This window comes from Kribbella sp. NPDC026596 (assembly GCF_040638415.1).
In the GTDB taxonomy this organism is placed as follows: domain Bacteria; phylum Actinomycetota; class Actinomycetes; order Propionibacteriales; family Kribbellaceae; genus Kribbella.
On sequence record NZ_JBEZYF010000037.1, the window covers coordinates 1 to 57,158 of the forward strand.

The window sequence follows — 57,158 nt, forward strand, 5'->3', positions numbered from 1 at the left end:
ACGGCCTCGTCGATCAGGGCCTGCGGGTCGGACCGGTCCGGCTCGACGCCGACCGTGATGCTCAGCGCGTTGCTGAGGCCGCCCTCGCGTTCGGGGACCTCGAGCTCGATGCGGACGTCGATCGGCCGGCCGGCGGTCACGGCGAGCGGGGTCGAGATGGATGGCGGCGACAGCAGCGCAGCACCGAGATCTGTGCCGACCGGTACGGCGGTGTCCTCGTGCAGCAGGTTGCCGTCGGCAAAGATCCGGCCCCGGCCGACCGAGGCGAAGCCGAGCAGGACGTCGCCGGTCTCGGCCGGGGTGTAGGTGGTGCGGAACTCGAGGACCGCGATCTCGTCGATCGGCGCGTTCCCGCCCAGATAGACGAGCGCGCTGGAGAACCGGTCCTCGGCGAACAACTCGGTGCCGTCCGCGGCCAGGAACCGTACCCGGGCACCGGGCTCGCCGCTCTCCGGGTTCGTCATCGTGGCGAGTGGCAGCTCCGCTACGCCCTCCTGGACGACCGCGCCGATGGAGTACGTGACCTCGGCGTCCGGGAGCGCTCTGCGGAGTCCGTCGAGCGGGGACACCACGGACGACGGGATGACGGTCGCGCTGCCGCCGCCCTGCGTACGGGCGTCGCGGGCGTTGTGGCCGATCACCGCGACTCGTTGGGGAGCGCTCCACGGCAGCTCGTTCCTGTTGCTCAACAACACCGAGCCTTCGGCGGACGCCGTACGGCTGAAGGCGATGCCGTCGACCCGCGGCACGTCGGCAGGCTTCTCGAACCCTTCGAGCGCACCGACGCGGGCGGCCAGCGCGAGCAGGCGCGTCACCTTCCGGTCGAGCGCGTCCTCCTTGACCTCGCCGGACCGAACGGCCTCGACGAGCGCGTCACCCCACGCGCCGACCGGGCCCGGCATCGCCAGGTCCTGGGAGTGCTTGGCGCTCTCCACACTGCGCACGGCGGTCCAGTCACTCACCACGACACCGTCGAAACCCCAGTCGGTGTTGAGCGGTGTCTCGAGCAACTCGTTCTCCGAGGCGGTGGCGCCGTTGATCGAGTTGTACGCGCTCATCACGAGCCACGCCTTGGACTCGGTGACCGCCTTCTCGAACGCGAGCAGGTACAGCTCGCGGAGAGCGCGCTCACCGACGATCACATCCGCGGTGAAGCGCTCGGTCTCGAAGTCGTTGGCGACGTAGTGCTTCGGGGTCGCCCCGACACCGAGCTCCTGCACGCCGGCGACGTACGCGGCGGCGAGCTCGGCGGTCAGGACGGGATCCTCGCTGAACGCCTCGAAGTGCCGGCCGCCGAGCGGCGAGCGATGCAGGTTGATCGTCGGGCCGAGGACGACGTCCACGTTCTTGCGACGGGCCTCGAGGCCGGAGACGACGCCGTACCGATGGGCGATGTCGAGGTCCCAGGACGACGAGAGAGCGGTCGCGGACGGGAGATTGAGCGACGGGTCGCGCTCGTCCCAGACCGCGCCGCGGACGCCGCTCGGACCGTCGGACAGCACCATCGAGCGCAGGCCGATCGCGGGCAGCGGATGAGTGGACCAGAAGTCCTGTCCGGTCAGGATCCGGACCTTCTCCTCGAGCGTGAGCTGCCCGAGCAGGTCGCCGAAGTCGGCAGGGCTGGGATTCATGCGACGACTGTACGCGCGAAAACCGAAGAGCGCTAGGTTTTCGGGTGGATGGTCGGTAGCATCCTCGTCATGCCGTCCCGAGGTCCGTATGCGAAGGGTGTCGCCAAGCGCGAGGAGATCCTCAAAGCCGCGCTCGAGGTGATCGCTCGGCACGGCTACCGCAACACCTCGACCCGTGAGCTCGCGGCCGCGGTCGGGCTGAGCGAGGCCGGGCTGCTGCACTACTTCGGGTCGAAGGAGAAGCTGTTCGAGGCGGTGCTGCGGGCGCGGGACGAGGCGGATCTGGAGCGCTTCGACCAGTCGGATCTGATCGACAAGCTGATCGCGATCATCCGGCACAACGGCGACGTACCAGGGCTGGTCCAGCTCTACTCCACCTTCTCCGCCGAGGCCGGCGACCCGCAGCACACCGCCCACGAGTACTTCGTCGACCGCTACACCGGTCTCCGCGAGGCTCTCGCCGAATCCGTCCGCGCCCGCCAGTCCGCCGGCACTCTCACCCCGTCGGCCGACCCCGCGACCATCGCGGCCCTGCTGATCGCGCTCTCCGACGGCCTCCAAATCCAGTCCCAGTTCAACCTGGCCGCCGAACCCGCCGAGCTCCTGGACCACCTGATCCACCTCCTCAAGACCTGAGCCGGCGCCGCGGGCGGGTTTCAGGTGGGTGCGGGGAGACCGGCGAGGCGACGTACGGCGGCCAGACCGTCGGGTGTGCCGGGCCAGTGGCGATCCAAGGCAGCAGGCCCGGCGCGGCGGGTCACTGACCGGAGCGCGAACGCGACGATCACCGCGTCATCGGCGTACCCGATCACTGGGATGAAGTCGGGCACCAGGTCGAACGGCACGGCCAGGTAGACGAGCAGGATCCACAACCGGACCCGCACCCCGCGAGGCAGAGACGGATCAGCGGCCAGGCGTCGCAGAAGCCGCACCAGATCCGGCAGGAGCCGCAACGCGTCACGGATCCGCAGTTCGTCGGGCCGCGCGAACCACAGCGCCACGATCAGCGCGACCCACAACAGCACAATGCCGCCGCACACCGCCGCCACCACCGACCACCAAGCCCCACTCACCCGGCCATTCTCCTTTCCTTCCTGGACCCCCAGGCAATACTGGTCCCGTGACGAGTCCCGCCGATCCCCCCAACCCGGCCGAACTCGACCCACCCACCGTCCAGTCCCCACCCACCCCCCACCCCACCGACCAATCACCGTCCGCCTCGCACCCCGGCGAGCTCTCACCTGCTGGGTCCGAGCCAGAGGGCATTCTTCCTTCGGGGGTTGGGCGGCGGGTAGTTTCGCGGGAGATTTGGTTGGTTTTGGCGCTGTCCTTGGGGGCCTCTGGGGTGGCGGCGATCATTTCGTTCGCGGGGGTGTTGACCTCGGCCAAGCCGATCAGCGGGCAGACGGCGGTGATCGTGGGGTCGCGGGCGCCGGGGCGGCCGTGGCTCGATCTGACCTGGCAGCTGTTCGCGGTGGTGAACGCGCTCGTACCGGTCGCCCTGGTCGGTCACTTCCTGGCGCGGGGTGGTGAATCCTTCCGGGCGATCGGCTTCGACCTGCGTGATCGGATGCGGGACCTCGGCCGCGGTACGGCGGTCGCCGCCTGTATCGGGGGAGCGGGACTGGTCTTCTACATCGGTGCACACGCCACGGGCGTGAACCTGACCGTCGACCCGTCCCAGCTGCCCGATTACTGGTGGCGCATCCCGATCCTGATCGCCGTTTCCGCGCAGAACGCCGTACTCGAAGAAGTCATCGTCCTCGGCTATCTGAACCACCGCCTGGACCAACTCGGCTGGTCCGTTCGCCGCGCGACCGCCACCAGCGCGCTGGTTCGTGGCTCGTACCACCTCTACCAGGGCCTCGGCGGGTTCGCGGGGAACGTGATCATGGGCGTGATCTTCACCTACCTGTACCGCCGCTGGGGCCGGATCATGCCGCTGGTCGTGGCGCACACCCTGATCGACACGACCGCGCTGATCGGGGCGACGTACCTGCTCGGCAAGGTCTCGTGGCTGCCGAGCTGAGGCGTTTTCGAGGTCAGTGGAACGACTGACACGTAACCGATCGGCCCGCTGACGGGTTGATGGTGACGTGACAGTCAACGGGGAAATCACTGGTCCGCCTGAAATCGACGCAGGACTGGCGGCCGCGGCGCTCGCCGTGTTCGCCCACCGGCACGAGGTCGTCCACCTCCTGTACGCCGCAACCGACGAACCAGACGCACTTGCCCGAATCGGCGCCCTCCTCCGCGTCGACGAACCCACCATCGCCCGCGTCCTCGACCAGCCCTTCCGCTGGATGCTTCCCCAATTCCGCACCGAACTGGAGGCGATCGCCACCGCGCCGGCCCCACTCGCCGCGTCCTCTGCACCCGCGGAGCCCACACCGACTCCGGCCACGAGCGGACCACCGAGGAGCTGACCGGGTGCCGCGGCCGGTCCGGTTGCTGCGCCCTGGCTGCGGATACGTTGAGGCGGTGCAGACCTATGGGGCGGACGTGCTCGGGATCGCGGATGAACTGACGGAGGCGTACGTCGAGGTGTTCACGGCGCCACCGTTCGCGCACCGCGATCCCGGGGAGACCCGGATCGCGTTCCGGAAGCGGTTGGACAGCGATGCGCTCCGGGACGGGTTCCGCGCCTGGATCGAGCGGTCGGAGGACGGAGGGATCGCCGGTTTCCTGACCGGCTGGCGGACCCAGGCGCCGTTCCGGACGGACCGCTCGTACGGGAGTGTCCTCGACCGCCTGGGCCGGGAGCAGGTCGAGGCGCTGCTGATCGACGCCTTCGAGATCGATGAACTCGGGGTACTCCGCAGTGCCCGGGGGGCCGGACTCGGCCGCCGCTTGCTAGACCTGGCGACGGAACAGGAGCCACGCGCCTGGCTCCTCGCCTGGAACCAGAACCACGCCACCCTGGCCTTCTACCGCCACGCCGGCTGGACCGAACCAGAGCCCCGCGGCCCCGAACACGACATCGTCGTCTTCCTGGCCCCCACCCATCCGAGGGGTTAACCCCCTCACATGGGGACGCAGGTGGGGGCGTGCGTGGGGGTGGGGTCAGAGGGCGAAGAGGGCTGTGGCGTTGTGGTGCATGATGGCGGCTTCTTCGGTGGGGGTCAGGTTGGCGGCTTCGAAGGCGCCGATGGCTACGGACGGGTCGATCAGGGTGGCGTCGGTGCCGAACATCAGGCGGGTGGGGCCGATCTGGTCGAGGATCCAGCGGATTCGGTGGGCTTCGGGGGCTGACCAGCAGGGTTCGAACCAGATGCGGTCGGAGCGGGAGGCGGCTTCGGGGACGAGAGGCCAGCCTGGGGCGCCCATGTGGCCGGCGATGACCCGGGCGCCGGGGACTCGGGCGGCTACGTCGGCGAGGTCTACGACGTTGCCGGCCCAGGTGTGTACGAGGGTGGGGAGGCCGTATTCGGTGGTGAGTTCGATGGCCGCCTGCATGGCGGGGGAGTCGATCGGCGTGCGGCTGTACTCGGTGTGGATCTTCGCGCCGACCCAGTGATCCCGGCCGTCGCCGGCGAGGAGTTCGTCCAGGTCGGTTCGGGCCTCGTCGAGGCGGCGGGGGTCGACGACGAGCATGCCGCGGAGGCGGGGGTCGGCGGGGAGTTGTGCGGCGAGCGAGCGGTTGCCGCCGGGAGCGTCGTACACGATGGCTTCGATGGCCGAGACCAGTTGGATGTCGATGCCGAAGCGGTCCATCAGGTCGATGTTGACGTCGATGCTCGCCGTGTCCATGGAGAAGAACCACGGTCCCCAGTGGGCGTGCACGTCGATCAGCATGGCGCCTCCAGGAGGGTGGTCAGGTTCTGGCTGCCGGTTTGGGCGATCTCGGCGGGCGTGAGCTTGGAGGTGAGCAGTCGGCGTACGACGGAATACGTTTCGTGGAACGGGGTCCGGCAACCCAGGACCAAGCGGCTTGCGCCGACCTCTGCGGCGACGATCTCCAGGGAGTCGGGGCCGGTGAGCATCCGGGTCGAGGTGTGGAAGCCGGGCTCCCTGCGTGCCATGACGACGAAATCGCCGAGGTAGTAGAAGTGCGTGTCGAGGAAGACGACCCGCGCACCGAGACCGCGCAGCGCCGGACCCACCTTCCGTACGTCGCCCTCCACGAAGATCGTCAACCCAGCCTCGACCAACAGCCGCACCACATGCTCGAACGACGGATACCCCGGCTCCACGCTCTGCACGGTCGGCGCCAGCCGGATCGCCCGCGGCGGCTCACTCAGCGACAGCACCCGCTCCAGCTCGCGCTCCGCGCCCAGCGGATCGCGCAGGTCCAGCACCGGGCACCACGACCAACCGTTGCTCTCGGCAACCTGCTGCGCTTCGACGTTCCCGGACGGTACGTCGAAGTGCACCGCACGCAACGCGGACACGACCCCACCCGAGATGCCCGTGGCCTTGAACACCTCCCGCACCCGCTCGGCCCGGCCCCATCGCCCGGTCGTCACGTCATGCCCAACCAGTACGTCGCAGTCGACCAGCAGAGGCGCGTCGGTCATGGGGCCTCCCGGCCTGGACTGAGGAGCGGAGGGAGCGTAGCGACTGGAGCGACGAGGGAAGGCCGGGAGCTAGAGCCCCATGACCCCCGCGCCGGAGGCGCGGCATTCAACACGGTCATCAGGCCTCCCGGGCCAGTGCGCTGTGGACCTTGCGGATCGCCGCGACGATGTCGTCGACATCTGCCTCGGTGTAGTTCTCGTTCCACGGAAGAACCAGCAGCCGCCGGTCAATCAGCGCCTCAGCGTTCGGGCACAGACCGACCGGATACGACACGTCCTGCAGCGGGAACCCGGACTCCCCGTACGTACGACGCTCCCGTACGGCGGGTGCGGCGTACAGCGGGCCGGTCAGATACCCACCGTTCGCCGGAACGCCCTCAGCGGAGAGCGCTCCCGCCCACTCGTGCAGGTCGCCCGCCGAAGGCGACAGGATCAACGGGTACTGCCAGTAGACGTGGTCGCCGCCGTCCGGTGGAGCGGTGATCCCCGCCAGGTCAGCGATCCCGGCCGACGCTCGGGCAGCCGACGTACGACGATCTGCCACGACGCCGCGCAGTCTGGTCAGCTGCGCCCGGGTCACTGACGCGACCAGTTCGGTCATCCGGTAGTTCAGCGACAGGAACAGGTACGTCCGCTCGTCGGTGTCGCGCGGCCAGCCCTTGTCGGCGAAGAGCCGCATCCGCCGGGCTCGCGCGGCGTCGTCGGTGACGGTCAGGCCGCCATCACCGGCGCTGATGTGCTTGGTCTGCTGCAGGCTGAAGCAGCCGATGTGCCCGATCCGCCCGACGAACGTGTCTCCGACCGGCGCGAGATACGCCTGGGCGCAGTCCTCGATCAGCAGGATCCCGTGCTGATCGCAGAGCTCCCGAAGTTCTCGCACGGGCGCGGGTTTGCCGAACAGATGCACCACGATCACGGCCTTGGTGCGCGGCGTGATGGCCGCGGCCACCGAGGCGGGGTCGAGGTTCCCGGTGATCGGGTCGACGTCGGCGAACACGGGTACGGCGTTCTGCATCATGATCGGGAACACCGTGCCCATGTCGCTGATCGGCGTGGTGATGATCTCGTCACCCGGCTCGGGGTCGACCGCGGCGACGGCCAGGTGCAGAGCCGCCGTACCCGAGCTGCACGCGACCGCGTACCCACCGCCGAGCAGGTCGGCGAACTCCAGCTCGAGCGCCGGCACCTCGGTACCCCAGGTCGCGGACAGCATGCCGCTGCGGAGCACCCGCTCCACGGCCTTGACCTCGTCGTCGCCGAACCGCCGGCCGCTGGCGTTCATCACCGACGGCAGTGGGGCCGAGCGCACCGGGGTCCCGCCGTCGCGGGCGAGCAGACTCTTGTCCATCGCAACAATCCTCACATCGTCTGATGTTGCTTACGGCAACGGTAGTTGGACGAGGTCGCGGTCGGCCAGGCCCCACACGCTGTGCCGCGCCCCACGGACCGGCGTCAGCTGGGGAACCGTGAACCACCCGTCGCCGAGCTTGTTCACCAGCAGCTTCGCCTCGGTGAGCCCGGGCCCGAGCTGGTACAGGTTCCCGCCGAAGTTCGTCTCACAGTAGACCCCGCTCCGGTCGGTGTGGAGCTGGCCGTAACCGGAGAGCTTGTTCGTGCCGCGGACCACGGCCTTCGTCCTGAGGTCGTACGTGAACCAGCCGCCGCTGGTCCGCTTGAGTACGCCGTACAGGACGCCGTCGTGCACCGCGACACTCTGGATAGAGCGCTCTGCGGCGAGCGGCTCGACCGTCCACAACAGCTTCCGCTCGCACAGATCGAAGGCGGCGATCGAGGCCGCGGTCCGGGTCGGCGTGATGCCGCCACCGCCGACGACGTCGCCGCCGAGGTACGCGATACCGTCCACGATCGAGACCGTCAGCACGCTCTGATCGGGCAGGATGCCGTAGTGCACGTCGAGCTTGCCGGTCTCGATGTCGAGCAGCGTCAGTGCACCGGTGAGCTTGCCAGTGCCGGGTGCTGAGGCGATCGCGAGCAGCTTCGACTTCGCGTCGTACGCCGCCTGCCACGGCCGGAGCTGGTCATGGCCGATCGTGCCGAAACTGTGGACCTCCTTGGTGCGTGGGTCCACTCGGACCACCTCGGTGCTCGGATAGAGCGCGGAGTACAGCTCCCCGCGCAGCCAAGTGAGCGTTTTCGCCTCTCCCGCGACCCGGATCCGGCTGGTGGTGCCTTCGCTGAGCCGGTGCTCGGTGATGACCCAATGGCCACCGACGTACAGATTGGGGTCGCCGAGGACGATCGACTGTGGTTGGTCGGGCTCGGGAACGAAGCCCGCGTCCGCGAGATCGAGCAGTTCGACGGAGCCGGTCGTCAGGTCGAGCCACCACAGCACGCCGGAGCCGGTCGAGCCGAGCAGCGTGTTCGCGTCGAGCAGCAGCAGGCGCCGGTGCTCGTCCGCGGGCGCCGGCTTCGCCACCGCGGTGAGGGTCGTGTCGTTCGGGCCGCAGGACCAGACCGTGCCGGACGTCCTGGTCGTGACGTATGCCGTGCCGTCCGGGGTGACCACGATCGCGTCGATGCTGGTCTCGCCGGCGGGCAGCGGAACGCTGCGGACGTCGGTGCCGTCGAGGGCCATGCTGAGCAGCGATCCGCTGCTGCCCGCGTAGATCCGGTCGGTGGCAGCGGCGAAAGGCCCGAAGTTCTGGCCGCGGGAGGCTTCGGGCGTCAGGTCGCGGAAGATCTGGGTGGTTCGGTCGTAGCCGACCAGTTGGGACGGTGTGTAGATCCCGGCGTAGACGAAATTGCCTGCGGCACCGACGTACCGGCCGTACTGGGCTCCGGTGACCGGCGTGCCGAGCCGCGTGACGGCGTTGGTGCTCGGGTCGATCTGCCAGACCGTGCCGTTCGGGTAGCTGACCGCGAAGACCTGGCCGTCCGGTGCCGTGGCCAGGTCCCAGACGAAGCCCCCCGCTCCGGCGAGGCTGCCTAGTCGGGTCAGCGAACCGTCGGCGGGGTCGAAGCAGTAGACGTCGGCGACCGGGTAGAGCCCGACGTAGATCTTGCCGGCGGCAACGGTGATGCCCCAGCCGCCCTCACCGGCCGGAAGCTCGACCGTCCGGGTCACGCGCCGGGTGGCGAGGTCGAGCTCGGTCAGTCGCGGCGGCACGATGCCCCGGCTGATGAGGTACGCCCGCCCGTCGTGCACGGCCATCGCGACCACGGCCGCGGTCAGGCAGGCAGGCCCGAAGCTAGACAAGAGTAGTGATCACTCCCCGTGCGAATCGCTTGTCCACAAGGCCTCCCGGGACAGAACGCACCGAATTACGGTCATGGCTGAAATTAGCCGGACGTGGGTTGGTGCGTCAACACATGAGGCGGTGTCATGAGGGATGGGATCAGAGATGAACGCGGTAGACGACCAGCGGCCGGCCGCTGCCGTTGCCGAGCTGGGTGCCGGTGGCGTCAGCGAGACCGGCGCGCTCCAGCCGGTTCAGGACCCGGCGGGCGGTGCGAGGCTGGATGCCGAGATGATCGGCGACGGACCGGGTTGTCAACCCGTCCTCAGGTGTGGCGTGCACGAGCTCCTGCAGTCGCTCCAGGGTGGCCTTGGACAGCCCGGCGCGCTGGGCGAGCAGCTGGAGCTTCGACCGCTGTTGCGCCCGGGGTGCCGCACCGCCGACCAGGACGAGGTCGATGTCGTTGCGCAGCGAGACCACGGCCGCGGTCCGGCCGGACGACTTCGCGCGGCCGAGCGCCCGCCGGGCCAAGGCCTCCGTCTCGGTCCCGGAGCCGCCGATGCCGAAACCGATCCGGACCGGTCCGAACTGCTCCTTGAGGCGGTTCAGCATGGCCAGCTCGGTGAACGCGGCGGTCGCCTGCTCGAGCGGTCCGCGCGTGGTGACGAGCAGATACCGCTTGTCGTCGTACCGGATGACGCTGCCGCCGAGCGAGCCGGCCTCCCGCCGGAGCGCGCTCTCTCCGGCCTCGGCGATCTCGACCAGGCCGAGCGCGATCTGCGCATCGTCACTGCGCAAAGCGTTGTGAACGAGCAGCAGACTGTTCACGGCGGCCCGCACCGAATGCACCGACGGTGCCAGCCGCAGCGTGGTCTGCTCGGTCCGGAGCTTCTCGTACGCCGACCGGAGGCAGGTGATCGCCACATCGGCGCCGACCTTGTGGTGGAAGTCGATCACGTCGTCCGAGCTGAGCCCGGGGCGATAAGGCAGCACCCGGATCCTGCGGGTCGGCAGGCCGACCTCGTCGAAGGTCTCGCGGACCTGAGCCTCGTCCAGTACGTCGATGCTCATGGACGTGACGTCGCGACCTTCGCGGAGCAACTGGACCAGCGCCCGCATCAACGTGGCGCCGGTGTACTCGACGTGAGCCGCCGGGCGGTCGAGCAGGTCGTTCGCGGCAGCCAGCTGGTAGGGGACCACACCGGTGAACAGCCAGGCGTCGACGCTCGGCGGTGCCTCGGCCATCACCTTCGGCGTGTCCGTCTCGCGCCGGTACCGCAGTGGGACGACCTCGACTCCGCGCAGCGCCCCGATGATCCGGCTGCTGGAGTTGACCAGATCCGATGGTCCGACAACACCGATCGTCGTCACCATGTTGGGGTCCCCTCCTTCATCGGCTCAGTTTCACCAGATCACCACATCGCTGCAAGAACCCGCGCCGTACGGCGCGGGTGATCAGTCGATCAGTGCGCTTCGGCTGACGGAGCGTGGCGGAAGCGGTGCTCTTCGACCCCATCGGCCCGGTCGGCTAGGTTTCGGTCATGAGTCGGCTGATGCGGACGCACGAGTGGATTGCCGAGGGTACGGCGCTGTGCCGGACGGCGCTGGTGGACCTGGACGGGCCGTCGCTGCTGCCCGGGTGGAGCCGGAAGCATGTCGCCGCTCACCTCTCGCTGAACGCGGAGGCGATCGGCAACCTCGTCTACTGGGCCAAGACCGGCGACGAGCGGCCGATGTACGCCTCGCCCGAGCAGCGGAGCGCGGACATCGAGGCGGGCGCGCTGCGGCCGGTCGATGAGCTGCTCGCGTGGTTCCAGGAGTCGGCGCAGGTCCTCGCGGACGCGATGGCTGAGCCGTCCGACGAGCAGTGGCAGGTGACGGTGCGCTCGGCCCAGGGGGTGGAGATCCCCGCGACCGTGACGCCGTGGATGCGAAGCCGGGAGGTAATGATCCACGCCGTCGATCTCGGCACGGGCGTGACCTTCGCGGATCTCCCGCCGGACTTCCTCGAGGCTCTGGCTGCGGACATCCGGACCAAGCGGGGCGACGTACCCGAGGTGACGGGTCCGCCGGCGGAGGTCGCGGCGTACCTCGCCGGGCGTTCGTACGACGGTGTGCTCAGCGCCGACGGGACTCCGGCCGAGCCACTGCCGCCCTGGCTCTAACGCACGACCCGGTAGTGCAGGTGGGTGACGTCGCGGTCGACGAGTTGGCGGACCTGCTCCAGTTCGATGTACTCCGCCGGCAGGTTGTCGAAGAGCCGGCGGCCCTGGCCCAACAGCACGTTGACGACGTGGAGTTCCAGCTCGTCGAGTAGGCCGGCGCGCAAGAGAGCCTGGGCGGCGCCGGCGCCGTGGACCATGACGTTGCGGTCGCCCGCGGCTGCCTTGGCGCGGGCCGCTGCCTCGGCGACATCGGTGACGAAGTGAGCGCTCCCCGGCGGTACGTCGTCCTCGTCCACCTTGTGGGTCAGGATGAACATCGGTACGCCGTCGTGGTGGTCACCCTGCCACCGGCCCGCGTGCTCGAACGTACGCCGGCCCGCGATGAGAGCACCGGTGGACATGGCCTCGCGGTACACCTGTCCGCTCGGACCGTCCGACGCGCGGTCGTCGAGCCAGTTGAACAGCCGGAAGCCGCCGCGTCCCATCGGTTCTTCGCGACTGTCGTCCGGGCCGACGACGAATCCGTCGAGTGACATGGTCATGTAGAGCACGATCATCGGCTAGCTCCTGTGGTCAGAGAGACTGCGGGAAGTGAAACATCCGGTCGGGGTCGTAGTGATGTTTGATGGCGGCCAGACGTGCGTGGTTGGGACCGTGGTACGCCTCGGCCCAGTCGTCGAGGTCAGGGTCGGGGAAGTTGGGCGATCGGCCTTGTCACCGAGCAGGTCCCGCGGTGTCACGCCCGTGAGCCGGAGACACTCCCGGCTCAGATGCGCGTGGTCGGCGTACCCGGTCTGGGCCGCGAGATCGGCCAGGCCGTCGCCGAAGCCGGCCTGGGCGAGCGCGAGGTAGCCCTGGGAACGCAGCGTGCGCTGGAGCGCCTTCGGACCGACACCGACTGCCGTCAGGCAGCGACGCCGCAGCTGGCTCTCTGAAAGCGCCAGGTGGTCGGCGAGTGTGGAGATCTCGGTCGGACGCCACGGCATCAACCGCCGGACCATCTCGGCCACGAAGGGATCCGCCTGCTGGTGCCGGGCAGCGAAGAAGAGCTGCAGCCGGATGAGCGCCTCGCCTGGGCTGTCCGCCGCGGCGATCGAATCGGCGAGCGCGAGCGCCCTGGGTCCCCAGAACTGGTCGAGCCCCACGGTGAGGTCGACCAACTCGATCCCGTGTGCTGGATCCAGACGGTCCGGACGAGGCCGGCCAGTTCGGGCACCGGCGGGCTCTCGTCGTACGTCTGGTCCATCGTCTACACCTCGATATGGGATCCGATGATGAGGGTGCGGTCGCGGGGCAGGTTGAAGAACTCGGCCGCGTCGGCGGTGATGTGGGAGGTGGCGATGAACAGGTGCTTGCGCCAGCCGGCCATCGTGTTCTCCGGGCCGCGCCGGAGCTCGATCTTGGACAGGAAGTAGGAGGCGTTCTCGAGGTCGAGGAGGCCTTCGGTGTCGGCCGGGTCGAGGGTGGCCAGGGCGGCCGGTACGTCGGGGGTCTCCATGTAGCCGAACCTCGCGGTGACGTGGGTGATCCCGTCGTCGCCGTACCCGAGGTCGTCGACGACCGCCCGCCGGTCGCCCGCGACCCGGGGGACGGGCTCGGTCTCGATCGAGACGATCACGACGTGCTCGTGCCGGACCTGGTTGTGCTCGACGTTGGCCCGCAACGCCAGGGGAGCGGTGACGTTGCCCCGGTTGAGGAAGATCGCCGTGCCGGGGACGGTGGTGGCACGCAGCGCGCCGGAGCGCAGCTGATCGACGAACTCCTGTAGCGGCCCTTCGGTCCGTTCGCGCTCGGCGGTGACGACGGCGCGGCCACGCTGCCAGGTGGTCATGATCGTGAACGCGGTGACGGCGATCAGCAGCGGCAGCCACGCGCCGTGCACGAGCTTGGTAAGGTTGGCCGCGACGAAGAGCATGTCGACCGACAGCAGCAGCGTCGCGCCGATGCCGATCAGCCACCTCGGGATGTTCCACCGGTGCCGGGCGACGTAGAAGAACAGCAACGTCATGATCGTGATCGTGCCGGTGACCGCCATCCCGAAGGCGTAGGCGAGGGCGGCCGAGCTGCGGAACGCGAAGATCAGCGTCAGCACCGAGACGAGCAGCAGCCAGTTGATCCACGGGACGTAGATCTGGCCGATCGTGGTCGCCGACGTGTGCTGGACCCGCAGCCGGGGGAGGTAGCCGAGCTGCGCGGCCTGCGAGGCGACCGAGTACGCGCCGGTGATCACCGCCTGGGAGGCGATCACGGTCGCGGCGGTCGCGAGCAGCACGAGCGGCAGCCGGCCCCAGTCCGGCACCAGCAGGAAGAACGGGCTGCTGATGTTCGCCTCGTCCTTGAGGATCAGCGCGCCCTGGCCGAAGTAGCTGAGGGTGCAGGCCGGGAGGACGAGGAGCAGCCAGCCGCGGGTGATCGCGCGGCGGCCGAAGTGGCCCATGTCGGCGTACAAGGCCTCGGCGCCGGTGACCGACAGCACGATCGCCGCGAGGGCGAAGAACGCGATGTGGAAATGCCCAGCCAGGAAGCCGAGCGCGTACGTCGGCGACAGCGCCTTGAGGATCCCGGGGTGCTCGACGATGCCGGTGACTCCGCACACGCCGATGACGGTGAACCAGGCGATCATGACCGGCCCGAAGACCCGGCCGACCGCCTCGGTGCCGCGGCGCTGGACCAGGAATAAGACGATGATGATCACCGCGGTGATCGGTACGACGTACTGGCCCAGTGACGGCTCGACCACCTTGAGCCCCTCGACCGCGGACAGCACCGAGATGGCGGGCGTGATCATGCTGTCGCCGAAGAACAGGGACGCACCGAAGATGCCGACCGCGGCCAGCACGACCGCGGCCCGGGCGCCGGTCTGCGAGCCCCAGCGGCGCAACTGCGTGATGAGAGCCATGATGCCGCCCTCGCCGTCGTTGTCGGCGCGCATCGCCAGCAGCACGTAGGTGACGGTGACGATGATCATCACCGACCAGAAGATCAGTGACACCACCCCGAACACGTTGTCGTTGCTCACCGGCACCGGGTGCGGGTCCTCGGGATTGAAGACCGTCTGCAGGGTGTAGATCGGGCTGGTCCCGATGTCGCCGAACACCACGCCGAGCGCGCCGACCACCACCGCGAGCTTGACCGTGTCGTGCAGGTTCGGACTCGGGTGGGCGGTACCGGCCCCGACGTCGGGGTCACTGGCACCGGCTCCGGAGGTACCCGGAGTGTCCTCGGTGCCCGGCTGCTGGGGTTCCGTCACGGCACCGGACGATACAGCGCCGGGGATCCAGGCGGGATGTCGAGATCCGGCGGCTGACTCCGACGTAGCGGGTGACACGGAGGAGGTGCTCCGATGACACCGGAGCGGGTACTGCGGACCTACATCACGCTGGTCGTGGTGTCGACGGGTGCGTCGTCGATGATCTGGGGCATCAACACGCTGTTCCTGCTGGACGCGGGTCTGACCATCGGCCAGGCGTTCGCCGCCAACGCGTTCTTCACCGTGGGCATGGTGCTGTTCGAGGTCCCGACCGGCGTCGTCGCGGACACGGTCGGCCGGCGTACGTCGTACCTGCTCGGGACGGCCACGTTGTTCGGGTCGACGCTGCTCTACCTGGTGTTGTGGCAGACGCACGCGTCGTTCGTGCCGTGGGCGGTGGTGTCGATGCTGCTCGGGCTCGGGTTCACGTTCTTCAGCGGTGCGACCGAGGCGTGGCTGGTGGACGGGCTGCACGCGACCGGCTACCGCGGGTCGCTCGACGACGCGTTCGCCAAGGGGCAGATGGCGAGCGGGATCGCGATGATGGCCGGCTCGGTCGGCGGCGGGCTGCTCGCGCAGGTGAGCAACCTCGGTGTTCCGTACGTCGCTCGCGCAGTCCTGCTCGCGGTCACCTTCGCGGTGGCGTGGCGGGCGATGCGGGATATCGGCTTCACGCCGAAGCCGCGGGTCTCGGTGCGGTCCGAGATGGGCGGGATCCTGCGGGCCTCGTTGCGGCACGGGCTGCTGAATCCGCCCGTCCGCTGGCTGATGATCGCTGGTCCGTTCACAGCCGGGGCCAGCGTGTACGGCTTCTACGCCGCACAGCCGTATCTGCTCGAGCTCTACGGACACGCCGACTCCTATGCGATCGCCGGTCTGTCCGCGGGGATCGTCGCCGGTGCTCAGATCGCGGGTGGCGCCTCAGCGTCGTACGTGGCCCGTATCTTCCGGGACCGGATCCTGATCCTGGTCGTGGCGATCGGTACCTCCGGTGCCGTGGTCGCGCTGATCGGCGTGGTGACGTCGTTCTGGGTCGCCCTTGGTCTGCTGATGGTCTGGGGCACGATGTTCGCCGCGATGACCCCGGTGCGCCAGGCGTACCTCAACAGCCACATCCCGTCCGCCCAGCGAGCGACGGTCCTGTCGTCCGACAACCTGCTCGCCTCCGCCGGCGGCGTCGTCATCCAGCCGACCCTCGGCCGCTCGGCCGACCTCTGGGGCTACGGCCCGGCGTACCTGCTGACAGCCGTCATCCAGCTGCTCGCGCTGCCGTTCCTCGGGCTGGCGCGCCGCCAGAACAAACCCGTCGAGGAGACCACGGACGAACAACTAGCCTTGCAGCCGTGACGGCTCGACTGATCATCATCAACGGCGGTTCCAGCTCCGGGAAGACGGGGATCGTGCGCTGCCTGCAGGCGGTGCTGGCCGAGCCGTGGCTGGCGTTCGGCGTGGACGACTTCGTCGACGCGATGCCGGCGGCGATGGACGGATCGGCGGGCGGGCTCGAGATCGGGCCGGATGGCGAGGTGTCGGTCGGGCCTGCCTTCATGGAGTTGGAAGCCGCCTGGAGGACCGGGATCATCGCGATGTGCCGGGCCGGTGGGCGGGTGATCATCGACGACGTCTTCCTCGGCGGCGGCGGTTCGCAGCAACGGTGGCGCGATGCGATCGGTGACGTCGAGACCTTGTGGGTCGGCGTTCGCTGCGCACCCGAGGTCGTGGCGGGCCGCGAGCTCGCCCGGGGCGACCGCGCCGTCGGCATGGCCGAGAAGCAGGCGCTGATCGTCCACGAGGGCGTGACGTACGACGTCGAGGTCGACAGCGCCCACGCCGAGTCCATCGACTGCGCCCGTACGATCGCCCGCTATCTGGCGTAGTCCACCCGGGCGAGTGCGCTGCTGATCCGCCGGCGGTGATCGGCGGCGACCTTGTCGGCGTCGTCGCCCGCGAGGATGCGCCGTACCGACTCCAGATGGACGGTGCGGTACGCCGCAACGGTGAGGGCCGCGCTGAGCGGTGCGTCGGGGACGTCGGTGCGATCCATTGCGGTGGCGATCGCCTGCTCGAGGTGGTCGAGGAGTTCGCGTGCACGGGACTGCAGGGCGCGGGACTCGGCGACCACCTCCCAGAAACGGGTGAACTGGGCGCGCATCGCGGACAACGGATGGCCTTGGTCGGCCAGGTCGATCAGGAGCGTGGACAGGGCGGCGACCGCGGACGTGCCGGCCGGGCGGTCGTTGATTGCGGCAACGACCAGGGCTTCCGCCTCCGGGTAGCGGTCGAAGAGGAGGTCTTCCTTGCGCGCGAAGTGCGCGAACACAGTCGGCCGGGCCACATCGGCGGCCTCGGCGATCTCCGACAGGCAGCCTTGGCAGCCGGGCTCGACCTGTGGTTCTCCCCGATGCCGATGGACCTCGAGCCCGACGACTTCATCGCCTTCCTGGCCGGCTGTGGCGCGCGGGCGGAGAAGCTGCGGCAGTCCGGCCGCGGTGACGTCGTACTGGTGCTCGGCTGCGAGCTCTCGGTGTTCTGCAAGGGCTTCGTGCCTGGTGAGACGTCGGGGGAGCGGCTCGCGACGATGGCCGATCCGGCCACCTGGACCGACCAGGCGAAGATGGCCGAGTTGTACGCCGGACTCTCGCGCTGGGGTGACGTCCAGCAGCAACTGGTCACGGCCGCCCGTGAAGTGTTCGCCGGCCGGATCACCTACGCCGCCGGGATGTGGGAGGACGTGAACTGGGAGCTGTTCGACATCGTCAGCGTCGACGCCTATCGCGACGCCGCCAGCGCGGCGACCTTCCGCGACGAGCTGCAGGACCGGCTGAAGTGGGGCAAGCCGGTGGCGGTCACCGAGTTCGGCTGCTGTGCCTACAAGGGCGCGGCCGATCGCGGCGGATCGGGCTGGATGATCGTTGACCGCTCCGTCGATCCGCCGGCGATCAACGGATCCTACGAGCGCGACGAGGAGGAACAAGTGGAGTACCTGCTGGAACTCGTCGAGGAGTTCGAGCGGATCGAGCTGGCGGCGGCGTTCTGGTTCAGCTTCGCCGGCTACGAGCTGAGGCACCGCCCGGACGATCCACGGCACGATCTCGACCTGTCGTCGTACGGGCTGGTCGCGGTCGGGGACGACGGCCGGCTGACGCCGAAGCGGGTCTTCGGCAAGCTCGCCGAGGTGAACGAGGGGCGGCGCTGAGCGATGGAGCAGGTGCGGCTCGGGGCGACCGGTCTGCGGGTCTCGCGGATCTGCCTGGGGATGATGACGTTCGGCACCGGTGGGGCGCGGGGAGTGGCATCTGGGCGAGGACGCCGCGGAGCCGATCGTCCGGCGCGCGGTCGAGGCCGGCGTGACGTTGTTCGACACCGCCGACGCCTACTCCAAGGGGACCGGGGAAGAGCTCACCGGGCGGCTGCTCGGGAAGTTCTTCGGGCGGCGCGAGGACTACGTGCTCGCGACCAAGGTACGGCGAGATCCGGCACGGATCCGGTCGCCGGTGACCTGTACGGCGAGAACGACCTCGCGGTCGTGGAAGCCGTCCGGGCCCTCGCCGCCCGCCGTGGTGTCCCGCCCGCACAGATCGCCCTGGCCTGGCTGATGGCCGCCCCCGGCGTCACCGCTCCCATCGTCGGAGCCACCAAAACGCACCACATCGACGACGCAATCGCCGCCACCGCCCTCACCCTGACCCCTGAAGAACGCTCCGAACTGGAGGCGCCATACCGTCCGCATCCAGTCACTGATTGAACCGGTGGGTACAGTTGTCGCGTGCTGACGGCGAAGGGTGTGGCGACGCGGGGGCGGATCATCGATGCGGCGGCGGCCGAGATTCGGGAGCGCGGGATCAGCTTGGTGACGTTGGACGACGTCGGGCGGCGGAGCCGGACCGGGAAGAGTCAGTTGTTCCACTACTTCCCCGACGGGAAAGAACAGTTGCTGTTGGCGGTGGCCGAGCGTGAGGCCGACCGGGTCCTCGAGGATCAGCAGCCGCAGCTCGGGCAGTTGACGACGTGGGATGCGTGGCGGGAGTGGCGTGACGTCGTCGTCGAGAAGTACCGGCGCCAGGGCGTGAACTGTCCGCTCGGCGTGCTGATCACCGAGATCGGCCGGCACACCCCGGCGGCGCAGGCGGTCACCGCCAAGCTGCTGGCCCAGTGGCAGCACCGGATCCAGGCCGGCATCGAGGAGATGAAGGCCGCGGGCGAGATCCGTTCCGACGTGGATCCCGCCCGCGCGTCCGCGGCGCTGATTGCCGCGATCCAGGGTGGCGTCGCCATCCTGATGTCCAGCGGCTCGGCTCAGCATCTCGAGTACGCCCTGGATCTGTGCCTGGACTACCTGCGCGCTAGCTCCAATTGAGCACGGGCGGCCGATGGCCGGCGGGCTTGTCGGCGACCTTCGCACCCGCGTTGACCAACCAGCCCTGGTACTCCGGCGTGAACATGCGATACACCGACTCCGGCGGTACGGCGCTGGCCTCGTCGAGTGCAGTCCGCAGCTCGATCGGCAGCTCGAAGTCGAGAGCCTTGATGCTGGACTGCAGTTGCTCAGGCCGGCTCGCGCCGACGATGGCAGACGCGATAGCAGGCTGAGTCGCAACCCAGTTGATGGCGACCTGGGCCATCGTCACGCCGAGCTTGTCCGCAACGGACTCCACGGTCTTCAACAGGTCCCAGTGCCGATCGCTCCAGCTCCGCACGGGTGCGCCGTCGCCGGTGAGACGCCCGTCGCCCGTCACACCCTGTACGTCGTCCCGCCGGTACTTCCCGGTCAGGAACCCACTGCCGAGCGGACTCCAGGCCGTGATGCCGAGCCCTAGCTCCTGTCCGACCGTGACGTGCTCGGTCTCGATCGTCCGCTCGACGAGTGAGTACGGCAGTTGCAGGTTGACCATCGGCGTCAGCGACTGTGTGTCCGCGAGGGTCTGGGCGCGAGCGGCGTACCAGGCGGGGACGTCGGACAGTCCGGCGTACCGGATCTTGCCGGCTCGAGTGAGGTCGTCGAGCGTGTGCAGGACCTCCTCGACCGGCGTGATCCGGTCCCAGGTGTGCAGGAGGAAGACGTCGACGTAGTCCGTGCCGAGTCGGCGCAGTGAGGCGTCGAGCGCGCGGATCAGGTGCTTGCGGCCGTTGCCACCCGCGTTCGGGTCGCCGGGGTCGACGCTGTTGGTCGCCTTGGTCGTGAGCACCATCCGCTCGCGGATCCCGGCCTCCGCGATCAGCTTGCCGAGGATCGTCTCGCTCTCGCCGGCGGTGTAGAAGTCGGCCGTGTCGAGGAAGTTGCCTCCGGCATCGACGTACGCACGGAAGATGGCCCGCGCCTCGTCCTCGGTCTTCCCGTACGGCGCGTGGAAGCCCGACGTCCCGAAATTCATCGTGCCCAGCGCCAGCCGGCTGACCCGCAGCCCCGACCGCCCGAGCAGGTAATAGTCATCAAGTGCCATGCGTCGAGCATTGCTCGGAGAAAATGGACCGGCAAGTACAGAGTCAGGTCGCGGTGTAGCTGGCACGGCCTGGTCCACGAGCTGCTGCGCGACGGCGGCGTCACTCACATCGCCCGCGAGCGCGGGAGATCGAAGAGGTCGCTCACGGGCCAACGGTAGCTTTCTGGTTGGCTTGGGGCGTGATCTTGTCTGAACAGCAGCGGATGGTGCTCGGGCGGCTGGCGGAGGTCGCCGTACCGGCGGATGAGTTTCCGTCGGCGGCCGAGGTCGGAGCGGTGGCGTTCGTCGAGCGGGTACTGACGCTCGACCGGCCGGACTGGTTGGAGCGCGTGGAGCGGGCGCTGGAGGTCGCCGGACCGGAGCCGGACCTCGACGCGGTGCTGGCGGACGCCGATGGAGCATGGCTCGTTCGGCTCGTGCTGCAGGGGTACTACGCGGATGCGCGGGCTTGGGCGGTGATCGGCTGGCAGACCGGTGACTTCGAGACCGTTCAGACCGAGCTGACCATCACTCCGCGCTCGGCGTTGGCGGATCGGTACGACTGCGTCGTCATCGGCTCCGGTGCGGGCGGGGGAGCGGCCGCGCAGGTGCTGGCCGAGTCCGGGCGATCGGTGCTGGTGGTGGAGCTGGGCCGCTATCCGACCACGGCGTCGCTGACGCACGACCATCTTCGGAACCCGCGGTCGGTGGCTGGGCTGCCGGCCGTGACCGACCCCGATCCGCAGGGACGTCCACGGGTCGCTGTGGTTGACGGCGTACCGGCTCGGGTTCTGCCGCCGGATGGTGGCTGGGGCAACAACGCCTTCACGGTCGGCGGCGGTACGCGGGTGTACGGCGCTCAGGCGTGGCGGTTCGTTCCCCGTGACTTCACGATGGCCACGACGTACGGCGTACCCGAGGGGAGCGCCTTGTCCGACTGGCCGATCACGTACAACGACTTGGAGCCGTACTACTCGTTGGCCGAACAGCGCTTCGGGGTCAGCGGTGGCGGAGTGGACCCCTGGCACGAGCCACGGTCGATCCCGCTGCCGATGCCGCCCATGCCGCGGACCGGTCCGGCTGATCGGCTCGCTGCCGCCGCGGACCGGCTGGGGTGGGGGACGCTCGACGTACCGCTGCTGATCAACTCGGTCGACTATCAGGGTCGGGCCGGTTGTGTCCGGTGCGGCCAGTGTGTCGGCTTCGCCTGCCCGGTTGAGGCGAAGTCGGGCACCCACAACACCGCACTGCCGGCCGCACTCGCTACTGGCCGCTGCACGCTGGTCACCGAGACAACGGCCGAGCGCCTGGTCACCGACCAGTCCGGCCGGGTCACTGGTGTCGCACTAGTGGCCGACGACGGGTACGGCGGCGTCTGGCGGCGGACCGTGGACTGCGCGGAGGTAGTGGTCGCCGCGGGTGCCTCCGAGACACCGCGGCTGCTGCTGAACAGCTCCCACGACGGCGAGCCGAACGGCCTCGGCAACAACCAGGACCAGGTGGGCCGGCACCTACAGGCCCATGTGTACGCCGGGGCGGTCGGGCTGTTCGACGACGAAGTGATGGACCTGGTCGGGCCCGGGGTGTCGATCGCGACGTGCGACTTCCGGCACGGCAACGACGGGATCATCGGTGGCGGGATGCTGGCCAACGAGTTCGTGCCGACGCCGGCTGCGACGTACGACTATCTGGCAGGGGCGGGCCTGATCCCGCCGGCCGGTGCGGCCGGGAAGGCGGCGATGCGGCGTGAGGCGCGGCGGATGCTGCGGGTGGTCGGGCCGATCCAGGAGGTGTCATCGGCGGAGTCGCGCGTACGAGTCGATCCCAGGGTCGTCGACCGCTTCGGGAACCCGGTGGTCGTGATCAGCGGGTCGATTCATCCCGAGGATGTGCGGGCGCACGGCTTCATGAGCGCGAAGGCCCGGCAGTGGCTGGAGGAGGCCGGTGCGGTGCGAACTGCCGTTGGTGCGGTCGGCACGCTAGGCCGAGCCAGTGCTGGTCAGCACCAGGCGGGGACGTGCCGGATGGGTGATGATCCAGCGCGGTCGGTCACCGATCCGTACGGGCGCGTGTGGGGACACGACAACGTGTGGATCGCCGATGCCTCGGTGCACGTGACGAACGGCGGAGTGAACCCGGTACTGACTGTTCTGGCGGGCTCACTCCGGATCGCAGAGCATCTGACCCGTTGAAGGCTGGTTCAGCCGAGTGAAGGCTGGTTTCAGCCGAGGATGCGGGAGATGCCGACGCCGCTGCGGGCGTCGCGGCCGTACTTGGCGACCTCCGCGGCCAGGTCCAGCCGGCTGACGCCGGCCTTCTGCCGGTCGTCGTCGGTGAGCAGGTCGGCCGGAATGATCCAGACGATCTCGAACTCGAGTCCGTTCGGGTCCTTGCCGTACAGCGACTTCGTCGTCCCGTGGTCCGACGCCCCGACCAGCGCGCTGTGCTCGCTCAGCGTCGTCGCGAGATCCTCGAGGTCGCCGAGCGTGTCCACCTCCCAGGCCAGGTGGTAGAGCCCGACCGTCGACCGGCCGGCGCCGGATGGCCCGGCCTGCGACCCGATCTGGAACAGCCCGAGGTCATGGTCGTTGGTCGACCCCGGGGCCCGGAGGAACGCGGCGCCTTGCAGCGCATCGCCGCCCTCGGTGTAACCGAAGCCGAGCACGTCACGGTAGAACGCCACGCTCTCGGCCACGTCGCGCACGTACAGCACCGCGTGATTCAACCGGAAGATCGCCATGCCGCCATAATAGTTGAAGACTCAACCGAATACTAGCGCCGGCGCGAAGGCTTCCGCCGCCCGCCGCCGGGAGCCTGCTTCCCCGACTTCGGCTGACTCTTGTTCGGGGTCTTCTTGGTCGCCTTCTCGGGGGTCGTCTTGGCCGGCTTCTCAGCCGGTCCGCGAGTGCTGTTCACCGTCCGGCCGCGGACGATGCCGATGAACTGCTCCATCAGCTCCGACGGCTCGCCTTCCGGCCAGGTCAGCGCGACCTGCGACTCCGGGGCGTCGGTGAGCGGCCGGTAGGTGAGGTCCTTGCGGTGGTGCAGCCGCGCCAGCGACTGCGGTACGACGAGCAACCCGGTGCCCATGGCAACCAAAGCGACCGCGTCGGCGGTGCTGCCCGGTCGCTCGTCGATCACCCGTCCCGGTGGGCGATCCCAGTCGAGTACGTCGTCCTGTGGGTGCAGCATGAGCTCGTCGGCGAGATCCTCGGTCGTGACCTCGTCGGCCGCCGTGACCACATGATCCTTCGGGATCACGACGACCGTCTGCTCGACGTACAGCGGAATGGCGTGCAGGCCGTCGCGGTCGATCGGCAGGCGGAGCAGGGCGGCGTCGGCCTGGCCGGCACGGATCAAGGCGGGTGCGTCGGCGGCGGTGACCTGGATCAGCTCCAGTGGGACCCGGGGCAACCGCTCGCTCCAGATCCGCACCCACTTGGCGGGTGTCACGCCGGGCACGTAGCCCAGCCGGAAGGAGCGTTGTCCGGTCACGCCTGTCAGGTTACCGGGCGTTACGCTGCTCCCATGACGGCGCGCAAGACTCCCCAGACCATGAAGCCCGCGACGGCGGCGAAGAAGCTGGACGTGTACCTCCAGGCGACTCCGGAGGAGTTCCAGGCGGGCATGGTGTCGCGCGACGAGCTGAACGCGCTGCAGTCCGACCCGCCCGAGTGGCTGCGCGAGCTCCGGCGGACCGGTCCGCACCCGCGGTCGGTCGTGGCGGCGCGGCTGGGCGTGTCGATCAGCGGCCTGGCCCGGGCGGGCATCACCGAGGCGCTGACCACCGACGAGATCGAGGAGATCCGGACGGAGAACCCCGACTGGCTGGAGCGCGAGCGCGCCACCGAGGCCGAGGTCCGCCGGCAGGAGGCCGAACTCAAGAACAAGTCACGCTCCTGAGCTGACCGTCAGCTCAGACGGACCCGGAGGCGGCGGAAGCCCCGACCCTTGCTCTCCATCTTGACCACGTCCATCCGGCCGATCAGGGCCGTCGAGGCGACGTGCGTACCGCCGTCGGCCTGGGTGTCCAGGCCGGCGATGTCGACGATGCGGACGACCTCGATATCGGGTGGCAGCAGGTTCGTGGCGGTGCGGATGATGTCCGGGATCGCGAACGCCTCGTCCCGCGGCAGATTGCTCACGGTGATCCGGCGATCGGTCCGGATCTCCGCGTTCACCGCCTCGGCCACCCGATCCTTGAAGTCGGGCGGCACCTCGGCGAGATCGAAGTCCATCCGGGCGGTGAGCGGCTCCATGTTCCCGCCCGTCACCAGCGCGCCGAAGTCACGGAACACCACCCCGGTCAGCACGTGCAGACCGGAGTGCGTCCGCATCAACGCCGTACGGCGTTCGTCGTCCAACGCACCGCGGACGGCGGTGCCGGCCGGCGGCACCGGATCACCTTCCTCCGGCACCAGGTAGAGATCGTCACCCTTGACCGTCCCGGCGATCCGGGTCCGCACCCCGCCCCACAACAACACGCCCTGATCCGGCGGCTGCCCGCCACCGCCTGGATAGAAGGCCGATCGATCGAGCACGATCCCGCGCTCCGGATCGACGCCGACCACCGTCGCTTCCCACTCCCGCACCGACGCATCGTCGAGGTCCAGCCGATGCGTGTGCCCGTGCCGATTCGTCTCGCCGCCCATGATCATCCGAATCTAGCAACCCGCTTCTAAGTTTGTTAAGCTACCGAACATAGCGAATGATTCTCCAGGAAATGCACGGCAGCGCGCGACCGTGGTGGGGCCGTTTCTCTGTTGAGTGCCAATCGAGGGTTCGGTGATCGAACGATGGTAGCTGCCTCGGCCCGCCCGCGGGAGGTTGTCGGCATCGACGTCGGCGGTACCAAGACCCACCTGGCGCTCGGGTACGGCGGGAATGTCATCAAGGAGTGGACCCTGAGCACTCCGTCCTGGCGAACGCACTCCCTCGACGACAATGCGATCGCCCTGCACGGCCTGGTGCGTGAGTGGCTCGGTGACGAAGCGCGGCAACTCCCACTGGTTGTCGGAGCGCACGGCTGCGACAGCACTGAGCAGTGCGACGAGTTCGCGACCGCGTTGCGCCAGTACTTCTCCGGCGGTGTCCTGGTGGTCAACGATGCGGAACTGCTCGTGCCGGCTGCGGCCGGCCGCGACGGCATCGGGCTGATAGCGGGTACTGGTTCGATCGCGGTCGCCCGGATGGACGGCCGGTTGATCACCGCAGGCGGCTGGGGCTGGGTGCTCGGTGACGAAGGCGGAGCTGCCGGGCTGGTCCGTGAAGCGGCTCGCGCGGTGCTCGGCGACTTGGACCGGGGTGAGGCGATCGATCCCCTCGGCCGACGGCTCCTCGCCGTGTTCGACGCCGTCGACGGCGCGCAGTTGGCGATGGCGGTGACGACGTCGACCTCGGCCGCGTGGCTCGGTGAGCGCGCGATCGAGATTTTCCACGCCGCTGATGAGGGCTCGGTTCTCGCCGTACGGGTCATCCGTGAGGCGGGGCTGCAGTTGGCGGAGCTCGTCGACCGGCTGATCCACCGCGGCGTCGCGGCCGGACAGGTCGTCGCTGGAGGCAGCGTGCTCCTGGGGCAGGAGCGGCTCCATGACTCGTTCCGGACGGTCCTCGGTGTACGCCACCCGGACGTCACGGTCCAGGTCCTCGATCGTGCACCGGTTTTCGGCGCGCTCGCCCTGGCGGACGGCGTTACAGAGAGTTCGAACCCGCAGCACTGAAGGGACACCGATGGACTATTACGACGCGGTCGCCGGACAGCCGGTGGCGTTGGAGCGGTCGGCCGTCGCCGTACACACGCGGCTGACCGAGCTCGACCTGGATAGCTGGCGGCAGGGAACGTTCGGCGTCGTGTCGATGGGAGCGAGCAGTCACGCCGGTCATGCTTTGGTGTTCCGGCTCGCGCGGGACGGGCGGCGTGCGGTGAACCTGGCGGGATCGGACGTCGTTGCCCTCGCGCGCTCAGGTTTGGTTGCAGGCCCGGCCGATTCGTATCTCTTCATCTCCGAAGGCGGTCGTAGCCGGGAGACGATCGAGGCCGCGGACCTGGTTCCGGCCGGTGTCCGGCTAGGGCTGACGAATGTGCCGGACGGTCCGCTGGCGGCGCACGTCGATGCGGTCGTGGCTCTGGACGCGGGGGAGGACAGCCGCGTCTACACCGTGGGCTACACCACCACAGTGCAGGCGTGCGGGCTGTTGGCTGATGCGTTGGTCGGCCGGGATGACGGTGACGACTGGCATCGGTTACCCGAGTTGGCTTCGCAGACGCTGCAGCGCCTGGCTCCGGCGGCCGCGGAGGCAGCGGACGTCTTCGCCCGGGCCAGCTCGATCGATGTGATCGGTGCGGCGGGGTCCTATGCGGCGGCTGCCGAGGCGGCGCTGTTGTTGCGGGAGTCGACGAGGATCTGCACCGCCACCTATGAGACCTACCAGTACCTGCACGGTCCGATGGAGCCGCTCACGTCCGCGAACGCCTGTCTGTTGATCGGGGACGGTCGCGAGGTATCGCTGGCCCGGTATCTGGCCCAGGCAGGGATTCCGACCGTGCTGGTGACACCGGCACCGGTGGATCAGGAACGGAACCTCGTCGTGCTGACGGTGCCGCAGGCGCCGACGATGTCCCGCGCGGTGCTGGAGATCCTCCCGGTGCAGTTGCTGGCCGGCGAGATGGCCCGCGTCCGTGGGCTGGCGATCGACGGGTTCCTCCATCACCAGGACGACACCAAGGTGCCGGCACACACGTAGGCGAGGAGAAGCAATGGCGAGCATCCATCCGCTCGACCCGGTCACGGCCGATGAGTACCTGGCGGCACGTGAGGTGCTGGATCGGGCCGGCCTGCTGAGACCGAGCACCCGGTTCGCCTACGCGGGGCTCGAGGAGCCGCCGAAGCAGGACGTCCTGTCGTACGACGGCACCTCGGTGGACCGCAGAGTACGGGTGTTCCTGATCGACGTCGCGACCGGGGAACTAGCCGACGTGGTGGTGTCGGTCAGCCGGAGCGAAGTGATCAGGCAGCGCTCGGTGGATCCCGAACGCGACGGACAGTTCCCGATCCTCGACGAGGATTTCACGCGGGTGGACGAGATCGTGCACGCGGATCCGCAGTGGCAGGAGGCGGTCCTGCGGCGCGGCGTGACCGACCTGGCATCGGTCCGGGTGTGCCCGCTGACGGCCGGTTGGTACGGGCACGCCGGCGAAGAGGGCCGGCGGATCGTCCGGGTGCTCGCTTTCGTCCAGGACCACGAGTCCGACCTGGCGTGGGCACATCCGATCGACGGACTGGCGGCGTACGTCGATCTGATCGAAGGGCGCGTGTTCCAGGTGATCGACGAGGCCGACCTGCCGGTGCCGCGCGATTCCGGGGACTACAACGACCCCGCGGTGAGTGGCCCGCCACGGTCGACCTTGCGGCCGATCGAGATCACCCAGCCGGACGGACCGAGCTTTCGTCTGGACGGGCACCTGCTGGAGTGGCAGAACTGGTCGCTGCGGATCGGCTTCGACGCCCGCGAAGGGCTGTCGCTGCATCAGCTCAGCATCGACGACGCTGGTCGCCGCCGGCCGGTGATCTATCGTGCTTCGGTGCCCGAGATGGTGGTCCCGTACGGCGATCCAGGCCCGGCGCGCTATTTCCAGACCTACTTCGACAACGGCGAGTACCTGACCGGGAAGTTCGCCAACTCGCTCGAACTCGGTTGCGACTGCCTGGGCGAGATCGCGTACCTGGCCGCGACGGTCGCCGACGACCACGGGCGTCCCCGGACCATCCGCAACGCGATCTGCATCCATGAGGAAGACGTCGGCATCCTCTGGAAGCACACCGACATCTTCAACGGCTCGTCGCAGACCCGCCGCCAGCGCCGGCTGGTGATCTCGTTCTTCACCACCGTCGGCAACTACGACTACGGCTACTACTGGTACCTGTACCTCGACGGCACCATCGAGTTCGAGGTGAAACTCACCGGGGTCATCTGGACTTCCAGCTATCCGGCGGACGCCGGCCCGGGCGGGTGCCCGTACGCCGCCGAGGTCGCTCCCGGACTCGGTGCGCCGGCCCATCAGCACCTGTTCGGCGTACGGCTGGACGTGATGGTCGACGGGATCAGCAACGCGGTCGAGGAGGTCGATGTCCAAGGCCTGCCGATCGGGCCTGGCAATCCCTACGGCAACGCCCTCACCCGGACGATCACGCGGCTGACGAACGAGGTCGACGCGACGCGGATGGCCGACACGGACCGCGGCCGGGTGTGGCGCATTGTCAGCACGGAGCGGAACAACAGGCTTGGCGGGCCGACGGCGTACGTCCTGCATCCTCAGCCGGCGCCGCCGCTGCTCGCGGCCGACTCGTCGACGCTGCGCCGACGTGCCGGGTTCGCCACCACGCATCTCTGGGTCACTCAGTACGACGCGGACGAAAGGTATCCCGCGGGCGATTACGTCAATCAGCACCCGGGTGGTGCCGGCCTACCCAGCTATGTCACGGCCGACCGGGACATCGACGGCAGGGACGTCGTGGTGTGGCACACCTTCGGTGCCACGCACTTCCCGCGCACTGAGGACTGGCCGGTCATGCCAGTCGAACGCTGCGGATTCACGCTCCGGCCGGCTGGCTTCTTCGATCGCAACCCGACGCTGGATGTGCCGGCGCCCAGCTCTGGGCACTGCCATGACCACGTCAGGTCAAGCGATCCAGAGCCCGGGTGATGGCGAGGTGAACGGCCCCGAGGACTGTGGCGTGCTCACCCAGGGCGCCGACGGTGATCTCGGTGTCCCAGGCGAGCGAGGTCGTCGCCCGCCGGACCCCGGGAAGGAGCAGCTGGTTCTGGCCGACTCCACCGCCGAGCACGACCAGGCCGGGGTCGAGGACGCTCATCACGCCCACCGCAAGGCGGCCGATGTCGGTGGCGTGCTGATCGACGAGCTTGCGCGCGGTGGACTGGCCTCGGGCCGCGGCCTGGAACAGTGCCTCCGCGTCCTTCGGCACCGGACCGCTGCCGGCGTTCCAGCTGGAGGCGCACCGGGCCATCAGGGCCTCGGACCCGAGGTACTCCTCGAGGCCGGCGCGGGCCGGCTGCTCACCCGGCGACCAGGGGAACGGCATCATCGCCACCTCGCCGGACGCACCGTGCGCGCCGTGCATCAGCTTGCCGTCGATCACGATGCCGAGCCCGATCTTCACGCCCACCTGCAGATAGACGAACGTGTCCTGGTTCTGAGCGGCACCGAGGCGGTGCTCGGCGATGGCGGCACAGTTGACGTTGTTCTCCACGATGACCGGCACATCGGCGGGCACCGGCAGGTCGTCGGCGAGCTGCTCGACGCCGTCGGGTTGCAGCCCGCTGACGCTGTCACTCGACGGCGTGGTGCTCGGCTTGGTCGGCGCGGCCACGACGACGTCGCGCAGCGGGCCGTGATCGTCGCCCACCTCGGCGAGCACCTTCTCGCACAGCTCCATCGTGGCGGACACCGCCGCGTCGGTGACGTTGCGCCGGCGGGCCGAGACGCGCTCCTCCCGGGCGGCGATCTGCTCGCCGTCCAGGGAGTGGGCGACTACCCGGGCCCGCGTCGCGCCGATCTCGACACCGAGGACGTGCCCGGCGCCGGCCGCCAGGGAGTACAGCACCGCGCTGCGACCGGTCGCGCCGCGCGAGGAGCCACTGCTACCGACCAGATCGAGGTCCATCAGCTCGGGCATGACCGCGGACATCGTCGGACGCGACAGTCCGAGCGCCTGGGCCAGTTGGGGCCGGGTCGCCGGTCCGTGCGTCGCCAACCGCCGCAGCACACCGCGAGAGCTGTCCGGCAGGTCCAGTCGGCTCGGGGGCGTCGGCGCTGGGTTCACAACAGGCTCCTGACATCGAACGTCGTCACGCACTGCGCCCATATTAACGCAACTATCGGCTGTTGCTGCGGGCACGGCAGTTTGTTAAGCTACCGAACACTGACGGTCTGGAGGATCGTGATGAAAACCGGAGTGTTCCTGGACTGTCTGCGCGGTTGGGCGCTCGACGACGCGCTGAGCTTCCTGGCCCGGCACGAAGTGCGGTGTCTCGAGGTCGGGACGTTCGGCGAGTACGTCGCCTTCGAGTACCGGCTGGATGATCTCCTCGCCGACGGGCGGCAGCGCAAGGAGCTGCAGTCCCGGATCGAGGCACCCGGCTTGGAGATCAGCGCGTTCGGTTGCTACGGCAACCCGTTGCATCCCGATTCCGGGCGAGCCCTGCGTCAGCAGAACCTGTTCAGCAAGACGGTTGAGCTCGCCGCGCTGCTTGGTGTGCCCACAGTCACGGAGTTCGCCGGCTGTCCGGGTGACTCGGAGCAGGCGCGCTTTCCCAACTGGATCTCCATCCTGGCGCTGGACGATTTCGCGCGGATTCTGGACTGGCAGTGGTCCGAGCGAGTCCTGCCGTACTGGGAGCGAGCCGCGGCGTTCTGTGCCGATCACGACGTACGGGTCGCCCTCGAGTTGTATCCGGGCAGTGTTGTCTTCAATCCACGCACGCTGCTCCGGCTCCGTGACGCCGTTGGCCCGGCAGTCGGAGCGTTGGTCGACCCGAGTCACTTGTTCTGGCAGCAGATCGACGTACCGGGTGCGGTGCGATATCTCGGCTCTGCCGTGCATCGCGTTCACCTGAACGACAGTCAACTCAGGACGCAGAACCTCGCCGAGGTCGGCGTCCTCAATCCGGCTCCCGGCGCGGACTGGACGGAGAAGCCGTGGGTGCATCGCACCGTCGGCTTCGGCCACGGCGCCGACTTCTGGACGGACTTCGTGGCCAGCGTGGTGGAGGTCGGCTACACCGGCGACCTGTGCATCGAGCAGGGAGATCCGCTGTACGACGACGCCGACGGTATCGCCAAGGCAGTCGCGCTGATCCGATCGATCGCCCCGGGCGACGACCACTGACGGCACACCGCGGGCTCGGAGCGCGGAGATGCGGAGAAGCACGTGAAGATCCAGGACCAACCGTGGCAGCAGAGCGTGTTCGTGGACGGGCAGTTCCGGCGGCCGACCGGCAACGCCGGGATCGACGTCCGTGACAAAGCGTCGAACGAGGTGTTCGCGACGGCCGGACTCGCCGACCTGTCGGACGTGGACGACGCCGTCGAGTCGGCCACCGTCGCGCAGGGTGCCTGGGCGCAGCGGACCTACGCCGAACGCGCGGCCGTGCTGCGGCAGGTGGCCGCCGTACTGGCTGAGCGTGCGCCGTTCCTGCGTGAACTCCTGATCCGTGAGACCGGCTGTATCGCGGGCAAGGCGGACTACGAGATCGGCGCCGCTACGAGCGAGCTGATGGAGGCGGCCGGGCTGGCATCCCGGCCTGTGGGTGAGGTGCTCGCCTCGAACCACGCCGGCAGGCTCTCGTTGTCGGAACGTGTCCCGATCGGGGTGGTCGGCGTGATCACCCCATGGAACTTTCCCTTGGTGCTGGGCATGCGAGTGATCGCCCCGGCGCTCGCGCTCGGCAACACCGTCGTACTCAAGCCGTCGCCGGAGACGCCGATCAGCGGTGGGCTTGCGATCGCGGAGCTGTTCGCCGCGGCCGGCGTCCCGGCGGGGATCCTGAATGTCGTGCCAGGGCAGGAGAAAACCGGTCGACGGCTGGTCGAACATCCCGGGATCGCGATGGTCCACTTCACCGGATCGACCAAGGTCGGACGCGAGATCGCCGCTGTCGCCGGAGGCCTGCTGAAGAAGGTGTCCCTGGAGCTCGGCGGCAACAACGCGCTGATCGTCCTGGACGACGCGGACCTCGAGCAGGCGACGATGATCGGGGCGTGGTCGAGCTTCCATTACCAGGGACAGACCTGCATCACCGCCGGCCGCCACATCGTGCGGCGGGAGATCGCCGATGCGTACGTCGCCGGCCTGTCCGCACGGGCTGCGGCAATCACCGTCGGCGACCCGCTCAACGGGATGGTCGGGCTGGGACCCATGATCAATGCCAGGCAACAGGCCAGGGCGCAGGAAATGCTCGACGAGGCGATCGCCGGGGGAGCCCGGATCGTGACCGGCGGCTCGGACGAGGTGCCGTTCTTCCGACCGACCGTGGTGGTCGACGTGACACCGCGGATGCGGCTGTGGAACGAGGAGATCTTCGCGCCGATCGCGCCTGTACTGGTGGTCGACAGCGATGCGGAAGCGCTGGAGGTCGCGAACGACACCGGATACGGACTGGTCGACTCCGTGCTGACCGCGGACCTGGCGCGTGGCCTCGCGATCGCCCGGAACCTGTCCGCGGGAATGGTGCACATCAACGACGCGACACCTCAGGACGAGGCGCTGGCACCGTTCGGCGGGATCGGGCGGTCGGGGCTCGGTGGGCGCGCCGGTGGCGACTCCAACCTTGACGAATTCACCGAGCGCCGCTGGACGACCGTTGCCGGCGGCCCCGCGCACTACCCGTACTGACCATGGACTATCGGGCACTCGGACGATCCGGTCAGCTCGTCTCGGTGGTCGGTCTCGGCTGCCTCAACTTCGGCAGCCGGATGGACGCCGACGCCACCCGATCCGTGGTGGACGCGGCGATCGAGCTTGGCATCACGCTGTTCGACACCGCCGACATCTACGGTCCCGATGGTGGCTCTGAACGCGTGCTGGGGGAGGTGCTGGCGGGTCGGCGGGACCAGGTTGTGCTGGCCACGAAGTTCGGCCATCCGGGGGTCGATATGGGCCTCGGTCCGGCGGCCGGTGCGAAGGGTGGCCGCGCCTACATCCGGCGTGCCGTCGAGGGGTCGTTGCGCCGGTTGCGCACGGACTACCTCGACCTCTATCAGATCCACATGCCCGATCCGGCGACGCCGATCCTGGAGACGCTGGCGGCACTGCACGAACTCGTTGTCGAGGGCAAGGTTCGGTATCTCGGCCACTCGAACTTCGCCGGCTGGCAGCTCGCCGAGGCCGACCATCTCGCGCGCGAGAACGGGCTGACGCCGTTCGTCTCGGCGCAGAACAACTGGTCGCTGCTTGTTCGGGACGTCGAGGCCGAGCTCGTGCCGGCCGCCGAGCACTACGGCATCGGTGTGTTGCCCTACTACCCACTCGCGGAAGGCATGCTGACCGGGAAGGTCCGCTGCGGTGAGCCGCTGCCCGACGGCACCCGGATCGCCGACCGCAGTCATCTGGTCACCGAGCTGCGCCTCGATCAGGTCGCCCGGCTGACCCAGTGGGGACAGGAGAACGGCCGCACGTTGCTCGAGCTGGCGATCGGCTGGCTGGCCGCTCAGCCCAGCGTCGGTTCCGTCATCGCCGGCGCGAGTACACCTGATCAGTTGCGCGCGAACGTACTGGCCGCCGGGTGGCAGCCCGACCGGTCGGAGCTGCGGGCGATCGACGACATCCTGACCGTGCACTGACAGCCGCCAGAACCTTGTGCTGGTCTCTGGGAGTTTGTTAAGCTACCGAACATAGCGACGATGGCAGGAGGATCGAGTGCGTTATCTGGCCCGGCGCTTCGCCTTTTACCTCGTCACGGCGTGGGCAGCGCTCACGCTGAACTTCTTGATTCCCCGCCTGATGCCCGGCGACCCGGTCCAGGCGCTGCTGTCCCGTTTCCGGGGCCGGCTGGACCCACGGGCCACCGAAGCGCTGACCGCGATGTTCGGCCTCGGTGACGAGTCGATGTGCAGTACCGCACGTACCTGGTCGACCTGAGCAAGGGCGATTTCGGGCTGTCGTTCACCTTCTTTCCGACCCCGGTCTCCACGGTGATCCTGGACAGCCTGCTCTGGACGATCGTCCTGGTCGGCATCGCGACGGTTGTCAGCTTCGTCATCGGGACCTTGCTGGGGATCGTGGCCGGCTGGCGGCGGGGCTCGCGGTGGGACCATTTGCTGCCGGTCACCACGTTCTTCTCGTCGATCCCGTACTTCTGGTTCGGCCTGATCGTGCTGTTCGTCCTCAGCGGCGAGCTGCGCTGGTTCCCGCTCGCCGGCGGGTACTCGTCCTGGTTGTCGGTGGACTTCTCCTGGGCGTTCCTGTCCAGCGCGGTCAGGCACGCCGTACTGCCGGGGCTGACGATCGTCGTCGCGTCGGTGGCCGGATGGCTGATCCCGATGCGGAACATGATGGTGACGACCATGTCGGACGACTACGTCGTCCTGGCAGAGGCGAAGGGACTGCCGCCGCGCCGGGTGATGCTCAACTACGCGGCGCGCAACGCCATCCTGCCGTCGGTCGCGACGTTCACGATGTCGCTGGGCTTCGTCGTGGGCGGTGCGGTGCTGACCGAGATCGTCTTCTCGTATCCGGGCATCGGCAACACCTTGTACCAGGCCGTGATCAACGAGGACTTCCCGCTGATGCAGGGCATCTTCCTGATCATCACCTTCGTCGTCCTGCTGGCGAACTTCCTGGCCGATCTGGTCTATGTCTGGCTGGATCCGCGGACCCGGGTGGAGGCGTAGATGGCTGTTCAGGCGGTAGCCGAAGCCGGGCCGGAGCCGGCCACGCTGCAGAGTTCGAAGACTTCTGGGCGATCCCGGTTCTCCGGGCTGCGCTCGGCGAAAACGATGACCGGACTGGTCATCTTCGGCATGTTCGTCGTCGCCGGCGCCGTCGGCCCGATGCTGTACCGGACCGATCCGTCCGCGCTGTCCAACGACATCCTCCAGCCGCCGTCCGGCGCGCACTGGTTCGGAACCACCCAGACCGGTCAGGACATCCTCGCCCAGGTGCTGGTCGGGACGAGGGTGTCGCTCCTCGTCGGAGTGACCGCGGCCGTGATGGCGACCGTGCTGTCGCTCATCGTTGGACTGACAGCCGGGTACGTCGGTGGTCTGACAGACGAACTGTTGTCCGCGCTCGCCAACGTGTTTCTGGTGATCCCGGCGCTGCCGCTGGTCGTCGTACTGGCCGGATACCTGCCCACCCGGGGTTCCTTGACGGTGGCGGTCGTGATCAGCCTCACCGGCTGGTCCTGGGGCGCGCGGATCCTGCGGGCGCAGACGCTGTCGATCCGTCGGCGCGACTTCATCGAGGCGGCCCGGGCGACCGGCGAGCGACCGACCCGCATCATCCTGTTCGAGATCCTGCCGAACGAGATCGCCATCGTCGCGTCGAGCTTCCTGTTCACCATCGTCTTCGCCATCCTGACGCAGGCCGGTCTGGCGTTCCTGGGCCTTTCCGATGTCACGACCTGGTCGTGGGGCGGAATCCTCTACTGGGCTCAGAACAACCAGGCGCTGCAGTCGGGCGCGTGGTGGTGGTTCGTGCCACCAGGGCTGTGCATCGCACTCATCGGGATGGCGCTGGCCCTCATCAACTTCGGCATCGACGAGTTCGTGAACCCCCGCCTCCGGGTCCGGGGTATCAAGTCCCGCAAGACCACCGGCCGACGCGGTCCGTCCGGCTCGACACCGCCTAGGCACAAGGTCGTCCCGGCCCTGTCTTTGTCTGGGGACGTGGTGCTTGAGGTCGCCGGCTTGCGCGTGGACTACGGGGAAGGCTCGAGCGCGGTTCATGCCGTCGATGGTGTGGATCTGGTACTGCGTCGTGGCGAGGTGCTCGGTGTGGCCGGTGAGTCGGGGTCGGGCAAGTCCACCCTGGCCTACGCGATCACCCGGCTGCTGCGTCCGCCCGGCCAGGTCGTGGCCGGTTCGATTCGCTACCAACCGCGGGGCGAGGAGCCGGTGGACGTCCTGCAGATGTCGGACACCGAGCTGCGCTCCTTCCGGTGGGCAGAGCTGGCCATCGTCTTCCAGAGTGCGCTGAACTCCCTGAATCCGGTGCTGCAGTTGCGAGTTCAGATGGGTGACGCCCTCGCCGCGCACCGTCCCGGGATGACCAGCCAGCAACGCGAGGCGCGGGTGGTCGAGGTCATGGCGATGGTCGGGTTGCCGGTGGACCGGGCCGGCGCGTACCCGCACGAGTTGTCCGGCGGTATGCGGCAACGCGCGCTGATCGCGATGGCGCTCGTACTGGAGCCAGACATCCTCGTACTGGATGAGCCGACCACAGCTCTCGACGTCGTCGTACAGCGCCAGATCCTGACCAAGATCATGAACCTGCGCGAGCAGCTCGGGTTCGCGGTCATCTTCATCACTCACGACCTGTCGCTCTTGATCGAGGTGGCCGACCGGATCGCCATCATGTACGCCGGCCGCGTGATCGAGACCGGGGCTGCGACGGAGCTGTACCGCAGGCCGCGGCACCCGTACAGCGACGGCCTGCTGCATTCGTTCCCGCACCTGCACGGACCGCGCCGGGTCCTGACCGGCATCCCGGGTGCGCCACCGGATCTGCGCCTGCGCTCCGCGGGCTGTCCGTTCCAGCCGCGCTGCGGGCAGGCCGTCGCGGCGTGTACGACGACCATGCCGTTGCTGTTGGCCCCCACATCGGCACCGGCCGGTCACCTCGTCGCGTGCCTGCTCACCCAACCGAGGAGTGGTGATGTCGGTCAGGTCTGATGGCGCCCCGGCCCTGGAGGCGCGGGGACTGGTCAAGCACTTTCCCGTGCACCGGATCGGCCAGCGGCTGCGCGGACGCGGTGAGGTCGTGCACGCCGTCGACGACGTCTCGCTGATCCTCCGGTCCGGAGCGGTGACCGCACTCGTCGGGGAGTCGGGCTCCGGCAAGTCCACGGTTGCCCGGCTGCTGGCCGGTCTCTACCCGGTCACCAGTGGAACGATCGCGATCGGTGGTGCGACCGTACGGGCGACCCGGGGCCGGCTGTTCCGGGAGCACGTGCGCCGTGTGCAGGTCGTGTTCCAGGATCCGTTCGGCTCGCTGAATCCGATCCACACCATCGCCTACCACCTCCAGCGTCCCCTGAAGGTCCATGGCTACGCGAAGACGCGGGCGGCGGCCCGGGCTGCCACCGTCGACCTGCTCGAACAGGTCAACCTCACTCCACCGGAACAGTTCCTGGCGAAGTTCCCGCACGAACTCTCCGGCGGCCAGCTGCAACGAATCGCGATCGCCCGCGCGCTCGCGGCCAAGCCCAAGGTCCTGCTCGCCGACGAGCCTGTCTCGATGCTCGACGTGTCGATCCGGCTCGGCATCCTCAATCTGCTCGCCGGCCTGGTCAAGTCGCTCGGCCTGGCGATGCTGTACATCACCCACGACATCGCGTCCGCCCGGTACTTCGCGACGACGACGCTGGTCATGTACGCGGGCCGGGTGATCGAGGGCGGACCGTCGGAGGAGCTCGTCCAGCGGCCCGCACATCCCTACACGCAGCTCTTGCTCGCGTCCGCCCCCGACCCGGATCGCGCCGGCAGCGATCTGGACCTGTTCGACGCGGGGGAGCCACCGAGTCTGGTCAGGCCGCCCGAGGGTTGCCGGTTCCATCCCCGATGTCCACATGCGATGGACATCTGCCGTACCGAGGCGCCCGGCACAACCGAGCTGCGCCCCGGCCATTGGACGAGGTGCTGGCTGTACAACGCGGGCGCCGAGACCTCCCCAGCAGACAGCTGAATCACAGGCAAGGAGTGCCTGCAATGAAGATTCGACGTAGGAGAACGTTCGCCTGTCTGGCGACAGCCTTCGCCCTTGTCCTGGGTGTGGCCGCCTGCACAGAGGAGGCGCCGCCGGCCAAGGCGGGCGAACTGCCGGTGCTCGAGATCACCGGTACCGGTGGTGGCCCGGCGGCCAACTTCAACCCGTTCCTGCCGACCAGCGCGCTGAACGCCTACAGCGCGGTCAACATGATCTACGAGCCGCTGGTCCAGTTCAACATTCTCAAGGAGAACAGCACCTACCCCTGGCTGGCGACGTCATGGCAGTGGGCGGACGGGGACGAGACGCTCACCTTCAAGCTCCGTGACGGCGTCAACTGGTCCGACGGTCAGCCGTTCACCAGTGCCGATGTGGTCTTCACCTTCGAACTGCTGAAGAAGTACGCCGCCCTGAACGTGAACGGCGTGGACTTCCAGGAGATCACCGCCCCCGACGATCACACGGTCGTCGTCACGTTCGCGAAGCCGGCCTTTACCCAGCTCTACGCCATCGCCGGCCTGACCCCGATCGTGTCCAAGCACGAGTGGGAGAAGGTGCCGGATCCGACCAAGTTCCTGGACCCGAATCCGATCGGCACCGGTCCCTTCGTCTACAAGTCGTACAACCCGCAGCTCTTGGTGCTGACGCGCAACGAGAAGTTCTGGCAGCCGGGCAAGCCCGAGGTCCAGCAGTTGAACTACCACGGACTGAGTTTCGAGACCGCCGGCATCCAGTTGCTGTCGGGTGAGCTGGACTGGGCGGACTACTTCTTCACGACGGGCAGCAACAAGGAGTTCGTCAACAAGAACAAGGACAACCATTTCTGGTACCCGCCGACCGGTGTCGTGTCGCTGGTGCCGAACCACACCGTCTGGCCGTTGAGCGAACTGCCGGTACGTCAGGCGATCAGTGCGGCCCTCGACCGGCAGCAGATCTGCGACCTCGGCCAGTACACCTTCAACCCGCCGGTGAAGACACCCACTGGTCTGCTGCTGCCCAACTACGAGTCGGCCCTCGACCCGAAGTACAAGGATCTGCAGATCGTCGAGGACAAGGCCAAGGCGAAACAGTTGCTCGAGCTGGACGGCTTCAAGCTGAACAAGTCGGGACTGTACGAGAAGAACGGCAAGCCGCTCTCACTGACGCTCACCGTGCCGTCCGGCTACAAGGACTGGATGAACAGTTCCGGGATCATCGCCCAGCAGCTCAAGACAGTGGGGATCGGCGTGACCGTCAAGGGTGTCTCGGTCGACGACTGGTCGCAGCGCGTCGCGCAGGGCCACTACGACCTGACCCTGGGCTCGTCCAACACCGGTGCCTCGCCGTTCGTGGCCTACCAGGGCTGGCTCGACTACAGCCAGTCCGGACCGGTCGGGCAGAACGCCAGGGCCAACGTCGAGCGCTTCAACGACCCGACCACGCACAAGCTCCTGACCGAATACCAGGCGGCGGGTACGGACGAAGCCCGCTTGACCGCCTTGCGTGGCCTGCAAACCGTCATGGTCGAGCAGACGCCCATCATCCCGTTGGTGTACAGCGTGGACTGGGCCATGTACCGGTCGGCGAAGGTGACCGGGTGGCCGACCGAGGCTGATCCCTACGCTCCGGCGGCGCCGTACACACCGGGGCGCGGAGATCGTCGTACTGCGGCTGAAGCCGGCGGGCCAATGAGAGGAGCGGCGCGTTGCGGGTGACCGTGTGGAACGAGAACGTGCACGAGGGCAGGGACGAGAGCGTCCAGCGCGTGTACCCGGAAGGCATCCACGAGGTTGTTGCCGACGGCATCAGGAGGGAGCTGGGCCGGGATGCCGTCGTCACGACCGCCACGCTGGATCAGCCCGGGCAAGGTCTGCCGGCTGAGGTCGTCCGGGCGACCGACGTACTGGTCTGGTGGTCGCATATCGCGAACGACCAGGTCTGCGACGAGGTCGTCGATCGTGTCATCGCACGGGTGGAGCAGGGCATGGGACTCGTCCTGCTCCACTCCGCGCTGTACTCGAAAGTCAGTCTCGAGTTGCTGGGCACCAGTTGCGCGCTCGATCGCTGGGCGCCCGACAACGAGCAACAGGTCTGGACGGTCAAGGCCGGGCACCCCATCACCGCGGGGGTGCCATCTCCGATCGTCATCCCCGCGGACGAGTTGTACGCCGAGCCGTGCGACTTGCCGGAGCCGGATGAGCTCGTGTTCATCAGCTCATACAGTGGTGGCGCCGTGTTCCGCAGCGGGTGCTGTTTCCGGCGTGGGGACGGCAGGATCTTCTACTTCAGTCCGGGTGATCAGCAGTACCCGGTGTACCGGCAGTCCGAAGTACGCAAGGTGATCGCCAATGCGGTCGCGTGGGTGGCCCCGCGCGGCTTGCTCGCGGAACTGACGGAGGATTGATGACGGAGCTTCGGGTCGCCCTCGTGGGCGTGGACCATTGGTACTCGGCGTTGCCGGTTGCGGAGGGGACGCGCTCGCGGGAGCGGCTAAGCCTGGCTGGAGTCTGGGACGCGGATCCGGCACGCGCCGCGTACGTCGCCCAGCGGTACGACGTCGGCCGGGTCGAGGCGGACTGGCGGACCCTGGTGGATGATCCGGGGATCGACGCGGTGATGAGCTTCGTCAGCCCGGACCTCAACCACGAGGTGTGCGTCGCAGCGGCGAAGGCGGGTAAGCACCTCATCGCCAACAAGCCGCTGGCCCTGCGGCTGGAGGATGCCTCGCGCGTGGTCGAGGCCGTCCGCGGCTCGGGTGTCACCTTCCTGCCGGCCGAGTCCCGGCAGCGGTTGGGGCCGGGTCTGCAATGGCTGCAGCAGTGGCTGAAGGAGGGACGGATCGGTCGGTTGACCAGCGCATCGATGTCGACCTGGGCCGGGCTGCCGCGACAGTGGCCGGACGATCCCTCGCCGGGCTGGTTCGCCGACCCGGCCCGCACTGTGGGCGGCGGTTGGGTCGACCACTCCATCTACCAGATCGATCTCCTCCGCTGGCTCCTCGGCGAGGAGATCGTCGCGATCAGCGGGCAGACAGCCAAGCACAGCCATCCCGAACTCGGCGTCGAGGACTACGGGGTGGCGACGGTCACCTTCTCCGGAGGCGCGGTGGCCACGCTGGAGGACACGTGGACCGTGCCGGACGGCGGATTCCAGTCGAGCTACACGCTGGTCGGCAGCGGCGGCGCCGTACGGATGGACGGCATCCAGAGGCGGCTCCTCGTCGCGGGAAAGGTCGAGCCGTTCAACGGATGGGTGGAAGTCGCGCCGCCGGGCCGGCATGACCAGGCTGCTGACCTCGATCATTGGGCCGCTGTCATCAGCGGGGAGTCGGAGCCGGTGGCAACCGTCGAGGACGCGTGGCACAACCTCGCCGCCTGCCTCGCCTTCTACGAGTCGATCGACGCCGGTCGGACCTGTACACCGTCGGAGGGACCGGCATGACCCCGTTGAGAATCGGTGTGCTCGGCGCGGGCATGATCGCCACCGGGGGCGGGGGCGTCCTCCCCAATCTGGACTCGATCCGGCACAAAGCCGAGGTCGTTGCCATCGCCGACGTCGTCCCCGACCTGGCCAAGACTGTCGCCGCGACGTTCGGCATTCCGCACGCCTTCACGAGTCTGGAGGCGATGCTGGACGGCGCCGAGTTGGACGCCGTCGTCAATCTCACGCCGATCCCGGTGCATGGCGAGACGTGCGTCCGGATCCTGGAGGCGGGCAAGCATCTCGCGACCGAGAAGCCGCTCGCCACGACGATGGCCGACGCGGACCGGATCTGTGCGCTGGCCGCCGAGCGTGAGCTGACCGTTGTCTGCGCGCCGTTCAACATGCTCTACCCGGACCGGGCCGAGGCACGCCGGCTGGTCCGGGAAGGGGCCATCGGCAAGATCGCGTTCGCGCGGGTACGGTCGTCGCACGGCGGGCCGGCCTCGGGAGCCTGGCCGGCCGACCCGACCTGGTTCTACCAGAAGGGTTCCGGCCCGCTGTTCGACATGGGCGTCTACGGAATCCACGAGATCACCGGGATCCTCGGGCCCGCCCGGCGGGTGGTCGCCTTCGCCGGCATCACCGAACCGACCCGGACGGTCCGGGGCGGACCATTCCAGGGGAAGACGATCGACGTCACCGCGGACGACAACGTGCTGATGCTGCTGGACTTCGGCGAATCCACCTTCGCGGTCGTCGACGGGACGTTCAACGTGAACGCGAGCCGGGGTCCCAAGCTGGAGATCTTCGGCCGGGCCGGAACCATCAACCTGAGCGGCCGGCCGTTCGGTGGCGACGGGCCGGCACTGGAGATCTTCCGGCTGGACGCGGTCGGCGGGCTGCCGGGCTGGATCGCCCCCGAGCTGCCCGACGGCGATGCGCCGATGCGGCGGCTGGTGGGGCTGCATCGGGCCGTTCTGGTCGATCACCTCGCCGACTGTGTCGCAGGCGGCCTGCGCCCACTGCTCAATCTCGAGCACGCACGGCACGTCCTCGAGATCATGCTGAAGGCCGATGAGTCAGCGAGCAGCGGCCGGGCGATGGACCTGACCACGACGTTCGCGCTGCCGGACCCGGCCGGATGAGACGCCCGATCGCGGCCCAGCTCTGGTCGGTGTTCGCGTTGGCGCGGGACGATTTCCCGAGTGTGCTGCGGCAGATCAGCGAAATGGGGTATGTCGGCGTCGAGGCGTTCGGCCTGCACGGACTGAAGCCGCGGGCGGTTCGGCGCCTGCTCGATGACCTCGGGCTCGAGCTGTGCAGCTCCCATGCGCCCTTCCCGGCGGGACCAGAGGCACAACGAATCCTCGACGAGCAGAGCGAACTCGGCGCCCCTGTACTCGCGTGGAGCCTTGAACCGGAGGAGTTCGCCACCGAGGACAGCATCGCGCGCGGGGTGGAGCGAGTGAATGCCGGTGCGGCGAACGCACAGTCGTACGGCTTGCGGATCGCCTATCACAACCACTCGGCGGAGTTCGCTCGGTTGGCCGATGGGCGACGCGCGTACGACGTTCTGCTGGAAAGGCTCAGTCCGGACGTTCTCGTGGAGCTCGACGTGTACTGGGCAGCGCTTGCCGGCGCTGACCCTGCTGCGGTGGCGCGCGAGCTTGGTGAAAGGGCCCGGTTCCTGCACGTCAAGGACGGTCCGGCGACGGCAGCTGAGGACGCGATGGTGGCCGTCGGTCAGGGCAGCCTGGACATCCCGGCGATCCTGGCGGCGAACCCGGCCGTTGCCTGGCACATCGTCGAGCTGGACCGCTGCGATACCGACGTGATGACCGCGCTGCGGGACAGCCGCGACTATCTCATGGCGCTTTCGAGTTGACTCCGGTATTTTCGGTCATGGCCGTAAAGGCTCAACCCGAGGAGATCCGATGAAGGTCAGCCGGTTGGCAGGAGCACTTGCGGTGCTGGCGGTGGCGGCGGTGAGTGCTTGTGGGGGTTCGGGGGAGTCGTGTCGGCCAAGGCGGTCGTGACGGTGTGGATGTACCCGGTGATCTCCCAGGAGCAGGCGGCGACGGCGTACTGGACGCAGATCGAGAAGGATTTCGAGGCGGCCAACGCCGCCATCGACCTGCGGATCGAGCAGCAGCCGTGGGCGAACCGGGACCAGAAGCTCGCGACCGCGTTCTCCGGTGGCAAGGGACCGGACGTGCTGCTGCTCGGTCCGGACCAGGGTGTCGAGGCGCTCACGTTCCTCAAGACGCTGTACGACGCCGGCGCGATTCCGAAGAGTGCCTTGAGCAACGCGAACGTGGTCGCCGACCAGGCGTTCCGCAAACAGCAGGTGGCGATGGGCTTCACCAACACGCTGATCGACGCCAAGACGGTGACCGCGAGCTGGGGTGCCGCGAACGTGATCGTCGGCGTACCGTTGGAGAACAAGAAGCGTGTCGGATTCGGCCTGCCCGGTGGACTCGCGGTGAACGCCGGGTCGAAGGACGTCGAGGCCGCGGGGAAGTTCCTCACCTTCATGACGCAACCGAAGCAGGTCATCAGCCTCGGCACGGCGGCCAACTTCCTGTCGCCGCGGACCGACGCGCCGGTGCCGGCCACCGACGAGCAGTCGAAGAAGTTCGAGGAGGCCTTGCAGTACGCGTACTCCGGTGAGGTCAACCCGGCGGCCCGGCAGGTGATGGCGCTGGTCGCGGTCGAGATCCAGGCGGTGCTGACCGGAGACGCCGCAGCTGGCCCTCGACGACGCGGCCAAGCAGTCCGACGACCTGCTGTCCAGACAGCGCTGACCGCATGCGAGTGATCGACGTCAACCGCATCGTCGGTCCGGTGCCGACGGGCGACGTACCGAGTGCGGACGCGGCGGGACTACTGGCCGAGCTCGACCGATTGGCCATCGACGCGGCCTGTGTCGTGCACTCCCACGACCTGTACTACGACCCGCTGGCACTGGCCGAACTCCCGGACGATCCACGGTTGGTCCGCGTGCCGGTCGTCGTACCCGGGCCGTTGGGTACGGCGGTGCCGACGACGGCGAAGGTGGTCCGGTTGTGTCCGGCCGAGCACCGGTTCGTGTTGGCCGGGCCGCACGGGGTCGTCATGGCCCGGGAGTTGGCGGAGCGTGGCACCACGGCCCTGGTGGCATTGGAGGATCCGGGCGCGATCCACCGGCTCGCGACCGAGGTGCCGGCGTTGCGGATCGTGCTGATCAACACCGGCTACCGCGCGCTGCGGGAGCTGGCTGAGCTGATGGACGTCCATGCCGAGATCAGAGTGGACACCGCGACGCTGTGCGGCCATCTGCAGGTCGAGTGGGTAGCCCAACGGTACGGCGCTCACCGGGTGCTCTTCGGCACCGGCGCACCACTGACCGACGATGCCGGACCACGGTTCCAGCTCGATCATCTGGAGCTCCCCGCGGCCGACGTCGAGTTGATTGCCGGTGGCAACGTGATGGAGTTGCTCGGATGATCATCGACGCCCACGGGCACCTCGGGGCGTGGTTCGCGTTCGCGATCCCGGACAGCTCGACGGCGAGCCTGGTCCGGGTGATGGACCGGTGCGGCGTGGCAACGATGTGCGTGTCGCACCTGCTCGCGATCGGCCCCGACTCACGGGCCGGGAACGCTTTGCTGCTTGACGAACTGGAGCAGTATCCCGGCCGCTTCCTCGGGTACGCCGTCTATGACCCGCACGACCCGGAGGCGTCAGTACGGGCGGCCGACCTGCTGGCGACACCGGGGATCGTCGGGCTCAAGCTGCACCCGGACACCCATGAGCATCCGTTGGACGGGCCGGGCTATGAGGCCGCGTTCACGGTGGCGGCCGAGCATGACTGCCTTGTGCTCGCGCACGGGATGTTCTCGTCGCCGTGGTGCGGTCCGGATCGGTTCGCGACCGTCGCCGCACGGTATCCGTCCGTCGAACTGCTGATGGGACATGCCGGGCTCTACCCGGCCGGCTTTCCCGCGGCGGCCGAGGTGGCGCTGAAGCACCCGCACGTGACGCTGGAGATCTGCGGCTCGCGGACGACCGCACGTCACGTCGCCTGGCTGGTCGAAAAGGTCGGTGCGGACCGGATGGCGTTCGGCTCCGACGCACTCTTCCTCGATCTCCGCGTCGGGCTCGGCCGGGTGCAGCTCGCACCGATCTCCACGGCCGACCGCGATCAGTTGCTGTCCGGCACGATGACCCGGCTCCTGGAGGGACGCAGATGAGGCTCGCGATCGATGGCGGTACGCCGGTACGCACGGCCGGCTGGCCATCGTGGCCACCGCCCGCAACCGCCGAGCAGCGTGAACTCCTGCTCGAGGTGCTCGACAGTGGCGCATGGGGATCGACCACCGGGACCAAGGTCGGTGAGTTCACCAACGCCTTCGCCGCCTCGATCGGGGCGCCGTACGGCGTCTCGGTCGTGAATGGCACGGTGGCGCTCTTCCTCGCTCTCCGGGCACTCGGGGTCGGCCGGGACGACGAGGTGATCGTGCCCGCGTATACGTTCGTGGCGAGTGCGACCGCGGTGGTGCTGGCCGGCGCGCGACCGGTGATCGCGGACGTCACGCCGGAGACGTTGCATCTCGATCCGGTGGCGGTGGAACGGCTGATCGGTCCGCGGACGAAGGCGATCATGCCGGTGCATCTGGCCGGCGGCCCAGCGGATGTCGATGCGTTGCAGGAGTACGGCGTACCGATCGTCGAGGATGCGGCGCAGGCGCATGGGGCGACGTGGCGGGGCCGGCCGGTCGGGACGCTGGGCGATGCGGCGTGCTTCAGCTTCCAATCCAGTAAGGCGATGACGGCCGGCGAGGGTGGGCTGATCGTGACGTCCGACGAGGCGGTGTATCGCAAGCTGTGGGCGCTGCACAACGTCGGCCGGCGCATCGAGGGTGGTTGGTACGAGCATCCGGATGTCGGCTGGAACCTGCGGATGACCGAGTTCCAGGCCGCCGTCCTGCTGCCCCAACTCGCCATGCTCGACGAGCAGCTCAAGACCAGGGAACGTGCGGTCGACTACCTGCGCCAGGAACTCGACATCCTTCCGGCGCCTGCGGGTACGACGAGGAGCAGTCACCATCTCGCGTTGGTGCGCTACGACCCGCACGCCTTCGGTGGACGGAGCAAGGCCGAGTTCATCGCCGCGATGGTCGCCGAGGGTGTCCCTCTCGACGCCGGCTATCGCTCGCTTTCCCACGAGACGGCACTGAGCGCCTACTCCGATCTCCAGCCCTGCCCGGTGGCCGAAGCTGCCGAGGACTCGGTCGTCTGGATCCGCCAGAGCCTCCTGATGGCCGACGACGAAGCGCTGGCCGATATCGGTCAAGCGGCCCGAAAGGTTCGGCAAGCGTTCTCCGGTGGCTGAGAATGCTTCCATGTCGTCCCGTCCGAACGTCGTCGTCTTCCTGACCGACCAGCAACGCTGGGACACCACCGGCCCGCACGGCTGTCCACTGGAGCTGACCCCGAACCTGGATCGAATCGGCCGGGCCGGGACCCACTTCGCCAGTTCCTTCACCTGCCAGCCGCTGTGTACTCCGGCGCGGGCGACCCTGCAGACCGGGCTCTACCCGACGACGGCGGGACCGTGGCGCAACGGGATCCCGCTGCCTGACGACTCGAAGACGCTCGCCCACCACTTCGGTGCAGCCGGCTACGAAACGGCGTACATCGGCAAGTGGCACCTCGGCGACCCAGCCGTGCGCGGACCGGTCGAACCGCGCTACCGCGGTGGTTACGACTACTGGCTCGCCGCCAACGCACTCGAGCACACGTCGGACGCGTACGACACGATCGTGTACGACGGGACCGGCGCGCGGGTGAGGTTGCCCGGCTACCGGGTGGACGCGCTCACGGACGCCGCCATCCGCTACCTCGCCGTACCGAGGGAGCAGCCCTTCTACCTGTTCGTGTCGTTGCTCGAACCGCATCACCAGAACCGGCGCGACGACTATCCCGCGCCCGAGGGGTACGCCGAGCGCTACCGCGGGGCGTGGACACCGCCGGACCTGGCGACGCTCGGTGGTACGGCGTACCGGCAGTTGCCCGGGTACTACGGGATGATCAAGCGGATCGACGAGGCGTACGGACGGTTGCTGGAGACATTGACCAGTCTCGGACTGCGCGACGACACGATCGTGCTGTTCACGTCCGACCACGGGAACCACTTCAAGACGCGCAACGACGAGTACAAGCGGTCGGTGCACGACGCATCGATCCGGGTGCCGACGGTTGCGACCGGCGGTGTCTTCACCGGCGGCGGGCAGGTGAACCAGTTGATCAGCCACGTCGATCTGCCGCCGACACTGCTCGACGCCGCAGGCCTGCCGGTGCCGGGGGAGATGCAGGGGAGATCGGTGGTGCCGTTGCTGCGCAATCGCGGTGCGGACTGGCCGGACGATGTGTTCGTGCAGGTCAGTGAGTCGGAGACGGCCCGCGCGGTGCGGACTCAGCGGTGGAAGTACGGCGTGACCGCGCCGGATGACGCGCCCGCGGCCGAGCGGTACGACGAGGCGTATCTCTACGACCTGATGGCCGATCCGGACGAGCTCGACAACTTGATCGGCTACCAGTCACACGGGAACGTCGCCGACCGGCTCCGCGAGCGACTCGTCCGCCGGATGACCGCCGCGGGGGAGAAAGAACCTGCGATCACACTCAGCCCTGAGCGACCGTCCGGCCAAAGGCTGATCCATCCGGAAGAGGCACTCAGCTGACGAGGGCTGTGAAGGCGTCGAGGGCGCGGCGGATGTTGTCGACCGAGTTCGCGTAGGAGAAGCGGAGGTGGTTCTCGCCGTACGCGCCGAAGGAGGTGCCGGGGAGGACCGCGACGCCGGCTTCCTCGAGGAGGCGGTCGGCCAGCGTCGCCGCGGACTGGCCGAGCTCGCTGATGTTGGGGAACGCGTAGAACGCGCCCTCCGGTTCGACACAGGACACACCCGGTACGGCGTTCAGCCCCGAGACGATCACCTCGCGGCGTTCGCGGAAGGCCTCGAGCATCCGGTCGACGTCGTCCCACGGACCTTCGAGGGCCGCGATGGCGGCGTACTGGCTGAAGGCCGACGTACAGGAGACCGAGTTGATCAGCAGACGCGTCACCGGCTCGACCAGAGGCTGCGGGAACACGCCGAAGCCGAGCCGCCAGCCGGTCATCGCGAACGTCTTCGACCAGCCGTCGAGGAGGATCGTCCGCTCGGCCATGCCGTCGAGATCGAGGACGCTGTGGTGATCGCCGTCGTACCGCAGCGCCCAGTAGACCTCGTCGCTGAGGACGACCAGGTCGTGCTCGATCGCGATCTCGGCGATCGCCCGCAGTTGCTCGGGGGTGGAGGCGCTGCCGCACGGGTTGTGCGGCGAGTTGAGGATCAGCAGCTTGGTCCGGTCGGTGATCAGCGACCGTAGTTCGTCGGGGTCGATGACGAACCCGTTCTCCTCACGCAGCGGCACCGGCACCGGCTTCGCGCCGGCGAACGCGGTGATCGACGCGTACATCGGGAAGCCGGGGTCGGGGTAGAGGACCTCGTCGCCTTCCTCGCACAACGCCATGATCGTGAAGAACATGATCGGCTTCGCGCCCGGCGTGATCACGACCCGGTCCGGCGAGGTGGTCAGCCGGCCGGTGCGCTCGAGGGACTCCGTCACCGCGGTCCGCAGCTCCGGGATCCCGGGCGCCGGCACGTAGTGCGTGAACCCCTTGTCCAGGGCCTGCTGCGCGGCGGTGATCACATGCGCCGGAGTGTCGAAGTCCGGCTCACCGATCTCCAGGTGCACGATCTCGCGGCCGCTCGCCTCCAGCGCCTTCGCCTTGGCCAGCACCTCGAACGCAGACTCGGTCCCCAGTCGTTCCATCCGCCCAGCAAGCTTCACGACGTCCACCCTAGTCTGAGCGCATGACACGTGTAGCGGTGACCGGGAGCAGCGGCAAACTCGGCCGGGCAGTAGTCGATCACTTGGCGGACCACGGCTGGGACGTGGTCGCGCTCGATCAGGCGGCACCGGCGCGGGGCGACGTCGTCTCGACGCGACTCGACCTGACCGATTTCGGCCAGACCTACGAGGCGATCGCCGGGATCGACGATCGGCACGACGGCGTCGACGCGGTGGTGCACCTGGCCGCGATCCCGGCCCCTGGACTGCGGCCGAACGCGGCGACGTTCCAGAACAACATGACCGCCACCTACAACGTGTTCTCGGCGGCGCTGCGGGCCGGCGTCCGGAACATCGTGTGGGCGTCGAGCGAGACGGTGCTCGGACTGCCGTTCGACGAGTTCCCGCCGTACGTGCCGGTGGACGAGGACTACCCGCCGCGGCCGAACAGCACCTACTCGTTGGTGAAGACCCTCGAGGAGGAGCTGGCCCGGCAGTTGTGCCGGTGGCATCCGGACCTCAAGCTGATCGGGCTGCGGTTCTCGAACGTGATGTACCCCGAGGACTACGCGGGCTTCCCGTCGTTCGACGCCGACGCGCAGGCGCGCAAGTGGAACCTCTGGGGTTACATCGACGCCCGCGACGGCGCGCAGGCGGTGCGGAAGGCGCTCGAGTACGGCGTGACCGGGACGGACGTGTTCATCGTCGCGAACGCGGACACGGTGATGTCCCGGCCCAACGAGGAACTGCTCGCCGAGGTGTTCCCCGGCGTACCGGTGAAGAAGCCGTTCGGCCCGAACGAGACGCTGCTGTCCATCGACAAGGCCCGCCGACTCCTCGGCTACGAGCCCGAGCACACCTGGCGGACTAGTTAGTGTCCCCTAAGTGACACTAGGCCCGTAGGGAAAGACCTTCTCCGGGTCGTACGTCGCGCGGACCTCGGCGAGGCGGGCGAACGTGTCGGCCGGCCAGGATGCCTGGTAGGACCCGGGCAGGGTGAAGGCGCCGGCGAAGTTCACCGTCATCTCGGGGGAGATCCACGGCGCGAGCCTGGTCAGGACGCCGTCGATCGTTGCCGGCAGCACCTGCTCGAAGAGGCTGGGGTCCGGTACGCCGATCATCACCAGCGTGCCGGCTCCACCACGACCGCCGACGGCACTGCCTTCGGGTACGTCGCGCTGGGTCGCTCCACCGAGATGACGCAGCTCGACCGCGACCAGTGGCAACTGCTGGTCGGGGCCGGCAGCCTCGAGGAACGCCGCGATGAAGTCGGCGTTGAGCTCGGCGAGCATCACGCCGCGGTCGAACACCGCGGTCGGGTCCTTCGGGTCGTTGTGGATCAGCGCGATGTCGGCGGCCGGCATCTCGCCGACCGCGTCGATCAGCGTCGTCCCCGCGTCCCGGATCGGCTGGAGGAGTCGCTTGCCCTCGGCCGCGTCTCCGACGTACGCGAAACGGACGTTCAGGACCGTCTTGCCGCGGAGTGGTTCGGGGATGAACTCGAGCGGCGGCAGCCGGAGGATCACGACCGAGGAGTTCGCGGTCTCGGGCAGTTTGCTGGTCCAGTCGGTCCACGCGGTCAGCACCGGCGCGATGTGCTCGGCCTCGAAGAACACGGAACCGCCGTACAGCGTGGTCAACTCGACCAGGGCGAAGTCCATCGACGTGACGATGCCGAATCCGCCCTTGCCGCCACGCAGGGCCCAGAACAGGTCGGGGTGCTCGGTCGCTGTTGCGGTGACGACCTCGCCGGATCCGGTCACGACGCGGAAGCCACGCGCCCAGTCGGACGAGAAGCCGTACGTCCGGGCCAGCGGGCCCAGTCCACCGCCGAGGGTGTAGCCGATGCAGCCGACCACGTCCGACGCACCGGTGACCGGGGCGAGCCCGTGCTCCGCGGCGGCCGTGACCACCTCGGCCCAGACGGCGCCCGCGTTGATGTGGGCCACCTGCTCGTCCGCGTCGACGCTGACGCCGGTCAGCCGGGACGTGGTGACCACGATCCCGCCGGTGATCGCCGTCGCCGACCCGTGTCCGGTCGCCAGCACGCGGACCGGCGTACCGGTCTCGGCCGCGGCCCGTACGACGGCGCCGGCGTCGGCCTCACTGGTGATCCCGACCACGACGTCCGGACTGTGTACGACCGCGGTGTTGAAGCCGGCCAACTCCGCCGCGAATTCCGCGTCCTCCGGTGCCAGCACCGGCCCGGCCACCTCGGCCCGCAACCGCTCGATCAACCCACCCATCGGTACCCCTCCCCAAAGTTCCCGACAGTCTTGCGGCCGAAAGGGTCACGAAACCGGTCACCGCGAGTGACGACGCACCGGAAAGAGGGACCCGACTCGACGGTAGGGGTCCAGGGCTGAAAACCTGTGCCAGCGGTTGGCGATCCTGGCCGCAGACGGCAGGGTGAGACACGGAGGCGGTCGATGTTCAAGCGTATCGCAGTGGTGAACAGAGGCGAGGCCGCGATGCGGCTGATCAACGCTGTTCGCGAGGTCAACGCCGAGGGCGGTGACCCGATCGAGACGGTCGCGCTGTTCACGGATGGTGAGCGGACTGCGACCTTCGCCCGCGAAGCGGACATCGCGTACCCCCTCGGCCCGGCGTCGGCGCGGCCGTACCTGGACCTGGCTCTGCTGGAGCGCGCCCTGCTGGAGACGAAGGCCGACGCGGCCTGGGTCGGCTGGGGATTCGTCGCCGAGGACCCGGCGTTCGCCGAACTGTGCGAGCGGATCGGTGTGACCTTCATCGGGCCGTCGCCGGAGGCGATGCGCAAGCTCGGCGACAAGATCGGGTCCAAGCTGATCGCCGAGGAGGTCGGCGTACCGGTCGCGCCGTGGAGCCGCGGACCGGTCGGGTCGCTGGAGGCGGCGCTGTGGGCGGCCGAGACGATCGGCTACCCATTGATGCTCAAGGCAACGGCCGGCGGCGGTGGCCGCGGCATCCGGGTGGTCCGCTCCGCCGACGAGCTTACCGACGCGTACGCGCGGACCAGCGAGGAAGCCGCCCGTGCGTTCGGCAGCGGCGTCGTGTTCCTCGAGCGGCTCGTCACCGGAGCCCGGCACGTCGAGGTGCAGGTGATCGCGGACGGTCAAGGCACCGCCTGGGCGCTCGGTGTCCGGGACTGCTCGGTGCAGCGCCGGAACCAGAAGGTCATCGAGGAGTCCGCCTCCCCGCTGCTGGCCGCCTCCCAGGTCGACGACCTGAAGGCGTCGGCCGAGCGCCTGGCGCTCGCGGTCGGCTACCGCGGCGCGGCGACGGTCGAGTTCCTGTACCACCCGGGTGAGAAGAGCTTCGCCTTCCTCGAGGTGAACACCCGGCTCCAGGTGGAGCACCCGATCACCGAGATGACGACCGGGGTCGACCTGGTCAAGGCCCAGTTGCACGTCGCGAACGGCGGCCGCCTGGAGGGCCCGAAGCCCGTCGAGAGCGGCCACGCCGTCGAGGCCCGGCTGAACGCCGAGGATCCGGACCGCGACTTCGCGCCGTCGCCGGGGCGGATCGCCGTCCTCGATCTGCCGGCCGGCCCGGGTGTCCGGGTGGACACCGGAGTGAGCGCGGGGGACAGCATCCCGGCGGACTTCGACTCGATGATCGCGAAGATCATCGGCTACGGCCGGACCCGCGACGAGGCACTCGCGCGGCTGCGCCGAGCTGTCGGTGCGACCACCGTGCTGATCGAGGGCGGCGCGACCAACAAGAGCTTCATCCTCGACCTGCTCGCCCAGCCCGAAGTGATCGACGGCAGCGCCGACACCGGCTGGATCGACCGGGTCCGCGGCGAGGGCCGATTGGTGTCGCACCGGCACTCCGGTGTCGCCCTGGTCGCGGCCGCGATCGAGGGCTACGAGGACGCCGAGCAGGTCGAGCTGACGCGGTTGCTCGAGACCGCGCACGGCGGCCGTCCGCAGGTGCAGCACGAGGTCGGCCGCGCGATCGACCTGAAGCTGCGCGGCGCGAGCTACCGGGTGACGGTGGCGCGGATCGGCCCGTCCCGGTTCCGGGTCGGTGTCGGCTCCGGCAACGACCAGTTCAAAGTGGTGGACGCCGATCTGGAGCGGCTGGACAGCTACACCGGTCGCCTGACCGTTGGTGGTCAGCGGTTCCGGCTCGTCACCGCGACGCATGGGCCTGTCCACCTGGTCGAGGTGGACGGCGTGACCCACCGGGTCAGCCGCGACGAAGGCGGCGTACTGCGGTCACCCGCGCCCGCGTTGGTGGTCGCGACGCCGGTGCAGACCGGCACCGAGGTCGAGGCCGGTGCGCCGGTGCTCGTGCTGGAGAGCATGAAGATGGAGACGGTGCTGTACGCGCCGTTCAAGGCCACCGTGAAGGAGCTGCTGGTCGCCACCGGCAGCCAGGTCGAGACCGGGGCGCCGCTGCTCCGGCTGGAGCCGGTCGCGGACGAGGGCGCGGAGGAGGTCGCCGCGCCGGTCGGGAACGGCGTACGGCTGGACCTGCCGAACGGGTCGGGGGAGAAGTCCGCCGCGGAGCGGGTCGAGCGCGGTCTGGACGACCTGCGCAGCATGCTGCTCGGGTTCGACATCGATCCGCGTGACGAAGGCGGCATGCTGGCCGGGTACCTGATCGCGCGGGCCGAGCTCCCGGAGCCGCCGGTCGTCGCCGAGATCGAGCTGCTGAAGGTCTTCGCCGACTTCGCCGAGCTGAGCCGCAACCGGCCGGCCGGTGAGGAGATCAACACCGAGCACCGGGTGCACAGCCCGCGCGAGCACTTCCACACCTACCTGCAGAGCCTCGACCCCGAGCGCGGCGGCCTGCCGAGCGAGTTCCGGGCCCGGCTGGCCCGGGTGCTCGGCCACTACGGCGTCACGGATCTCGAGCGCAGCACCGAGGTCGAGGAGGCCGTGTTCCGGATCTTCCTCGCCCAGCAGCGCTCGACGCCGGACGTGCTGCTGGTGACGTCGCTGCTGCAGCGCTGGATCGACGAGCCGCGCCCGGAGACGCCGCTGGACGAGTCCGCGCACGACCTGCTGGACCGGCTCGTGCTGGCCACCCAGCTGCGCTTCCCGGTGGTCGGCGACCTGGCCCGGAGCGTCCGGTTCCGCTGGTTCGACCAGCCGCTGGTGGACGCGGAGCGGGCCTCCATCATCGCCGGTGTCGGCGACGAGGTCGCGGACCTGGCGGCGCACCCGGAGGCACCGGACCGGCAGGAGCGGATCGACGCGCTGGCCGCGATCCCGGAGCCGATCGTCCGGTTCCTGGCACAGCGGCTGGAGCGCGGCTGGGCTGAGCCTGAGCCGATGCTCGAGGTGCTGATCCGCCGGCACTACCGCGAGTACGAGCTGCACGACCTGCGCGCGTTCGCCGTCGACGGGCGGCCGTTCGCGACCGCCGACTACACGATCGACGACCGGCCGAGCCACCTGGTCACCACGGTCGGCACGGTGGCCGAGATCGCCGACCCGGACAGCGGGCTTTCCCAGGCGCTGACCGCCCGGATCGACGCCCGCCCGGCCGGCCACGAGGCCGTGGTCGAGCTCTACCTCTACGGCTCGGACCTGCCGGAGTCGCAGCAGGAGGCGTCCGACCGGTTCCGCCGGATGGTCGCCGGGCTGCCGATCGCCCAGCGCGTACGCCGGTTCTCGGTGGCGATCGCGCCCGGTGCGGACCGGCCGGTCCTGTACTTCACCTACCGCCCGGCCGGCGGCTCGGTGGCCGAGGACGACAACGTCCGCGGTGTGCACCCGATGGTCGGCCGCCGGTTGAACCTGTGGCGCCTGCGCGACTTCCGGATCACCCGGCTCGAGAGCCCGGAAGACGTCCTGCTCTACTACTGCGTCGCGCGCGACAACGAGGCCGACCAGCGGCTTGTCGCGCTGGCCCAGGTGCGCCAGTTCGCGGTGGTCCGCGACGAGGACGGGCAGGTGACCTCGCTGCCGCACGCGGAGCGGGCGATCGCGAACTGCCTGGAGGCGATCCGCCGGGCCCGCACCGAGCGGGGAGCGGCCGGGGCGAAGCTCGACATGAACCACGTCTGGGTCCAGATCTGGCCGGTCGTCGACGTGCAGGTCGACGAGGTCAGCGCCCTGCAGCGCAACATCGCGCCGCTGACCGCCGGAGCCGGCATCGAGGAGGTCCTCGTGCAGGGCCGGGTCGCGGCGCCGGACGGCACCATCAATCCGGTCGCGGCCCGGTTCTACTACCAGCACGGTGCGGGCGTCGTCACGTCGATCGAACTGCCGCCGACCGGCCGGCTGCTGCCGCTCGACGACTATGCCCAGAAGGTGCAGCGATCCCGCCGGCGCAACACGATCTACCCCTACGAGGTCAGCGACATGGTGGCCGGCGTGGGCGGCTCGTTCGTCGAGCACGACCTCGACGACGCCGGCGCTCTGGTCCCGGTCGAGCGCCCCCGCGGGCTGAACAAGGCCGGCATCATCCTCGGAATCGTCCGTACGCCGACCGAACGGCACCCGGAGGGTGTCACGCGCGTGGCGCTCAGCGGCGACCCGACGAAGGCGCTCGGCGCGGTGGCGGAGCGGGAGTGCGCGCGGATCATCGCGGCCCTCGACCTGGCCGAGCGGATGCAGGTCCCGGTCGAGTGGTACTCGCTGTCGGCCGGAGCCCGGATCTCGATGGACTCCGGCACCGAGAACATGGACTGGGTCGCCAAGGCGCTGAAGCGGATCGTCGAGTTCACCCAGGCGGGCGGCGAGATCAACATCGTGGTCGCCGGGATCAACGTCGGCGCGCAGCCGTACTGGAACGCCGAAGCGACGATGCTGATGCACACCAAGGGCATCCTGGTGATGACGCCGGACAGTGCGATGGTGCTGACCGGTAAGCAAACGCTGGACTTCTCCGGCAGCGTGTCCGCGGAGGACAACTTCGGCATCGGCGGCTACGACCGGGTGATGGGCCCGAACGGCCAGGCGCAGTACTGGGCGCCGGACCTGAAGAGCGCGCGGGACGTGCTGATGGCGCACTACGACCACTCGTACGTCGTTCGCGGCGAGGCGGGTCCACGGCGGGCCGACACGTCGGACCCGGTCGATCGTGACGTCACGACGTACCCGCACGACGTGCCGGACAGCGACTTCAAGACGGTGGGCGAGATCTTCTCGGCGGCGACGAACCCCGACCGGAAGAAGGCGTTCGACATCCGCACGCTGATGCGGTCCGTCACCGACCAGGACCACCCGGTGCTGGAGCGCTGGGCCGGCATGGCCGACGCCGACACCGCGGTCGTGCAGGACGCCCGGCTCGGCGGGTATCCGGTCTGCCTGGTCGGGATCGAGTCCAAGTCCGTGCCGCGGCGGGGCTTCCCGCCCGCGGACGGGCCGGACACCTACACCGCGGGCACGCTGTTCCCGCGGTCGTCGAAGAAGGTGGCCCGGGCGATCAACGCGGCCAGCGGCAACCGCCCGCTGGTGGTGCTGGCGAACCTGTCCGGCTTTGACGGATCACCTGACTCGATGCGGAACCTGCAGCTCGAGTACGGCGCCGAGATCGGCCGCGCGATCGTGAACTTCGAGGGCCCGATCGTGTTCTGCGTGGTGTCGCGCTACCACGGCGGCGCGTTCGTGGTCTTCTCGAAGGCGCTCAACCCGTCGATGACGGTGCTCGCGGTCGAGGGCTCGTTCGCCTCGGTCCTCGGTGGTGCGCCGGCGGCCGCGGTCGTGTTCGCCGGTGAGGTGGACGCACGGACGGCCTCCGACCCACGGGTGGCGTCGCTGGCCGAGCAGGTCCGGGAGGCGATCGGCGCGGAGCGGGCCGCCCTCGCGACCGAGCTGGCCGAGGTGCGAACCGCTGTCCGGGCCGAGAAGCTCGGCGAGGTCGGCACCGAGTTCGACCGGGTGCACAGCATCCGGCGCGCACTCGAGGTCGGATCGGTCGACGCGGTCATCACGGCGGCGGAACTGCGCCCAAAGTTGATCGAGGCAATCATTTCCGGCCTAGCCGGGGACGCCCCGCTGGCTTAGCCTTGAGGGTATGCGTGCCGAGAGGGGCGGTCGCAGTCGGGCTCGGTCGTTGATCACGTTCATCGGCGTGAGTGTGCTGTCGGGCGCCCTGGCGGCGGGGCTCGCGGTGCCGTTCGCCGGGTTCGCCGGGCGCGGTTCGGAGCAGGTGGCCGAGACCGTGCAGAACCTGCCGCGCGAGCTCGACGTCGATCCGGTCGCGGTCCGGAGCCGGATCCTGGCCGCGGACGGCACGCTGATCGCCACCCTGTACGAGCAGAACCGGATCCCGGTGCCGCTGGCCGCGATGAGCCCGATCATGCTCAAGGCGATCG

The 57,158-nt window shown here is 68.9% G+C and carries 53 protein-coding genes and 2 pseudogenes (1 of these 55 running past the window's edge); 36 read left to right on the forward strand and 19 right to left on the reverse strand.

Translation table 11 applies throughout. The features are described from left to right. The coding region (locus AB0E63_RS27370) for a glycoside hydrolase family 3 N-terminal domain-containing protein (RefSeq protein ID WP_360372148.1) at positions 1–1,631 on the reverse strand (1,631 nt) is incomplete at its 3' end. Positions 1,632–1,700: 69 nt separating this feature from the next. On the opposite strand from AB0E63_RS27370, the gene AB0E63_RS27375 reads away from it, so the two are divergent. Then, complete coding sequence (locus AB0E63_RS27375; RefSeq protein WP_360372151.1) at positions 1,701–2,267, forward strand: TetR/AcrR family transcriptional regulator; 567 nt, start codon at positions 1,701–1,703, stop codon at positions 2,265–2,267. 20 nt (positions 2,268–2,287) lie between these two features. Here the strand turns inward: AB0E63_RS27375 and AB0E63_RS27380 are convergent, their stop codons facing one another. After that, positions 2,288–2,704 carry a DUF1232 domain-containing protein gene (locus tag AB0E63_RS27380; protein WP_360372154.1) on the reverse strand — a complete coding sequence of 139 codons (417 nt, stop codon included), beginning with the start codon at positions 2,702–2,704 and terminating at the stop codon, positions 2,288–2,290. A gap of 272 nt (positions 2,705–2,976) precedes the next feature. Between AB0E63_RS27380 and AB0E63_RS27385 the strand changes: the two genes are divergently transcribed. The 3 genes from AB0E63_RS27385 to AB0E63_RS27395 all read left to right on the forward strand — a co-directional run bounded on the left by AB0E63_RS27385 (position 2,977) and on the right by AB0E63_RS27395 (position 4,649). Then, on the forward strand, positions 2,977–3,660 hold the full coding sequence (locus AB0E63_RS27385) for a type II CAAX endopeptidase family protein (RefSeq protein ID WP_360372157.1): 684 nt from the start codon (positions 2,977–2,979) through the stop codon (positions 3,658–3,660). A 67-nt stretch (positions 3,661–3,727) separates the two neighbouring features. Beyond that, positions 3,728–4,057 carry a hypothetical protein gene (locus AB0E63_RS27390; RefSeq protein ID WP_360372160.1) on the forward strand — a complete coding sequence of 110 codons (330 nt, stop codon included), beginning with the start codon at positions 3,728–3,730 and terminating at the stop codon, positions 4,055–4,057. Positions 4,058–4,112: 55 nt separating this feature from the next. After that, positions 4,113–4,649, forward strand: coding sequence for a GNAT family N-acetyltransferase (locus tag AB0E63_RS27395; protein WP_360372163.1), 537 nt, complete (start codon positions 4,113–4,115; stop codon positions 4,647–4,649). 45 nt (positions 4,650–4,694) lie between these two features. On the opposite strand, the gene AB0E63_RS27400 is transcribed toward AB0E63_RS27395, so the two are convergent. The 5 genes from AB0E63_RS27400 to AB0E63_RS27420 form a co-directional block, all read right to left on the reverse strand. Beyond that, positions 4,695–5,426: an amidohydrolase family protein gene (locus AB0E63_RS27400; RefSeq protein WP_360372166.1), complete on the reverse strand. Its 732-nt coding sequence runs from the start codon at positions 5,424–5,426 to the stop codon at positions 4,695–4,697. Further along, complete coding sequence (locus AB0E63_RS27405; RefSeq protein ID WP_360372169.1) at positions 5,420–6,148, reverse strand: hypothetical protein; 729 nt, start codon at positions 6,146–6,148, stop codon at positions 5,420–5,422. The genes AB0E63_RS27400 and AB0E63_RS27405 overlap by 7 nt, the downstream gene beginning before the upstream one ends. Before the next feature lie 118 nt (positions 6,149–6,266). Continuing rightward, positions 6,267–7,496, reverse strand: a complete 1,230-nt coding sequence (locus AB0E63_RS27410) for a DegT/DnrJ/EryC1/StrS family aminotransferase (protein ID WP_360372172.1) — start codon at positions 7,494–7,496, stop codon at positions 6,267–6,269. A 30-nt stretch (positions 7,497–7,526) separates the two neighbouring features. Continuing rightward, positions 7,527–9,365: a hypothetical protein gene (locus AB0E63_RS27415; protein ID WP_360372175.1), complete on the reverse strand. Its 1,839-nt coding sequence runs from the start codon at positions 9,363–9,365 to the stop codon at positions 7,527–7,529. A gap of 139 nt (positions 9,366–9,504) precedes the next feature. Then, entirely contained in the window at positions 9,505–10,719 is a 1,215-nt protein-coding gene (locus AB0E63_RS27420) for a helix-turn-helix domain-containing protein (RefSeq protein ID WP_360372178.1), read from the reverse strand. Between the two features lie 167 nt (positions 10,720–10,886). Here AB0E63_RS27420 and AB0E63_RS27425 point away from each other — a divergent pair, with 167 nt between their 5' ends. After that, positions 10,887–11,510, forward strand: coding sequence for a maleylpyruvate isomerase family mycothiol-dependent enzyme (locus tag AB0E63_RS27425; RefSeq protein ID WP_360372181.1), 624 nt, complete (start codon positions 10,887–10,889; stop codon positions 11,508–11,510). Here the strand turns inward: AB0E63_RS27425 and AB0E63_RS27430 are convergent. From AB0E63_RS27430 to AB0E63_RS27445, 4 genes and pseudogenes are all read right to left on the reverse strand, one after another. Continuing rightward, on the reverse strand, positions 11,507–12,067 hold the full coding sequence (locus AB0E63_RS27430; RefSeq protein ID WP_360372184.1) for a dihydrofolate reductase family protein: 561 nt from the start codon (positions 12,065–12,067) through the stop codon (positions 11,507–11,509). The two genes, AB0E63_RS27425 and AB0E63_RS27430, sit on opposite strands and share 4 nt — an antisense overlap. Before the next feature lie 16 nt (positions 12,068–12,083). Further along, positions 12,084–12,152, reverse strand: a pseudogene (locus tag AB0E63_RS27435) (BBE domain-containing protein); the annotation flags it as partial. A 140-nt stretch (positions 12,153–12,292) separates the two neighbouring features. After that, positions 12,293–12,511, reverse strand: a pseudogene (locus tag AB0E63_RS27440) (AraC family transcriptional regulator); the annotation flags it as partial. A 248-nt stretch (positions 12,512–12,759) separates the two neighbouring features. Continuing rightward, entirely contained in the window at positions 12,760–14,760 is a 2,001-nt protein-coding gene (locus AB0E63_RS27445; protein ID WP_360372187.1) for a potassium transporter Kup, read from the reverse strand. Between the two features lie 93 nt (positions 14,761–14,853). On the opposite strand from AB0E63_RS27445, the gene AB0E63_RS27450 reads away from it, so the two are divergent. Together AB0E63_RS27450 and cpt are read left to right on the forward strand one after the other, a co-directional pair. Beyond that, the gene (locus AB0E63_RS27450) at positions 14,854–16,107 is read left to right on the forward strand and encodes an MFS transporter (protein WP_360372190.1); all 1,254 of its coding nucleotides are present in this window, start codon (positions 14,854–14,856) and stop codon (positions 16,105–16,107) included. After that, a complete protein-coding gene (gene cpt / locus AB0E63_RS27455) occupies positions 16,104–16,637 on the forward strand; it encodes a chloramphenicol phosphotransferase CPT (protein ID WP_360372193.1) in 534 nt (177 codons plus the stop codon). Before AB0E63_RS27450 ends, cpt begins: the two co-directional genes overlap by 4 nt. Here cpt and AB0E63_RS27460 read toward each other — a convergent pair. After that, positions 16,625–17,239: a TetR family transcriptional regulator gene (locus AB0E63_RS27460; protein ID WP_360372341.1), complete on the reverse strand. Its 615-nt coding sequence runs from the start codon at positions 17,237–17,239 to the stop codon at positions 16,625–16,627. The two genes, cpt and AB0E63_RS27460, sit on opposite strands and share 13 nt — an antisense overlap. On the opposite strand from AB0E63_RS27460, the gene AB0E63_RS27465 reads away from it, so the two are divergent. The 4 genes from AB0E63_RS27465 to AB0E63_RS27480 all read left to right on the forward strand — a co-directional run bounded on the left by AB0E63_RS27465 (position 17,162) and on the right by AB0E63_RS27480 (position 19,117). Next, positions 17,162–17,956, forward strand: coding sequence for a hypothetical protein (locus AB0E63_RS27465; protein ID WP_360372347.1), 795 nt, complete (start codon positions 17,162–17,164; stop codon positions 17,954–17,956). The genes AB0E63_RS27460 and AB0E63_RS27465 overlap by 78 nt on opposite strands. 79 nt (positions 17,957–18,035) lie before the next feature. Further along, positions 18,036–18,356 (forward strand): aldo/keto reductase, encoded by a 321-nt coding sequence (locus AB0E63_RS27470; protein WP_360372196.1) that lies wholly within the window; start codon positions 18,036–18,038, stop codon positions 18,354–18,356. Beyond that, positions 18,287–18,505 (forward strand): aldo/keto reductase, encoded by a 219-nt coding sequence (locus tag AB0E63_RS27475; protein WP_360372199.1) that lies wholly within the window; start codon positions 18,287–18,289, stop codon positions 18,503–18,505. Before AB0E63_RS27470 ends, AB0E63_RS27475 begins: the two co-directional genes overlap by 70 nt. 21 nt (positions 18,506–18,526) lie before the next feature. Further along, positions 18,527–19,117: a TetR/AcrR family transcriptional regulator gene (locus AB0E63_RS27480; RefSeq protein WP_360372202.1), complete on the forward strand. Its 591-nt coding sequence runs from the start codon at positions 18,527–18,529 to the stop codon at positions 19,115–19,117. Here AB0E63_RS27480 and AB0E63_RS27485 read toward each other — a convergent pair. After that, positions 19,104–20,201, reverse strand: a complete 1,098-nt coding sequence (locus AB0E63_RS27485) for an aldo/keto reductase (RefSeq protein WP_360372205.1) — start codon at positions 20,199–20,201, stop codon at positions 19,104–19,106. The two genes, AB0E63_RS27480 and AB0E63_RS27485, sit on opposite strands and share 14 nt — an antisense overlap. Before the next feature lie 179 nt (positions 20,202–20,380). On the opposite strand from AB0E63_RS27485, the gene AB0E63_RS27490 reads away from it, so the two are divergent. Continuing rightward, positions 20,381–22,372: a GMC oxidoreductase gene (locus AB0E63_RS27490; RefSeq protein ID WP_360372208.1), complete on the forward strand. Its 1,992-nt coding sequence runs from the start codon at positions 20,381–20,383 to the stop codon at positions 22,370–22,372. A gap of 29 nt (positions 22,373–22,401) precedes the next feature. Here AB0E63_RS27490 and AB0E63_RS27495 read toward each other — a convergent pair whose 3' ends face one another. Both AB0E63_RS27495 and AB0E63_RS27500 read right to left on the reverse strand, forming a co-directional pair. Next, on the reverse strand, positions 22,402–22,920 hold the full coding sequence (locus AB0E63_RS27495; protein ID WP_360372211.1) for a VOC family protein: 519 nt from the start codon (positions 22,918–22,920) through the stop codon (positions 22,402–22,404). Positions 22,921–22,952: 32 nt separating this feature from the next. Then, positions 22,953–23,675, reverse strand: coding sequence for a LysR family substrate-binding domain-containing protein (locus tag AB0E63_RS27500; protein WP_360372214.1), 723 nt, complete (start codon positions 23,673–23,675; stop codon positions 22,953–22,955). A gap of 33 nt (positions 23,676–23,708) precedes the next feature. Between AB0E63_RS27500 and AB0E63_RS27505 the strand changes: the two genes are divergently transcribed. After that, complete coding sequence (locus AB0E63_RS27505; RefSeq protein ID WP_360372217.1) at positions 23,709–24,083, forward strand: DUF5997 family protein; 375 nt, start codon at positions 23,709–23,711, stop codon at positions 24,081–24,083. Positions 24,084–24,091: 8 nt separating this feature from the next. Here AB0E63_RS27505 and AB0E63_RS27510 read toward each other — a convergent pair whose 3' ends face one another. After that, on the reverse strand, positions 24,092–24,832 hold the full coding sequence (locus tag AB0E63_RS27510; protein ID WP_360372220.1) for an alanyl-tRNA editing protein: 741 nt from the start codon (positions 24,830–24,832) through the stop codon (positions 24,092–24,094). Positions 24,833–24,976: 144 nt separating this feature from the next. Here AB0E63_RS27510 and AB0E63_RS27515 point away from each other — a divergent pair, with 144 nt between their 5' ends. From AB0E63_RS27515 to AB0E63_RS27525, 3 genes are read left to right on the forward strand one after another with little or no spacing between them, the layout of a single operon-like run. Further along, on the forward strand, positions 24,977–25,900 hold the full coding sequence (locus AB0E63_RS27515; RefSeq protein WP_360372223.1) for a BadF/BadG/BcrA/BcrD ATPase family protein: 924 nt from the start codon (positions 24,977–24,979) through the stop codon (positions 25,898–25,900). Positions 25,901–25,910: 10 nt separating this feature from the next. After that, positions 25,911–26,924 (forward strand): SIS domain-containing protein, encoded by a 1,014-nt coding sequence (locus tag AB0E63_RS27520; protein WP_360372226.1) that lies wholly within the window; start codon positions 25,911–25,913, stop codon positions 26,922–26,924. A gap of 13 nt (positions 26,925–26,937) precedes the next feature. Continuing rightward, positions 26,938–28,884, forward strand: a complete 1,947-nt coding sequence (locus AB0E63_RS27525) for a primary-amine oxidase (RefSeq protein ID WP_360372229.1) — start codon at positions 26,938–26,940, stop codon at positions 28,882–28,884. Here AB0E63_RS27525 and AB0E63_RS27530 read toward each other — a convergent pair. Beyond that, positions 28,856–30,022 carry an ROK family transcriptional regulator gene (locus AB0E63_RS27530; RefSeq protein WP_360372232.1) on the reverse strand — a complete coding sequence of 389 codons (1,167 nt, stop codon included), beginning with the start codon at positions 30,020–30,022 and terminating at the stop codon, positions 28,856–28,858. The two genes, AB0E63_RS27525 and AB0E63_RS27530, sit on opposite strands and share 29 nt — an antisense overlap. 120 nt (positions 30,023–30,142) lie before the next feature. Here AB0E63_RS27530 and AB0E63_RS27535 point away from each other — a divergent pair, with 120 nt between their 5' ends. The 17 genes from AB0E63_RS27535 (at position 30,143) to AB0E63_RS27615 (ending at position 47,751) form a co-directional block, all read left to right on the forward strand. Continuing rightward, entirely contained in the window at positions 30,143–31,087 is a 945-nt protein-coding gene (locus tag AB0E63_RS27535) for a sugar phosphate isomerase/epimerase (protein ID WP_360372235.1), read from the forward strand. A gap of 42 nt (positions 31,088–31,129) precedes the next feature. Next, positions 31,130–32,593, forward strand: a complete 1,464-nt coding sequence (locus tag AB0E63_RS27540; protein ID WP_360372238.1) for an aldehyde dehydrogenase family protein — start codon at positions 31,130–31,132, stop codon at positions 32,591–32,593. A 2-nt stretch (positions 32,594–32,595) separates the two neighbouring features. Beyond that, the gene (locus tag AB0E63_RS27545) at positions 32,596–33,540 is read left to right on the forward strand and encodes an aldo/keto reductase (RefSeq protein ID WP_360372241.1); all 945 of its coding nucleotides are present in this window, start codon (positions 32,596–32,598) and stop codon (positions 33,538–33,540) included. Between the two features lie 76 nt (positions 33,541–33,616). Then, entirely contained in the window at positions 33,617–33,838 is a 222-nt protein-coding gene (locus AB0E63_RS27550) for a hypothetical protein (protein ID WP_360372244.1), read from the forward strand. Then, on the forward strand, positions 33,808–34,590 hold the full coding sequence (locus AB0E63_RS27555; RefSeq protein ID WP_360372247.1) for an ABC transporter permease: 783 nt from the start codon (positions 33,808–33,810) through the stop codon (positions 34,588–34,590). Before AB0E63_RS27550 ends, AB0E63_RS27555 begins: the two co-directional genes overlap by 31 nt. Then, positions 34,591–36,591, forward strand: a complete 2,001-nt coding sequence (locus tag AB0E63_RS27560; RefSeq protein ID WP_360372250.1) for a dipeptide/oligopeptide/nickel ABC transporter permease/ATP-binding protein — start codon at positions 34,591–34,593, stop codon at positions 36,589–36,591. Then, positions 36,575–37,603 (forward strand): ABC transporter ATP-binding protein, encoded by a 1,029-nt coding sequence (locus AB0E63_RS27565; RefSeq protein WP_360372252.1) that lies wholly within the window; start codon positions 36,575–36,577, stop codon positions 37,601–37,603. The genes AB0E63_RS27560 and AB0E63_RS27565 overlap by 17 nt, the downstream gene beginning before the upstream one ends. 23 nt (positions 37,604–37,626) lie before the next feature. Beyond that, positions 37,627–39,318: an ABC transporter substrate-binding protein gene (locus AB0E63_RS27570; RefSeq protein WP_360372255.1), complete on the forward strand. Its 1,692-nt coding sequence runs from the start codon at positions 37,627–37,629 to the stop codon at positions 39,316–39,318. Continuing rightward, positions 39,315–40,007 (forward strand): ThuA domain-containing protein, encoded by a 693-nt coding sequence (locus AB0E63_RS27575; RefSeq protein ID WP_360372344.1) that lies wholly within the window; start codon positions 39,315–39,317, stop codon positions 40,005–40,007. Before AB0E63_RS27570 ends, AB0E63_RS27575 begins: the two co-directional genes overlap by 4 nt. Beyond that, positions 40,007–41,044 (forward strand): Gfo/Idh/MocA family oxidoreductase, encoded by a 1,038-nt coding sequence (locus AB0E63_RS27580; RefSeq protein WP_360372258.1) that lies wholly within the window; start codon positions 40,007–40,009, stop codon positions 41,042–41,044. Before AB0E63_RS27575 ends, AB0E63_RS27580 begins: the two co-directional genes overlap by 1 nt. Continuing rightward, positions 41,041–42,171, forward strand: a complete 1,131-nt coding sequence (locus AB0E63_RS27585) for a Gfo/Idh/MocA family oxidoreductase (RefSeq protein WP_360372261.1) — start codon at positions 41,041–41,043, stop codon at positions 42,169–42,171. Before AB0E63_RS27580 ends, AB0E63_RS27585 begins: the two co-directional genes overlap by 4 nt. Continuing rightward, positions 42,168–42,911, forward strand: coding sequence for a sugar phosphate isomerase/epimerase (locus tag AB0E63_RS27590; protein ID WP_360372264.1), 744 nt, complete (start codon positions 42,168–42,170; stop codon positions 42,909–42,911). Before AB0E63_RS27585 ends, AB0E63_RS27590 begins: the two co-directional genes overlap by 4 nt. Before the next feature lie 129 nt (positions 42,912–43,040). Beyond that, a complete protein-coding gene (locus tag AB0E63_RS27595; protein ID WP_360372267.1) occupies positions 43,041–43,844 on the forward strand; it encodes an extracellular solute-binding protein in 804 nt (267 codons plus the stop codon). Next, entirely contained in the window at positions 43,835–44,512 is a 678-nt protein-coding gene (locus tag AB0E63_RS27600; protein ID WP_360372270.1) for a hypothetical protein, read from the forward strand. Before AB0E63_RS27595 ends, AB0E63_RS27600 begins: the two co-directional genes overlap by 10 nt. Continuing rightward, the gene (locus AB0E63_RS27605) at positions 44,509–45,258 is read left to right on the forward strand and encodes an amidohydrolase family protein (protein WP_360372273.1); all 750 of its coding nucleotides are present in this window, start codon (positions 44,509–44,511) and stop codon (positions 45,256–45,258) included. Before AB0E63_RS27600 ends, AB0E63_RS27605 begins: the two co-directional genes overlap by 4 nt. Next, positions 45,255–46,400: a DegT/DnrJ/EryC1/StrS family aminotransferase gene (locus tag AB0E63_RS27610; protein ID WP_360372276.1), complete on the forward strand. Its 1,146-nt coding sequence runs from the start codon at positions 45,255–45,257 to the stop codon at positions 46,398–46,400. Before AB0E63_RS27605 ends, AB0E63_RS27610 begins: the two co-directional genes overlap by 4 nt. Positions 46,401–46,410: 10 nt before the next feature. Beyond that, on the forward strand, positions 46,411–47,751 hold the full coding sequence (locus tag AB0E63_RS27615; RefSeq protein ID WP_360372279.1) for a sulfatase-like hydrolase/transferase: 1,341 nt from the start codon (positions 46,411–46,413) through the stop codon (positions 47,749–47,751). Here AB0E63_RS27615 and AB0E63_RS27620 read toward each other — a convergent pair. Further along, a complete protein-coding gene (locus AB0E63_RS27620) occupies positions 47,744–48,901 on the reverse strand; it encodes a pyridoxal phosphate-dependent aminotransferase (protein WP_360372282.1) in 1,158 nt (385 codons plus the stop codon). The genes AB0E63_RS27615 and AB0E63_RS27620 overlap by 8 nt on opposite strands. A gap of 23 nt (positions 48,902–48,924) precedes the next feature. Between AB0E63_RS27620 and AB0E63_RS27625 the strand changes: the two genes are divergently transcribed. Continuing rightward, positions 48,925–49,776 (forward strand): NAD(P)-dependent oxidoreductase, encoded by an 852-nt coding sequence (locus AB0E63_RS27625; protein WP_360372285.1) that lies wholly within the window; start codon positions 48,925–48,927, stop codon positions 49,774–49,776. Positions 49,777–49,782: 6 nt separating this feature from the next. Here AB0E63_RS27625 and AB0E63_RS27630 read toward each other — a convergent pair whose 3' ends face one another. Continuing rightward, positions 49,783–51,147: an FAD-binding oxidoreductase gene (locus AB0E63_RS27630; RefSeq protein ID WP_360372288.1), complete on the reverse strand. Its 1,365-nt coding sequence runs from the start codon at positions 51,145–51,147 to the stop codon at positions 49,783–49,785. A gap of 183 nt (positions 51,148–51,330) precedes the next feature. Here AB0E63_RS27630 and AB0E63_RS27635 point away from each other — a divergent pair, with 183 nt between their 5' ends. Both AB0E63_RS27635 and AB0E63_RS27640 read left to right on the forward strand, forming a co-directional pair. Beyond that, positions 51,331–56,847: a carboxyl transferase domain-containing protein gene (locus tag AB0E63_RS27635; RefSeq protein WP_360372291.1), complete on the forward strand. Its 5,517-nt coding sequence runs from the start codon at positions 51,331–51,333 to the stop codon at positions 56,845–56,847. 10 nt (positions 56,848–56,857) lie between these two features. Further along, on the forward strand, positions 56,858–57,158 hold the 5' end (the start) of the coding sequence (locus AB0E63_RS27640) for a transglycosylase domain-containing protein (RefSeq protein WP_360372293.1). Its footprint extends 1,823 nt past the window's final position; the window shows 301 of its 2,124 coding nt (coding positions 1–301); it begins with the start codon at positions 56,858–56,860; its stop codon lies beyond the right edge, outside the window.

Bases quoted from the DNA above. Each gene is read 5' to 3' on its own strand.
- AB0E63_RS27375 (WP_360372151.1), top strand. From the start codon at position 1,701: ATGCCGTCCCGAGGTCCGTATGCGAAGGGTGTCGCCAAGCGCGAGGAG.
- AB0E63_RS27400 (WP_360372166.1), bottom strand. From the start codon at position 5,426: ATGCTGATCGACGTGCACGCCCACTGGGGACCGTGGTTCTTCTCCATG.
- AB0E63_RS27405 (WP_360372169.1), bottom strand. From the start codon at position 6,148: ATGACCGACGCGCCTCTGCTGGTCGACTGCGACGTACTGGTTGGGCAT.
- AB0E63_RS27410 (WP_360372172.1), bottom strand. From the start codon at position 7,496: ATGGACAAGAGTCTGCTCGCCCGCGACGGCGGGACCCCGGTGCGCTCG.
- AB0E63_RS27420 (WP_360372178.1), bottom strand. From the start codon at position 10,719: ATGGTGACGACGATCGGTGTTGTCGGACCATCGGATCTGGTCAACTCC.
- AB0E63_RS27425 (WP_360372181.1), top strand. From the start codon at position 10,887: ATGAGTCGGCTGATGCGGACGCACGAGTGGATTGCCGAGGGTACGGCG.
- AB0E63_RS27430 (WP_360372184.1), bottom strand. From the start codon at position 12,067: ATGATCGTGCTCTACATGACCATGTCACTCGACGGATTCGTCGTCGGC.
- AB0E63_RS27450 (WP_360372190.1), top strand. From the start codon at position 14,854: ATGACACCGGAGCGGGTACTGCGGACCTACATCACGCTGGTCGTGGTG.
- AB0E63_RS27465 (WP_360372347.1), top strand. From the start codon at position 17,162: ATGCCGATGGACCTCGAGCCCGACGACTTCATCGCCTTCCTGGCCGGC.
- AB0E63_RS27485 (WP_360372205.1), bottom strand. From the start codon at position 20,201: ATGGCACTTGATGACTATTACCTGCTCGGGCGGTCGGGGCTGCGGGTC.
- AB0E63_RS27495 (WP_360372211.1), bottom strand. From the start codon at position 22,920: ATGGCGATCTTCCGGTTGAATCACGCGGTGCTGTACGTGCGCGACGTG.
- AB0E63_RS27505 (WP_360372217.1), top strand. From the start codon at position 23,709: ATGACGGCGCGCAAGACTCCCCAGACCATGAAGCCCGCGACGGCGGCG.
- AB0E63_RS27510 (WP_360372220.1), bottom strand. From the start codon at position 24,832: ATGGGCGGCGAGACGAATCGGCACGGGCACACGCATCGGCTGGACCTC.
- AB0E63_RS27515 (WP_360372223.1), top strand. From the start codon at position 24,977: ATGGTAGCTGCCTCGGCCCGCCCGCGGGAGGTTGTCGGCATCGACGTC.
- AB0E63_RS27520 (WP_360372226.1), top strand. From the start codon at position 25,911: ATGGACTATTACGACGCGGTCGCCGGACAGCCGGTGGCGTTGGAGCGG.
- AB0E63_RS27525 (WP_360372229.1), top strand. From the start codon at position 26,938: ATGGCGAGCATCCATCCGCTCGACCCGGTCACGGCCGATGAGTACCTG.
- AB0E63_RS27535 (WP_360372235.1), top strand. From the start codon at position 30,143: ATGAAAACCGGAGTGTTCCTGGACTGTCTGCGCGGTTGGGCGCTCGAC.
- AB0E63_RS27545 (WP_360372241.1), top strand. From the start codon at position 32,596: ATGGACTATCGGGCACTCGGACGATCCGGTCAGCTCGTCTCGGTGGTC.
- AB0E63_RS27560 (WP_360372250.1), top strand. From the start codon at position 34,591: ATGGCTGTTCAGGCGGTAGCCGAAGCCGGGCCGGAGCCGGCCACGCTG.
- AB0E63_RS27565 (WP_360372252.1), top strand. From the start codon at position 36,575: ATGTCGGTCAGGTCTGATGGCGCCCCGGCCCTGGAGGCGCGGGGACTG.
- AB0E63_RS27570 (WP_360372255.1), top strand. From the start codon at position 37,627: ATGAAGATTCGACGTAGGAGAACGTTCGCCTGTCTGGCGACAGCCTTC.
- AB0E63_RS27580 (WP_360372258.1), top strand. From the start codon at position 40,007: ATGACGGAGCTTCGGGTCGCCCTCGTGGGCGTGGACCATTGGTACTCG.
- AB0E63_RS27585 (WP_360372261.1), top strand. From the start codon at position 41,041: ATGACCCCGTTGAGAATCGGTGTGCTCGGCGCGGGCATGATCGCCACC.
- AB0E63_RS27590 (WP_360372264.1), top strand. From the start codon at position 42,168: ATGAGACGCCCGATCGCGGCCCAGCTCTGGTCGGTGTTCGCGTTGGCG.
- AB0E63_RS27600 (WP_360372270.1), top strand. From the start codon at position 43,835: ATGCGAGTGATCGACGTCAACCGCATCGTCGGTCCGGTGCCGACGGGC.
- AB0E63_RS27605 (WP_360372273.1), top strand. From the start codon at position 44,509: ATGATCATCGACGCCCACGGGCACCTCGGGGCGTGGTTCGCGTTCGCG.
- AB0E63_RS27610 (WP_360372276.1), top strand. From the start codon at position 45,255: ATGAGGCTCGCGATCGATGGCGGTACGCCGGTACGCACGGCCGGCTGG.
- AB0E63_RS27615 (WP_360372279.1), top strand. From the start codon at position 46,411: ATGTCGTCCCGTCCGAACGTCGTCGTCTTCCTGACCGACCAGCAACGC.
- AB0E63_RS27625 (WP_360372285.1), top strand. From the start codon at position 48,925: ATGACACGTGTAGCGGTGACCGGGAGCAGCGGCAAACTCGGCCGGGCA.
- AB0E63_RS27630 (WP_360372288.1), bottom strand. From the start codon at position 51,147: ATGGGTGGGTTGATCGAGCGGTTGCGGGCCGAGGTGGCCGGGCCGGTG.
- AB0E63_RS27635 (WP_360372291.1), top strand. From the start codon at position 51,331: ATGTTCAAGCGTATCGCAGTGGTGAACAGAGGCGAGGCCGCGATGCGG.